The 55,969-nt window shown below is 46.0% G+C and carries 62 protein-coding genes, 2 pseudogenes and 2 riboswitches (1 of these 66 cut by a window edge); of the genes and pseudogenes, 24 read left to right on the top strand and 40 right to left on the bottom strand.

What is annotated here, in order from left to right; genetic code table 11:
* The 9 genes from MKR94_RS14825 to MKR94_RS14785 form a co-directional block, all read left to right on the top strand.
* Positions 1-81, top strand: partial view of a hypothetical protein gene (locus MKR94_RS14825; RefSeq protein WP_241647645.1) — the end only. It extends 183 nt beyond the left edge of the window; 81 of the gene's 264 nt are visible here — the last part of the coding sequence; its start codon lies beyond the left edge, outside the window; its stop codon occupies positions 79-81.
* Positions 78-464 carry a hypothetical protein gene (locus MKR94_RS14820; RefSeq protein WP_241647644.1) on the top strand — a complete coding sequence of 129 codons (387 nt, stop codon included), beginning with the start codon at positions 78-80 and terminating at the stop codon, positions 462-464. The genes MKR94_RS14825 and MKR94_RS14820 overlap by 4 nt, the downstream gene beginning before the upstream one ends.
* Positions 461-712: a transcriptional regulator gene (locus tag MKR94_RS14815; protein ID WP_241647643.1), complete on the top strand. Its 252-nt coding sequence runs from the start codon at positions 461-463 to the stop codon at positions 710-712. The genes MKR94_RS14820 and MKR94_RS14815 overlap by 4 nt, the downstream gene beginning before the upstream one ends.
* Before the next feature lie 4 nt (positions 713-716).
* Entirely contained in the window at positions 717-1,190 is a 474-nt protein-coding gene (locus tag MKR94_RS14810; RefSeq protein WP_241647642.1) for a hypothetical protein, read from the top strand.
* Between the two features lie 20 nt (positions 1,191-1,210).
* Entirely contained in the window at positions 1,211-1,930 is a 720-nt protein-coding gene (locus MKR94_RS14805; RefSeq protein WP_241647641.1) for a tyrosine-type recombinase/integrase, read from the top strand.
* A 319-nt stretch (positions 1,931-2,249) separates the two neighbouring features.
* Positions 2,250-3,227, top strand: a complete 978-nt coding sequence (parM, locus tag MKR94_RS14800) for a plasmid segregation protein ParM domain-containing protein (RefSeq protein ID WP_241647646.1) — start codon at positions 2,250-2,252, stop codon at positions 3,225-3,227.
* Positions 3,220-3,642: a plasmid partitioning/stability family protein gene (locus tag MKR94_RS14795; protein ID WP_241647640.1), complete on the top strand. Its 423-nt coding sequence runs from the start codon at positions 3,220-3,222 to the stop codon at positions 3,640-3,642. Before parM ends, MKR94_RS14795 begins: the two co-directional genes overlap by 8 nt.
* Before the next feature lie 60 nt (positions 3,643-3,702).
* A complete protein-coding gene (locus tag MKR94_RS14790) occupies positions 3,703-3,951 on the top strand; it encodes a sugar ABC transporter substrate-binding protein (protein WP_241647639.1) in 249 nt (82 codons plus the stop codon).
* Between the two features lies 1 nt (position 3,952).
* A complete protein-coding gene (locus tag MKR94_RS14785; RefSeq protein WP_241647638.1) occupies positions 3,953-4,438 on the top strand; it encodes a hypothetical protein in 486 nt (161 codons plus the stop codon).
* 84 nt (positions 4,439-4,522) lie between these two features.
* Here MKR94_RS14785 and MKR94_RS14780 read toward each other — a convergent pair whose 3' ends face one another.
* Complete coding sequence (locus MKR94_RS14780) at positions 4,523-4,831, bottom strand: HigA family addiction module antitoxin (RefSeq protein ID WP_241647637.1); 309 nt, start codon at positions 4,829-4,831, stop codon at positions 4,523-4,525.
* Entirely contained in the window at positions 4,831-5,109 is a 279-nt protein-coding gene (locus MKR94_RS14775; RefSeq protein WP_241647636.1) for a type II toxin-antitoxin system RelE/ParE family toxin, read from the bottom strand. The genes MKR94_RS14780 and MKR94_RS14775 overlap by 1 nt, the downstream gene beginning before the upstream one ends.
* 221 nt (positions 5,110-5,330) lie before the next feature.
* Here MKR94_RS14775 and MKR94_RS14770 point away from each other — a divergent pair, with 221 nt between their 5' ends.
* The 5 genes from MKR94_RS14770 (at position 5,331) to MKR94_RS14750 (ending at position 7,918) form a co-directional block, all read left to right on the top strand.
* The gene (locus MKR94_RS14770) at positions 5,331-5,684 is read left to right on the top strand and encodes a hypothetical protein (protein ID WP_241647635.1); all 354 of its coding nucleotides are present in this window, start codon (positions 5,331-5,333) and stop codon (positions 5,682-5,684) included.
* Positions 5,685-5,689: 5 nt separating this feature from the next.
* Positions 5,690-5,968, top strand: coding sequence for an Hha/YmoA family nucleoid-associated regulatory protein (locus tag MKR94_RS14765; protein ID WP_422047396.1), 279 nt, complete (start codon positions 5,690-5,692; stop codon positions 5,966-5,968).
* 144 nt (positions 5,969-6,112) lie between these two features.
* On the top strand, positions 6,113-6,301 hold the full coding sequence (locus MKR94_RS14760; RefSeq protein WP_241647633.1) for a cobalamin biosynthesis protein CbiX: 189 nt from the start codon (positions 6,113-6,115) through the stop codon (positions 6,299-6,301).
* A 65-nt stretch (positions 6,302-6,366) separates the two neighbouring features.
* Positions 6,367-6,510, top strand: a complete 144-nt coding sequence (locus MKR94_RS14755; protein ID WP_241647632.1) for a hypothetical protein — start codon at positions 6,367-6,369, stop codon at positions 6,508-6,510.
* A 586-nt stretch (positions 6,511-7,096) separates the two neighbouring features.
* Positions 7,097-7,918 carry a DUF932 domain-containing protein gene (locus tag MKR94_RS14750; protein WP_241647631.1) on the top strand — a complete coding sequence of 274 codons (822 nt, stop codon included), beginning with the start codon at positions 7,097-7,099 and terminating at the stop codon, positions 7,916-7,918.
* Positions 7,919-7,954: 36 nt separating this feature from the next.
* Here the strand turns inward: MKR94_RS14750 and MKR94_RS14745 are convergent, their stop codons facing one another.
* Positions 7,955-8,254: a RuvA C-terminal domain-containing protein gene (locus MKR94_RS14745; protein WP_241647630.1), complete on the bottom strand. Its 300-nt coding sequence runs from the start codon at positions 8,252-8,254 to the stop codon at positions 7,955-7,957.
* A 269-nt stretch (positions 8,255-8,523) separates the two neighbouring features.
* Here MKR94_RS14745 and mobA point away from each other — a divergent pair, with 269 nt between their 5' ends.
* Positions 8,524-8,835 carry a plasmid mobilization protein MobA gene (mobA, locus tag MKR94_RS14740; RefSeq protein ID WP_241647629.1) on the top strand — a complete coding sequence of 104 codons (312 nt, stop codon included), beginning with the start codon at positions 8,524-8,526 and terminating at the stop codon, positions 8,833-8,835.
* Positions 8,835-10,781: a TraI/MobA(P) family conjugative relaxase gene (traI, locus tag MKR94_RS14735; protein ID WP_241647628.1), complete on the top strand. Its 1,947-nt coding sequence runs from the start codon at positions 8,835-8,837 to the stop codon at positions 10,779-10,781. Before mobA ends, traI begins: the two co-directional genes overlap by 1 nt.
* A 497-nt stretch (positions 10,782-11,278) precedes the next feature.
* On the opposite strand, the pseudogene umuC reads toward traI, so the two are convergent.
* A pseudogene (gene umuC, locus MKR94_RS14730) lies at positions 11,279-12,277 on the bottom strand (translesion error-prone DNA polymerase V subunit UmuC); the annotation flags it as partial.
* A gap of 229 nt (positions 12,278-12,506) precedes the next feature.
* Here umuC and MKR94_RS14725 point away from each other — a divergent pair.
* The 3 genes from MKR94_RS14725 to MKR94_RS14715 all read left to right on the top strand — a co-directional run bounded on the left by MKR94_RS14725 (position 12,507) and on the right by MKR94_RS14715 (position 15,417).
* Positions 12,507-13,505, top strand: coding sequence for a YncE family protein (locus tag MKR94_RS14725; protein ID WP_338328029.1), 999 nt, complete (start codon positions 12,507-12,509; stop codon positions 13,503-13,505).
* A gap of 155 nt (positions 13,506-13,660) precedes the next feature.
* A complete protein-coding gene (locus MKR94_RS14720; protein ID WP_241647626.1) occupies positions 13,661-14,821 on the top strand; it encodes a TDT family transporter in 1,161 nt (386 codons plus the stop codon).
* Positions 14,818-15,417, top strand: a complete 600-nt coding sequence (locus MKR94_RS14715; RefSeq protein ID WP_241647625.1) for a uracil-DNA glycosylase family protein — start codon at positions 14,818-14,820, stop codon at positions 15,415-15,417. Before MKR94_RS14720 ends, MKR94_RS14715 begins: the two co-directional genes overlap by 4 nt.
* Before the next feature lie 49 nt (positions 15,418-15,466).
* A riboswitch (Fluoride riboswitch) is annotated at positions 15,467-15,536 on the top strand.
* Positions 15,537-15,661: 125 nt separating this feature from the next.
* Here MKR94_RS14715 and crcB read toward each other — a convergent pair.
* The 6 genes from crcB to MKR94_RS14685 form a co-directional block, all read right to left on the bottom strand.
* The gene (gene crcB, locus MKR94_RS14710) at positions 15,662-16,042 is read right to left on the bottom strand and encodes a fluoride efflux transporter CrcB (RefSeq protein WP_241647624.1); all 381 of its coding nucleotides are present in this window, start codon (positions 16,040-16,042) and stop codon (positions 15,662-15,664) included.
* Between the two features lie 108 nt (positions 16,043-16,150).
* Positions 16,151-16,330, bottom strand: a complete 180-nt coding sequence (locus MKR94_RS14705) for a hypothetical protein (RefSeq protein ID WP_241647623.1) — start codon at positions 16,328-16,330, stop codon at positions 16,151-16,153.
* Between the two features lie 53 nt (positions 16,331-16,383).
* Positions 16,384-17,664 carry a phosphopyruvate hydratase gene (gene eno / locus MKR94_RS14700; protein ID WP_241647622.1) on the bottom strand — a complete coding sequence of 427 codons (1,281 nt, stop codon included), beginning with the start codon at positions 17,662-17,664 and terminating at the stop codon, positions 16,384-16,386.
* A 14-nt stretch (positions 17,665-17,678) separates the two neighbouring features.
* Complete coding sequence (locus tag MKR94_RS14695) at positions 17,679-18,107, bottom strand: universal stress protein (protein ID WP_241647621.1); 429 nt, start codon at positions 18,105-18,107, stop codon at positions 17,679-17,681.
* 3 nt (positions 18,108-18,110) lie between these two features.
* Positions 18,111-19,013, bottom strand: a complete 903-nt coding sequence (locus MKR94_RS14690; RefSeq protein ID WP_241647620.1) for a manganese-dependent inorganic pyrophosphatase — start codon at positions 19,011-19,013, stop codon at positions 18,111-18,113.
* Between the two features lie 105 nt (positions 19,014-19,118).
* Positions 19,119-19,193: riboswitch (Fluoride riboswitch) on the bottom strand.
* 92 nt (positions 19,194-19,285) lie between these two features.
* Positions 19,286-19,849 (bottom strand): recombinase family protein, encoded by a 564-nt coding sequence (locus MKR94_RS14685; protein WP_241647619.1) that lies wholly within the window; start codon positions 19,847-19,849, stop codon positions 19,286-19,288.
* 159 nt (positions 19,850-20,008) lie between these two features.
* Between MKR94_RS14685 and MKR94_RS14680 the strand changes: the two are divergent.
* Together MKR94_RS14680 and MKR94_RS14675 are read left to right on the top strand one after the other, a co-directional pair.
* Positions 20,009-23,023, top strand: a pseudogene (locus tag MKR94_RS14680) (Tn3 family transposase).
* Between the two features lie 804 nt (positions 23,024-23,827).
* Entirely contained in the window at positions 23,828-24,097 is a 270-nt protein-coding gene (locus MKR94_RS14675) for a hypothetical protein (RefSeq protein WP_241647618.1), read from the top strand.
* 389 nt (positions 24,098-24,486) lie between these two features.
* Here the strand turns inward: MKR94_RS14675 and MKR94_RS14670 are convergent, their stop codons facing one another.
* The 12 genes from MKR94_RS14670 to MKR94_RS14615 form a co-directional block, all read right to left on the bottom strand.
* The gene (locus tag MKR94_RS14670) at positions 24,487-24,819 is read right to left on the bottom strand and encodes a hypothetical protein (RefSeq protein ID WP_241647617.1); all 333 of its coding nucleotides are present in this window, start codon (positions 24,817-24,819) and stop codon (positions 24,487-24,489) included.
* Positions 24,820-24,838: 19 nt separating this feature from the next.
* Entirely contained in the window at positions 24,839-25,093 is a 255-nt protein-coding gene (locus MKR94_RS14665) for a hypothetical protein (protein ID WP_241647616.1), read from the bottom strand.
* A gap of 8 nt (positions 25,094-25,101) precedes the next feature.
* On the bottom strand, positions 25,102-25,632 hold the full coding sequence (locus MKR94_RS14660; protein WP_241647615.1) for a phospholipase D family nuclease: 531 nt from the start codon (positions 25,630-25,632) through the stop codon (positions 25,102-25,104).
* A gap of 51 nt (positions 25,633-25,683) precedes the next feature.
* A complete protein-coding gene (gene trbC / locus MKR94_RS14655; RefSeq protein ID WP_241647614.1) occupies positions 25,684-27,846 on the bottom strand; it encodes an F-type conjugative transfer protein TrbC in 2,163 nt (720 codons plus the stop codon).
* Positions 27,833-28,894, bottom strand: coding sequence for a DsbC family protein (locus tag MKR94_RS14650; RefSeq protein WP_241647613.1), 1,062 nt, complete (start codon positions 28,892-28,894; stop codon positions 27,833-27,835). Before MKR94_RS14650 ends, trbC begins: the two co-directional genes overlap by 14 nt.
* Before the next feature lie 8 nt (positions 28,895-28,902).
* Positions 28,903-30,411, bottom strand: a complete 1,509-nt coding sequence (locus MKR94_RS14645; RefSeq protein ID WP_241647612.1) for a secretion/conjugation apparatus DotM-related subunit — start codon at positions 30,409-30,411, stop codon at positions 28,903-28,905.
* 80 nt (positions 30,412-30,491) lie between these two features.
* On the bottom strand, positions 30,492-31,139 hold the full coding sequence (gene excA / locus MKR94_RS14640; protein WP_241647611.1) for a plasmid IncI1-type surface exclusion protein ExcA: 648 nt from the start codon (positions 31,137-31,139) through the stop codon (positions 30,492-30,494).
* 59 nt (positions 31,140-31,198) lie between these two features.
* Positions 31,199-33,337, bottom strand: a complete 2,139-nt coding sequence (locus MKR94_RS14635) for a DotA/TraY family protein (RefSeq protein WP_241647610.1) — start codon at positions 33,335-33,337, stop codon at positions 31,199-31,201.
* Positions 33,338-33,359: 22 nt separating this feature from the next.
* Positions 33,360-33,917, bottom strand: coding sequence for a conjugal transfer protein TraX (gene traX / locus MKR94_RS14630; RefSeq protein WP_241647609.1), 558 nt, complete (start codon positions 33,915-33,917; stop codon positions 33,360-33,362).
* Positions 33,914-35,104 (bottom strand): conjugal transfer protein TraW, encoded by a 1,191-nt coding sequence (gene traW / locus MKR94_RS14625; RefSeq protein ID WP_241647608.1) that lies wholly within the window; start codon positions 35,102-35,104, stop codon positions 33,914-33,916. The genes traX and traW overlap by 4 nt, the downstream gene beginning before the upstream one ends.
* A 9-nt stretch (positions 35,105-35,113) precedes the next feature.
* A complete protein-coding gene (locus MKR94_RS14620; protein ID WP_241647607.1) occupies positions 35,114-38,167 on the bottom strand; it encodes an ATP-binding protein in 3,054 nt (1,017 codons plus the stop codon).
* An 8-nt stretch (positions 38,168-38,175) separates the two neighbouring features.
* Positions 38,176-38,616, bottom strand: a complete 441-nt coding sequence (locus MKR94_RS14615) for a hypothetical protein (protein WP_241647606.1) — start codon at positions 38,614-38,616, stop codon at positions 38,176-38,178.
* On the opposite strand from MKR94_RS14615, the gene MKR94_RS14610 reads away from it, so the two are divergent.
* Positions 38,615-38,767, top strand: a complete 153-nt coding sequence (locus tag MKR94_RS14610) for a hypothetical protein (RefSeq protein ID WP_241647605.1) — start codon at positions 38,615-38,617, stop codon at positions 38,765-38,767. The genes MKR94_RS14615 and MKR94_RS14610 overlap by 2 nt on opposite strands.
* Positions 38,768-38,875: 108 nt before the next feature.
* Here MKR94_RS14610 and MKR94_RS14605 read toward each other — a convergent pair whose 3' ends face one another.
* The 16 genes from MKR94_RS14605 to MKR94_RS14530 all read right to left on the bottom strand — a co-directional run bounded on the left by MKR94_RS14605 (position 38,876) and on the right by MKR94_RS14530 (position 51,977).
* A complete protein-coding gene (locus MKR94_RS14605; protein ID WP_241647604.1) occupies positions 38,876-39,274 on the bottom strand; it encodes a DUF6750 family protein in 399 nt (132 codons plus the stop codon).
* Positions 39,275-39,349: 75 nt separating this feature from the next.
* Positions 39,350-39,886 (bottom strand): conjugal transfer protein TraQ, encoded by a 537-nt coding sequence (gene traQ / locus MKR94_RS14600; protein WP_241647603.1) that lies wholly within the window; start codon positions 39,884-39,886, stop codon positions 39,350-39,352.
* A 9-nt stretch (positions 39,887-39,895) separates the two neighbouring features.
* Complete coding sequence (gene traP / locus MKR94_RS14595; protein ID WP_241647602.1) at positions 39,896-40,600, bottom strand: conjugal transfer protein TraP; 705 nt, start codon at positions 40,598-40,600, stop codon at positions 39,896-39,898.
* A gap of 6 nt (positions 40,601-40,606) precedes the next feature.
* A complete protein-coding gene (gene traO, locus MKR94_RS14590; RefSeq protein WP_241647601.1) occupies positions 40,607-41,935 on the bottom strand; it encodes a conjugal transfer protein TraO in 1,329 nt (442 codons plus the stop codon).
* A gap of 3 nt (positions 41,936-41,938) precedes the next feature.
* The gene (locus MKR94_RS14585) at positions 41,939-43,021 is read right to left on the bottom strand and encodes a DotH/IcmK family type IV secretion protein (RefSeq protein ID WP_241647600.1); all 1,083 of its coding nucleotides are present in this window, start codon (positions 43,019-43,021) and stop codon (positions 41,939-41,941) included.
* 8 nt (positions 43,022-43,029) lie between these two features.
* On the bottom strand, positions 43,030-43,731 hold the full coding sequence (locus tag MKR94_RS14580; RefSeq protein ID WP_241647599.1) for a DotI/IcmL/TraM family protein: 702 nt from the start codon (positions 43,729-43,731) through the stop codon (positions 43,030-43,032).
* Positions 43,732-43,773: 42 nt separating this feature from the next.
* Positions 43,774-44,121 (bottom strand): conjugal transfer protein, encoded by a 348-nt coding sequence (locus MKR94_RS14575; protein ID WP_241647598.1) that lies wholly within the window; start codon positions 44,119-44,121, stop codon positions 43,774-43,776.
* Positions 44,122-44,150: 29 nt separating this feature from the next.
* Positions 44,151-47,240, bottom strand: a complete 3,090-nt coding sequence (locus MKR94_RS14570) for an LPD7 domain-containing protein (RefSeq protein ID WP_241647597.1) — start codon at positions 47,238-47,240, stop codon at positions 44,151-44,153.
* 14 nt (positions 47,241-47,254) lie between these two features.
* Positions 47,255-47,521, bottom strand: a complete 267-nt coding sequence (icmT, locus tag MKR94_RS14565) for an IcmT/TraK family protein (protein ID WP_241647596.1) — start codon at positions 47,519-47,521, stop codon at positions 47,255-47,257.
* Positions 47,518-48,690: a plasmid transfer ATPase TraJ gene (gene traJ / locus MKR94_RS14560; protein WP_241647595.1), complete on the bottom strand. Its 1,173-nt coding sequence runs from the start codon at positions 48,688-48,690 to the stop codon at positions 47,518-47,520. The genes icmT and traJ overlap by 4 nt, the downstream gene beginning before the upstream one ends.
* Entirely contained in the window at positions 48,668-49,489 is an 822-nt protein-coding gene (locus MKR94_RS14555; protein WP_241647594.1) for a type IV secretory system conjugative DNA transfer family protein, read from the bottom strand. The genes traJ and MKR94_RS14555 overlap by 23 nt, the downstream gene beginning before the upstream one ends.
* Entirely contained in the window at positions 49,486-49,974 is a 489-nt protein-coding gene (locus MKR94_RS14550) for a DotD/TraH family lipoprotein (RefSeq protein WP_241647593.1), read from the bottom strand. Before MKR94_RS14550 ends, MKR94_RS14555 begins: the two co-directional genes overlap by 4 nt.
* 11 nt (positions 49,975-49,985) lie before the next feature.
* Positions 49,986-50,471: a lytic transglycosylase domain-containing protein gene (locus tag MKR94_RS14545; protein ID WP_241647592.1), complete on the bottom strand. Its 486-nt coding sequence runs from the start codon at positions 50,469-50,471 to the stop codon at positions 49,986-49,988.
* Positions 50,472-50,482: 11 nt separating this feature from the next.
* Positions 50,483-51,037, bottom strand: coding sequence for a hypothetical protein (locus MKR94_RS14540; RefSeq protein WP_241647591.1), 555 nt, complete (start codon positions 51,035-51,037; stop codon positions 50,483-50,485).
* A 160-nt stretch (positions 51,038-51,197) separates the two neighbouring features.
* A complete protein-coding gene (locus MKR94_RS14535; protein ID WP_241647590.1) occupies positions 51,198-51,452 on the bottom strand; it encodes a hypothetical protein in 255 nt (84 codons plus the stop codon).
* Positions 51,453-51,509: 57 nt separating this feature from the next.
* The gene (locus MKR94_RS14530; protein WP_241647589.1) at positions 51,510-51,977 is read right to left on the bottom strand and encodes a transcription termination/antitermination NusG family protein; all 468 of its coding nucleotides are present in this window, start codon (positions 51,975-51,977) and stop codon (positions 51,510-51,512) included.
* 698 nt (positions 51,978-52,675) lie between these two features.
* On the opposite strand from MKR94_RS14530, the gene MKR94_RS14525 reads away from it, so the two are divergent.
* Positions 52,676-53,374, top strand: a complete 699-nt coding sequence (locus tag MKR94_RS14525; protein WP_241647588.1) for a helix-turn-helix domain-containing protein — start codon at positions 52,676-52,678, stop codon at positions 53,372-53,374.
* A 70-nt stretch (positions 53,375-53,444) separates the two neighbouring features.
* Positions 53,445-54,014 carry an STY4526/YPO1902 family pathogenicity island replication protein gene (locus MKR94_RS14520; RefSeq protein WP_241647587.1) on the top strand — a complete coding sequence of 190 codons (570 nt, stop codon included), beginning with the start codon at positions 53,445-53,447 and terminating at the stop codon, positions 54,012-54,014.
* A gap of 28 nt (positions 54,015-54,042) precedes the next feature.
* Here the strand turns inward: MKR94_RS14520 and MKR94_RS14515 are convergent, their stop codons facing one another.
* Both MKR94_RS14515 and MKR94_RS14510 read right to left on the bottom strand, forming a co-directional pair.
* A complete protein-coding gene (locus MKR94_RS14515; RefSeq protein WP_241647586.1) occupies positions 54,043-54,603 on the bottom strand; it encodes a hypothetical protein in 561 nt (186 codons plus the stop codon).
* A gap of 8 nt (positions 54,604-54,611) precedes the next feature.
* Positions 54,612-55,589 carry a replication initiator protein A gene (locus tag MKR94_RS14510; protein WP_241647585.1) on the bottom strand — a complete coding sequence of 326 codons (978 nt, stop codon included), beginning with the start codon at positions 55,587-55,589 and terminating at the stop codon, positions 54,612-54,614.
* Between the last annotated feature and the right edge of the window lie 380 nt (positions 55,590-55,969).

Here is a 55,969-nt window from a genome sequence, read left to right as displayed (position 1 = left end):
GATAAGCACAAGGCGTTTGAGGCGGCTTATACGCATTTTGAAAACAATCCCTTTTCTGCATTGATAGGAGGAAAAAAGTGAAATCAACGATCCTAAACAAAATACATGATGCAATCGATGCTGATGACAGATTGCGTGCTGAAGCCGCAGAGAGGATTACTGTAAAAATCGGTACAGATAAAGTCTACGAACGCTCTGTCGATGAGAGCATAGCCCAGACAAAAAAAATAATTTCAAGTATACGTGTCGCTGCTAATACTGGAAAAACCTTCGTAGAAGAAGAGTTTACACACGTACACTCTGTCGTACTTGATAACGTGAGTCGCTACCTAAAAACTGAAGGTTATACAGCCACCGTATCTGTCGGAGAAAGAGAAGCCATAGCTTGTCGTTTTGTAGAACAATATATTTATCAATCAGCAAAACTAACAATACACTGGACACATGGGCCATGTAGCGTATGACTGGGTTTGAATTGCGCCTATGGCGTAGGGGCTGTAATTGGACGCAAGATCGTGCTGCGTTATATTTCGGGATCTCACTGAGGACCTACCAAGTCTATGAGAAAATGCCAGGGGATATTCCTCAACTTGCCGAACGGGCTACGCGTGAGCTTCAGTTACGTCAAATGCTCCCAGAGCTTAAGAAACTCTCAAAAGAGCATGTTATCGCACGCTTAGAAGCCTTACTTAATATTTCTTCACAGGATTAACGATATGAAAATAGTACTCGGAGCTGTAGCACTATCAGCGTTATTACTTTCGGGATGTGCGATGTTACCGGGGCAAGGTGATTACGCTAAGCTCTGTTCAGGCCAAGGAGCTGCCGAACGCGGCGAACTTTATAAAGTTACCGCCGTTAAGGATTTCTGGCTAACTTCAGCAGGTAATTATTTATCCGATACTGAATACGCGCAAACTAGCAACCGTGTGATTGATAGTGTTTCTGGAATAGTTAGCCAAAAATCTAGCTCACCAGATGTCAGAGTCAGGGTTTTCGCCGTACACAGTCTTTCTTCTCAAGGAGCTGCATGTCTGCCTACGCTCACAACTGATAAAAATTATTCAAGTATGACTCGACAGCTCACGGTCGGAAGGAAATTAAAAGTGTATGGCGAAAGTTCTGGGCTTTCTGGTACGCAAATCTATAACCATGTTAGCCAGGAAGGGTTCCGTTATCGTGTACTGTAATCTTGCCCAGGAGATCATCAATGAATCTTCCTACTTTTAATCTACCCTCACAATCAAAAGCCGGTAATGACCAGCTCCCGGTCTATTTCGATTATCAGCGAGCGGTAACGCTTAGAGCTGCGGCACTCGCGTCGGGCCTCGATGTCCCTGCTTATCTTTTAATGCCTGAAGTGTCGCAATTATTGCGTTACTTACCAGATCTTAATCAGCAGATGTTTTTTGCGGTGTTATGGGTGACCGGCGCTAGACTTAATGAGGCGCTGGCGCTCACACCGGCATCACTGAATTTAGAAGGTGATATGGCATTTGCTGTTTTAAGAACACTGAAACAGCGTAGTCGAGGAAAAGGCCGCCCCCGTAAGGATGAGGAATTACGTCGAGCAGTTCCGCTGACCGATCCTCCATTCATTAGGAAGATGCGAGAGTTTTTGGCTACGACTAAAAAGAGCAAACATGAGCTAATTTGGCCGGTACATGAAAACACTGTACGCAATTGGTTATCCGCGGCGCTTGAAAGGGCTAAGCGTGACGATGTCACTTTTTCAATTCCTGTTATAACACCTCATACTTTTAGACATTCGTACTGCATGAACCTGATACAACACGGAGTGCCTTTGAAAATTGTTCAGGCCTATGCCGGTCATGCAAGATTAGAATCGACGGAAGTTTATACGAAGGTATTTGCCCTGGATATTGGGCGCCAATTTGATGTGAGATTCACACCAGATTATGAAGTGTGAAATAAAAAGCATGATCAGGCATCAAACATAAATATGTGATATGTATGTGTATACAATGTGAAGTGTAATAATTATTTATTCTTTACCCTATTAAAATTAAATTTGTATCCGTAAGCATTGTTAAGTGTATTTATCAGTGCTTTTTTTATGTCTTTTGTTTGCGGTTATAGTGCGAAATGTCTGTAGTGATAATGCGAAATGTATTTTACATGGGGTTGCGAAGTGTATATAATACATTTCATACTGTTTACGCATACATTTTGTGTAGATGAATCACTAATACGATCAATGTAGATTACTGGGAGTTTTTATGAGTCTTATGCGCGTTTGTATCGACGATGGTTCTACTAACATTAAGCTTGCATGGCTGGATGAGGGGGAAGTTCGTACATTTATCAGCCCTAACTCATTCAAGCCAGAATGGTCGTTCAATTTCGCAGGTCAAGATAAACAGTCGAATTATCAAATTGAAGGTGAACACTACTCGTTTGATCCCAACAGCGCAGACGCAGTGAACACAACAGATATTCGCTACCAATATAGCCCGGTAAACGTAGTTGCTATACATCACGCCTTACATCATTCAGGTTTAAAGCCTTGTGCGGTAGACGTTGCAGTGACGCTGCCGTTATCTGAATATTTGACGAGTACAAACCAGCCTAATCTTACAAATATCGAGAAGAAGAAACAGAGTGTCATGCGCTCTGTTACGGTTGAAGGTAGTCAGGAGCAGTTCGTTATAAAGCAAGTTACTGTGCTCCCTGAAAGTATCCCTGCTGGCTTCAAAATCCTGTCAGCACTTCCTGAATATGACTCGTTACTGATCGTAGATTTAGGCGGTACAACCCTCGATATCTCACACGTTCGTAGCAAAATGGCCGGTATCACTCGCACTGGGTTTGATCCAAAGATCGGCGTATCAATCGTAACCGATGGTATCCGAGATTCGATGAAAGCGACGACACGTGTTGGACCTCTACAAGCTGAAGCTATTTATCTACGCCATAAAGATACCGAGTTTTTGACCCACCGGTTATATAACGAAACTTTACGTAAGCAAGTTCTCCAGGCTATCAGCGACCGCGAGAAAAGCCTTATCCGTAAGGTAGTGGATGCTATCCAACCGTTTAGCGGTTACACACACGTTATGTGTGTCGGCGGCGGAGCACCAATTATCGCTCAAGCTGTTAAAGCGGCAACTGATATGCCAGATGATCGTTTCTTTATCGGTACTGACCCCCAGATCGGGTTAGTTACCGGTATGCTACAAATGCGTGAAGGCCTGACTTATGAATGATTTCAAGAAGATTCAATTTAATCTCTATCCCGATGAAAACATCGGTGATGAGGAAGCAATTGAAGCTATCCAAGCTATTCGACAAAAAGAGCGTGGCAGGGCCTACCGTGCGTTTTTATTAAGTGGTGTTGCACTGTTTAAGCTTGATAAGCGATTGCCTTATCTACTTGCGGAATTACTCACGCCTGAGATCACACTCGAAGAGGTAAAAAGTATTTTTAACAGTGTATTACCAGGTGCTTTAAATGAGTCAGACGATAAGCTTGATGAAATTATTGCACTCCTGAAAAGTAGCGGTATCGATGCTCAGGACTTAGGCGCGATAAAGAACTCTGAAGCTAAATCCGCAAAAGCAGAAGTGACACCTGAAGATGAAACTCTTGCCAATTCTAAAGGAATGTTTCCAGGATTATAGAATGGAGCGGTAGGGGGCAAACGCCCCCTAACTGTGTAGATAATCACAAAGGGGGTTTACGTGAGTTCAGCAGCGAAACAAATCTACTTTTCTGAAGGGTTTAGCGGGAATAATAAGTTTACGTTTGAAGTCCTACAGGAAAATGACGGAACCTATCGCGCTATCTGTGCTCGATGGAATAAGCGATTAAACCAGATGCGCGAGCAGACGCATTATACGTCGCAAACAAAAGAGGGCCTTAAAGCACAAAATTATCCGGCCTTAAGGGAAGTGAAAATTTTTCTACAATCAGACTTCTGGGATAGTTGATATGTACAAGGTTGTAGGCGACGTTCTTTCTTCTGAAAAGATACAGCAGCTCCGACAAATAATGGGGCTAACTCAAACTGAATTAGGCCGTGTGATGGGTTACGACCTACGCAACTGGCAGCGAAAAGAAACGTCCGCAGGTGATGTCAGTCAGTATAACGCGAGTAGTTTAACGATAGGCGAAAGCAACTTTTTACTATTGCTTGCCGATGCTCATCCAGATTACAAGCTCAAAAACTTTAGTGTGAAAGATAATCTCACTAATGTTTGGGCAGCAGTACCTGAGAGCGGTCAAGTTGTTGCACAGTTAAGAAAGGATTTAGGACTTAAACAGCAAGAGATCGCTGAGTTATTTGGATACTCGCTAAACGGATGGAAATCTAAACAGAAGCCCTCTAACAGCGCTTCACTCAAAGTTGGTGAGTATAACTTTATGATGTTGCTTGCCGGGACTCACCCCGCAATGCGTATCGAAAGTAAAGAGTAGTACCAAAAAGAAAAAGCGGCGTCAGAAAAGGTCAATTTAAAACCATTTTCAACCGCAAGGAATTGCCCGCCTATGCGGGCTTTTTTATGCGATATGCGAAGCCGTTTCAGGCTTTGATAAGTGGATCAGTTCGCTTATATCAACCTCTTGTCTTGCTTGCGCTAGGCTGTGCGAGGCTTGGAGTTTGAGCCACATTTCTGGCGTGCTTCCAATTACTGCGGCAAGTCTTACCGCCATGTTAGGAGTTAAGCTTGCCGTTCCCTCAATAATTCGCCCAATCGTCGAAGGCGACACAGCCAGCGCGCGAGCTAACGCGCGGAGGCTAATATCAAGATAAGCCATCTCCTCGGCAATAAAGCGCCCAGGATGCGGCGGAATACGTTTAGTCGTCATTAGTGATAATCCTCATAGTTTAAGATATACACATCACCGTTATCGAATTCGAAGGTTAAACGCCAGTTTCCTGAGACAGTTACCGACCATATGCCTTTCCTATTCCCAGTAAGAGGATGGAGCCTAAAGCTGGGCATTCCAAGATCGTTGATTGTATCTGCATCGTTTAAAGCGCTAAGTAGTAACTCAAGCCGGTTGGCATGGTTTGAGATAATTCCCGCCGTACTACCCTGCTCAAAGAACCTTTTTAATCCCTTATGCTTCCAACTTTTAATCATAGCATCTTACCTGTTGCGTGATAGTAGACATTATAGCAATATGTCGATTATCACGCAACACTATTCCAGTGCTCTATAAATTAAAAATATTTATATATAACAGTTAATTAAATTGGTTTACCTCTTGAAGTGGTGTCCCATTAGACGTATAATGTTTTTTATCGAAAGGGCAATGGTGCTTGAGTAGCGTTAACGTCACGATAGGCGATGAGTAAGAAACTATGACCATTTTAACCGAGACACAATCACTTCATTTTCCATGCGGTAGCGTTCGTGTAGGCGATGTTTTCGCAAGTTGCTGGGGCTATGAGCAAACAAATGTTAATTTTTATCAAGTCGTTGCGGTACGAGGTAAGAAAACGGCTGTGCTTCGCGAGATAAGAGGGAACACCATAGCAAGCGAAGACAGAATGATCGGCGAGAAAAGCCCATTACTAGATCACTTCATTGATGAGCCTATCGTAAAACGCATTTTAACGACCTGTAGCCGCCCTTTTATTAAGATTAGTGATGGTGAGGGTTATGCCTATAAAACGTCTCCTGACGCCTCTCACAGCGTCACAAGCTACGCTTAACCACTATGCGCCCAATGGGCGCATATTCTGAATTTCTACGCGGAAAAAGAACAATGACCGTTAACAACTACAGCGAATTACGAAACGCTTACATCAGAAGGTTTAGGCGCTGTAAAAGCCTGGACACGTTAGAAAAAGTCTATGAATCGATGAGAGATCGTAATCATATCGCACCAGAAAACCTCCTAGCTTTTGAATCAGCCGCCGACCATCGCCGCGCAGAGCTGGCGACGGGGAAATTATGGGATAAGGTTCCCCCTCATGTATGGCAGTATGTTAGATAATTAACTGATATTTAGGTAAAAAATAATAATTAAAAACGGGATTTACCTTGCAAAAGGTGTCCCGTTTGTCGTATAATAATCACATCGAAAGGGCAATGGTGCCTGAGTAGCGTTAACGTCACGATAGGCGATGGATATAAAATCATGTCACAGAAAAAAGCGATCACCCCCGGACAACTTAAGGCTCTTGTAGAGAGTGATAAAGACATGCTGTTAGCAGCTTGTCTAAGTGCCTTTAATGAGATCCCTAACAAGCGTTTAAATAGGGGCGCTTTTCCTTCAACGTATGCACTCGCTGCTGCACTCGATAAATACGTTTCCGAGAAACGATAAGCCGAAAGGGGGACTTGTCCCCCTTACCTATCCAAGCAAGTGATAGTTATTTCTTCGAGGTACGTATGAGTGACGATAATTTGAAGTTTTTTAGTAAGTATGTTGTTCGTCGTTGTAAGAAACGTAAATCGGTAAAGATCCCGCCGATGAATGGCGTACAGCTTGATAAGTTTTTACGAGCGCTTGAACGGGCGCATGGCTACTCATAAGAACCAAGATAATAGACCGCTTTCAGCGGTCTATTATCGTTTTCGATATATAAACCGATCTTCTAATTCATCCCCTATTTTTACCAGTAACGTCACAATTTTAAAAAATAAAAGGCTTTGGGTGAGTCCCCTTCGGGGTCGCTACATTGTGCTTCGCATCGAGCCGCAAAGCGTCTCGACCCTTCGGGCTGCTATCGCTCTCACCTCCGCCGTTACCCGGCTTCGCGCTTCGCTTGACCTCCGCCCTTACGGGCTGCGCACTACGTTTGCCCTTTTCTGACGCCGCCCTTTTTTTTACTCAAACATTATCAGAATTATTGCACCGGGCCTTACACGAATACCTCACCTATGCTCCCAGAAAAGGACCACTACGTTAAAATATTTCACCCGTTCTTTCAGTCATTCTTCCTTCAAGCTGCGGCTTCATATTTTTCCTTGTCAGGGCGCATAGGTGAGGTTTTCTAGGCCATCGGTGCAGTAATTCCGATAAAAAAGTAAGAAAAAAAAGGACGGCGTCAGAAGAAGTTTTCTAAAGACACCGTTAAAACTTAAACGCTGTACTGTCAGCTAAACAGAGGTATTAATCATGGCTAGCCTTTCTTCTAAATTCCGTAATGTAAATATGATCCGTCGCGACCGTGCGTTAACTAATGACGAAATTTTTCGTCACGTACCTAGCATTTTTTCAGACGACAAACATCAATCACGTAGTGAACGTTATACATATATCCCTACCATTGAAATTTTAGAGAAGTTACGTAAAGAAGGATTTGAGCCGTTTTTCGCTTGTCAGGCAAGAGTAAGAAAAGAGGATAAAGTCGGTCACGCAAAGCACATGTTGCGGTTAAGAAAAAGCTCTCAAATAGTTGGTGCAGAGGTTCCAGAAATAATTCTTTTAAATAGTCATGATGGTTCAAGCAGCTATCAAATGATTGCGGGAATGTTTCGTTTTGTTTGTCAAAATGGAATGGTATGTGGTGATACTTTTGGCGAAATTAGAGTCCCGCATAAAGGTGATGTAGTTGGTCACGTAATCGAGGGCGCTTATGAGGTTTTAGATCGTTTCGATAGCGTTACAGAATCATGCCAAGAAATGAAGTCTATACAGTTAAGCAATGATGAGCAACGCATCTTTGCAGAAGCAGCTTTAGAGTACCGATACGAAGATAAACACAATCCTTTGACGCCAGAAACTATTTTACGTCCACGTCGTCGAGAAGATCAGAACAACGACATCTGGACTGTTTACCAACGTACACAAGAAAACATCATAAAGGGTGGAGTATTAGGAAGAAATCAAAAAGGTAGGTTAGTTAGAACACGTCCGATCAATGGTATTGATGGCGATATAAAAACAAACCGTGCTTTGTGGTCATTAGCGGAAAAAATGAAAGAGCTAAAATCATAAGTTAAAAAAAAGGTGATCTGATGATCACCTTTTTTATTAACTATTTTCTTGCTCGACTGGTTTCAGTTTACGCCTAGATTTACCCGATTTAGTTCCATTTTTTCGGATAATTTCTGAAATAGATTTTTCGCTAACCTGTATATCTATCTTCTCTAGTGCTTCCTTGATATCCGAAGCTGTATATCCTTTCTTTGAAGATAATTCGATTATATCCCCACTAATTGACGATAACATTTCATCACGAGAAATTCTGTCAGGTGTCAGATCAGGTAACTCAGATAGTGATAATTTTGCGTTATCAATTTGCTCTTGAGTGAAAAATTTACGAGGGGGCATATCTTCATTCTCCGTTTTTAATCTATGCACGTAATGTAAACGATAAAATACCTATGGTGCAATCTATCGATTTTTTGCCCTTCAACCTACCTTTAACCATGACACCCAAAAGCAGATCCGCTATAATCAATCTCACAGTAGTAAACTACGGGACAGGATATGTTTTGTAATACCGCCATCACGATGGCAGCATTCCAAAACGACCTGGTCAGGGCAAGCCCCGACACCCCGGAATTGTAATTTTAATTGGAAAAATGGCGTCATAAACGATGAGCAAAAGCGAAAAACGTAACTTAACCGCTACTCTTCCCCCTGTAAGGTGCCTACCGGAAGAGCGAGAGGAAGTCCGCCAGAAAGCTGCCGATGCTGGGTTAAGTGTTGGTACGTTTATGCTTCGCTGTGCGCTGTCTAGAAAGATTAAGCCCCGTAATGACCATAAGCTCATTGCGGAGCTTTCAAAGCTCGGCGGGTTACAAAAGTACCTCTTCACACAAGGTAACGGCATAGGAAGTAAAGAATATGCCGAAGTATTACAAGAGCTGAAGAAGGCCATTTTACGTGTAGGACAACAAGGCGATTAATGAACGTTATCATCCCACCAAAAAGACGTGATGGACGCTCTAGCTTCATACAGCTAGTGAGTTACATGTCTGTGCGTGATGATATTTCGCTTAAGGATGAAATCAAGGAAGACCAACGATTTGCTCGTCCAGCTCGTAGCCGTTCTAAGGTTTTCGAGCGCCTAGTTGATTATGTTAGCCGTAACGAAAATCTTGTTGAATCTCAGTTAATGTCTATCGACAAACGAGGGAATTCACGCGTATCTGTAGATGGGGTTGTTAGCCAGCATAACCTCCTTTCTTTTGAAAGTGCGGCCTTAGAAATGCAAAGTGTATCCGATCAAAATATTCACTGTAAGGACCCTGTTTATCACTTTATTTTAAGTTGGCAGGAAGATGAAAATCCTAGTGAAGACCAGATTTTCGACAGTGTTCATCAGGCTCTAAAGCGTATGGATATGGGGCAACATCAATACGTTTCGTCAATCCATAGAGACACTGATAACGTACACGTCCATGTCGCGGCTAATCGTGTACACCCTATAAGTTTTAAGGCTGTAACTCTCTACAACGATGTCGATAAATTACATAAATTATGTCGCGAATTAGAACTTAAACATGGGTTTAAGATTGATAACGGAAGTTGGATTCGTGATGCGAATAACAATATTGTGCGTGCTCCTCGCCGTCATAAAAGCGCACCACGTGGTGCGGCAACACTGGAGCACTTTGCAGATAAAGAGAGTCTTTATACCTATGCTGTGACGCACTGTCGCCGTGAGATTAACGCGATGTTTCGTGATAAAACTGCGAGCTGGGAAGGTATTCATAATGTCTTCTCTGGCGCAGGACTTAAGCTCGAAGCTCGGGGCGAGGGAATGATTGTCCGTGATGCATTTAATCCAGAACAAACCCCGATAAAAGCGTCACGAATTCACGTTGGCATGACACGTCAACGTATTGAATCGAAGTTAGGTCCCTTTACACCTTCACTGACGCCACCTTTAGATTTACGAAATAAACACGTTCATAAAGCGTATAACGAAAGCTTACACAAACGGGATATTGGGGCACGTCAGGAGAGACGTGTTGCACGTGCCGAAGCTCGCGAAAACCTGAAAAATGATTATCAACTTTATCGCAAATCATGGGTAAAACCGGACTTACAGGCGAGCGCTAGATTCCGTGAGCTAGCAACTGATTTTAAAGGTCAGAAACAACGTATCCGTACTAGTGTTAATGATCCGCATATGCGAAAGCTAATGTATCATGTTGTCGAATTTGAACGTGAAAAGGCAATGGGTGCATTACGTCTACAGCTTAAATCCGAACGTGAAAAATTACGTGATGAAGGTAAGTATCGTCCGATGTCTTATCGCGCATGGACGGAGCAGGAAGCTCTTAAAGGACGGGAAGCTGCTGTAAGTCAGTTGCGTGGTTGGGCATATAGGGAAGGGCGTAAAAACCGTGTTCCGGTTGAGTCTGATATGATCCTACACTGTGCGCCTGGTGATGATACAAAACTACTCAAGGCAGAAGGCTTTAATGTCCGTTTACATCGCGATGGTTCTGCTGTTTATTCTTCCGCAGGTCGCGACGAGGTCATTGATCGCGGTGATAGTATAGAGGTTAGATTTCCGTTGGAAAACTCGCTATCAACTATCGATATGGGGATAGATTTAGCTTCGTGGAAGTCTGGGGAACGGTTCGAGATTACTGGCGAAAGTTATACTAAATTATTAGCGTTCCAACGTTTAGCCGCATATAACCGTGAATTCCCTGAACATACTGTACAACCAACACAACCTGAGCAATCGGCAGAACTTGATGAGGCCCATCGCATTATAGACAAGCGTTTAATACGGGAAGCTGAATCAGAGCAATCTCGGCTTAATAGGGTTTATCGTTCTCGTAATCGAAAGGAAGACGACGACGATTTAAGGCATATTGAACAATTCAAACCGTAAAGCTTCAGCGCTATGGAGCTTTATAGCATCAACATAGTGGCGTGTAGGTCTTATGGCGAAAGAAGTGTGGCAGAAATGATCGGAATTACGGAAGGCGAATTTATGTGTGCTTTTCGTAATAATCTAGTAATCGAGGGAGTCAGCTTACCTCATTGGGGTTTGAGGTCCAATGGGGTGAAAACCTACGCTAAGCGTCTAGATATTCACTAATCTTTTGATTTAATGGCCTTATTTCACCTTTCACCACATTTTCAGACAAGGTGCATGAGTAGAGGCCGAAGTCATGCAGGATTCGGATGTCATGTTAAAATCTTGTTGTGCAACGGGCTTGATTATCTCCGGCGCACTATACAAAGAATGACATTTAATACAGATCAATCCCAAATGTGCTTGCCTTATTGGACCTAAAATTCCTCATAGCAGTAAGGTGAGTGGAGGAACGCAGGTTAATCAAGCTTTACGCGCATCAGTTCGCTAAACCTTGTTGTATAAGCTGACTACAACATATTGCGCTTCATTTCCCACTCTTTCTGGATTCCTTGACCGGCAAACCAGACCTTACCCTTTGCTGTATGATTGATGCCATCTAGCTCGGCCATCAGTTTTTCACTGTTTGCTCGGGGTTTTATTTCATCGAAGAGACCGAACTGGGCGACGCCCTGACTGTAGAAATCTCCCAGCATGACACCGCATTTCTGAAAGCGCAGATTATCCTTCCAGATCGAGTCCAGGCATTGTGTCGTTGCAGTAATAATATCGCGGCTGTCCTGGGTCGCGGTCGGAAGAATGATGTTCGCCGAGCGGCCATAATAGGGCTCGTTGGGGGTAAAGGGGCTTGTCTTGATGAATGCGGAAACGTGGCGACAGTATTGCCCTTCACCGCGTAATTTCTCGGCCGCCCGTACCGCGTGGCTGCATATCGCTTCGCGCATCAGGTCATATCGCGTAACCCGTTCGCCAAACGAGCGTGAGCAGACGATTTGCTGTTTGGTGGGGGGCATTTCTTCCAGCTCAAGGCAAGGCTCGCCACGCAGCTCCCGTACCGTGCGCTCAAGCACTACGGAGAAGTGTTTTCGCATCAAGGTAGGCGACGCGTCGGCCAGCTGCAGAGCAGTTTTAATGCCCATGCCGTGCAATCGCTGGCCAATTTTCCGTCCCACGCCCCATACCTCACCCACTTCGACCAGCTCCATCAGTTTTCGCTGCCTTACTGGCTGTGAAAGATCAACGACACCGGCTGTTTTTGTATACTTTTTGGCAGCGTAATTTGCTAATTTTGCTAGAGTTTTTCTCGGACCTACCCCAACGCCCACCGTCAGTCCGGTCCATTTGAGCACGCGTGCCCTTACCTCCCTACCAAATTGTTCATAGTTGATAATTTTTTCCATATTTTTTAAGCACATAAATGCTTCGTCGATAGAGTATATTTCGACGACGGGGGCCATATCCTCTAAAATCTGCATTATTCTTGCACTGAGATCTGCATTTATGTGGAATGGAATTTAAACAAAAAATGAGCAACTACACCTCCTGGGTTGAAATCCAGTCCGTACTTATTCAGCCTTAAATTGCTGCAGTTTACCTACGATCAAAGCATAAAAAAGGCGACTGGTAAGGCATAGCAGGAAAATCGATTTCCCTGACAGGGGTTTATCTGCCACGCTTCTTCTGAAGCCCTGAAGCGGGCAATGAGTCTTATCCCTTACCCCCTATGCAGGAAAAATGATGATAAAAAAATACGGAATTCCGGGACTGACCGCGGTGGCGTTTCTTCTCATCAGCACCCTCGCCGGTGCCGCAGAGGAACGCTGGACGTTTGACGGCGATATCCACAACAATTCCCTTGCTGTCAGTCCCGATGAAAAAATGGCGGTGGCGTCCTACAGTGATCGCTCTGACGTGGTGGTCTACGACCTGGCTGCCGGGAAGGTCAGAAAGGTGATGAAGGGCTACGTCACCCCCCGTAATGCACTTTTCTCTCCGGACGGCAAGGCCATATTTCTTTCTGACAGCAGTCTCGGCGTGGTCAGAAAAATCAGCACCGGGACGCTTGACGTGGCGACAACGCTGCCGCTGGGGCCCGGGGCCTTCGGCACGGCCATCAGCTGTGACGGGCAGCGTCTGTATGTGAATAACGAGGCTGCCAGCACGCTCTCGGTGTATGACCTGACACACAACCGGCCCGTTGCGGTCGTGGCGGGTTTTGCCCAGCCCCGTCAGGGCATCAAAATCAGCCCGGACGGTAAAACCGTCTACGTCACCAACTTTAAGGGCGATAAAATTACCCTGGTTGACGCCGTGACGGGCGACATTCGCGGCGAGATAACCGGCTTCAGCAAGCTGCGCGCCATATCTGTCAGTGCCGACGGCCGCACACTGTACGCGGCTAACAGCGGCAGCAACACCATCGCCGTGGTCGACACGCAGAAGCGCGTCATTGCGGCAACCATCCCCGTGGGGCAGGACCCTTACGGTGCCGCGCTGACGCCGGATAACCGCTATGTTTACAGCGGCAACCTGGGCGACAACAGCCTCTCCGTCATTGATACCGCCGCCGGTAAGGTGGTCGCCACCGTTACCGGACTGGATGCGCCCCGCCAGGCCATCGTTTTCAGTAAAGACGGTGCCCGCGCGTGGGTGCTCAATAAAGACCTCAGCATCGCGGTGGTTGACCTGAAACAGAATCGCGTCACGGCAACGATTAAAAGCCCGCCGCAGGCCTGACAGGGCTCCCCCACTCAGGTGCAACGCAGTGACGGTACGGCGTGGAGTAGGGGCTATGATAACCACTTTTACAGGTTATTTATAAAAGTATAACTTGTTTTAAAGATTATTTGCGATATGCCTATACTGTTCCTGTCTACTCAGGAGATTCAGGCATGAACGATAAAATATTCACCCTGCATAACGGTGCGCGCCCGCTGAGCGCGCTGAGCAGCCCGAAAGAGGCCATACGTCAGTTCACGCCTAACTGGTTCGCCGCAACAATGGGGACCGGCATCCTGTCGCTGTCTCTGGCGCAGTTCCCCTGGCAGGTTCCGGGATTGCGCCTCGTTGCGGAAGGGCTCTGGATGTTCAACATCCTGCTGTTCAGCGTCTTTGCCGTGATGTATCTGGCCCGCTGGGTCATGTACTTTGGCGAGGCAACGCGCATCTTCGGCCATTCAACGGTGTCCATGTTCTTCGGCACCATCCCGATGGGCATGGCGACCATCATTAACGGGCTGCTGGCGTTCGGTCTTCCTCGGTGGGGCGCAGACGTCATTCCGGTGGCACACGCCCTGTGGTGGCTGGACGTGGCGATGTCGCTGCTGTGCGGCGTGTGTATTCCCTACATGATGTTTACCCGGCAGCAGCACAGCATTGACCAGATGACCGCCGTCTGGTTACTGCCGGTCGTGGCCGCCGAGGTCGCGGCGGTAAGCGGCGGCCTGCTGGCGCCGCACATTGCCGACACCCACGCGCAGCTCGGTATCATTATTACCAGCTACGTGCTGTGGGCGTACTCCGTGCCGGTGGCTCTGAGCATCCTCGCCATTCTGCTGTTGCGTATGGCGCTGCACAAGCTACCGCACGAAAGTATGGCAGCCTCAAGCTGGCTGGCTCTGGGGCCGATTGGCACCGGGTCGCTGGGTATGCTGGTCATCGGCGGAGATGCGCCAGGAGTATTTGCTGCGGCGGGCATGCCGGAAATGGGTCATATCGCCCAGGGCGTGGGGTTTGTGGCCGGCATTCTGTTCTGGGGTTGCGGCCTGTGGTGGATGCTGCTGGCCACGCTGATAACCGTACGATACTTCCGTGAAGGCATCCCGTTCAATCTGGGATGGTGGGGCTTTACCTTCCCGCTGGGTGTGTACACCGTGGCCACGCTGAAGCTGTCCACCCTGATTGACCTGGCGTTCTTTAAAGGCTTCGGTGCGCTTCTTGTCGTCATGCTGGCCGCCATGTGGCTGCTGGTCGCGGTGAAGACGGTGCGCGGGGCATGGAGCGGGAAACTCTTTGTTTCCCCTTGCCTGGCAGGCCTGGACCGGAAGCCGTGAGTGAAACCTGCACGTCGCTGCTGGACCCGTTTTTACGCGAGGAACGCCTCGCGGCGGTCACCGAGCCGCACGTGGCCGCGCTGAATAGCTGGGTCAGCGGGCGGCGTCAGGCCGGCGTGGAGCTGCCGTGGTTTGATCCGGCCGACGGCGGGAGCGGGGCCGGATTGCTCGTCCTGCTGCAGTCGCCGGCGCGCAGCAGCCCGTCACCCCGGTTCGTCTCGCGAGATAACCCGGGGCCGGCCCAGCAGAATCTGGGGCGGTTTCTGACGGAAGCCGGTATTGCGCGCCGGGACAGCGTGCTGTGGAATACGGTGCCCTGGGTCAGTGACGGGCCGCAGAAGCGGCCCTCAGCGGCGGATATCCGTACCGGCTGCGCCTGGCTTGAGGACGTACTGGCGCATCTGCCCGCGCTGCGCGTGGTGGTGCTGGCCGGTGCCGTAGCGGCGCAGGCCCGCGGGACGGCCAGTCACCTGCGCCCCGGCGTCACGGTGCTGACGATGCCGCACCCCAGCCCTCTATCGCTCTGCACGAGCCCGGCGGTGCCGGAAAACATCCGCCGGGTGCTCCGCGAGGCACGGGCTGCTCTGGCAGGCTGAGATCGCCAGCAGAATAATACTGACAGGTTTTCCGTCCGGTTCTATACTCAGACAACAGGGTGATGGCGTTCCACCTTTCCCAACCGCTCCGTTCCGGAGCTGATGACGCCTGATGTGACTCTTGATTTTCAGGAGGTGCGTAAGGCCGTCCCTGATTTTTCCCCGGCGGGGGGTGAGGTCCAATGGGGCGAAAACCTACGCTAAGCATCACATTAGTTGATGAACTCACTACGTGGGTAAACAATCAGGCTAATAATGAGGTTATGATAAAAAATCCTAAAGCCGTCATGATGAGTGACCCAATGACGTGAACAAGTACGGACGTCAAAGCCCACAGATAGTTTCCCGCCTGGAATAATGCGAATACTTCAACAGAAAATGTTGAGAAAGTGCTCAACCCTCCACAAAGGCCCGTTGTTATCAATAATTTCCAAAAAGGATCAAGGTGTGGTTGTTTTAAAAAGTACGCCAGTGCAGCACCAATAATTAATCCTGCCAGAAGGTTCACCATCAATGTACCAGGCGGGAGGTTTGGAAAAAGACTGTTCAAGCGTGTGGACAGTAACCAGCGCAGAGTGCATCCAACAGAACCGCCGATAATGACGGCAAAAAGCGATTTAATCATATACCCCTCATAAAATAATTTTTTTTCGTAACAATATCAGGACATTTCCTCATTTGGCTGACATTGTTAATGTATATCCTTTGACTGCATGCAAGATAAGGGGAGGTCCTATTTATTTGACATTAATACCCTCGACAGTTGCTGAGCAGAAGCCCCCACGACAAGTGACAGAATGACAACACCTACAGTGGGGAGCGTTTTACCGATGAACAAGCAACCAAGGAGTAACACGGCGTAGGTGACGACAATCCCAGTAAGCATAGAAATAACAAAAACGTGAGCTTTCATCATACCCCCAGAATAACCCCGACGTGTAAGCCGGGGTTATTGGCACAATAAGGTCATTTAAAGGCAGACTTTCCTGCAAATTGCGCCGATGAACCCAGCTCATCCTCAATTCTCATGAGCTGGTTGTATTTTTCGATACGCTCACCCCGACACGGCGCCCCTGTTTTAAGATGGCCGGCACGCATGGCTACTGTCATATCAGCAATAAAGCTGTCCACCGTTTCACCGCTGCGGTGTGAGATAAAGGTGCCCCAATTGCTGTCATGGCAAAGTTGCACCGCATCAAAGGTTTCACTCAGGGAACCAATCTGGTTGAGTTTAATCAATGCTGCATTGGCAAGGTTTTCGTCAATGCCGCGCTGAATATACTTTACGTTGGTCACAAACAGATCGTCGCCTACCAATTCTATCTGGCCTCCCAATGCACCGTGCAGGATTTTCCATCCAGCCCAGTCATCTTCAGCGAGGCCATCTTCAATCAAGGCAATCGGGAAATTTTTAACTAGCGTCTGGTAGTAATTCGTCATTTCCTGCGAGGTCAGCTCGGCATTCTCTGTGCGCAGATGATATTTCCCATCACGATAAAACTCGCTGGATGCCGGGTCCATACAAATGACAATGTCTTCACCAGGGCGGTACCCTGCTTTCTCAATCGCCAAAACGATCAGTTCCAGCGGCTCACGATTAGAAGAAACGACAGGTGCAAAACCACCTTCATCTCCAACCCCCGTCGACAGCCCCTTTTCCAGAAGAACCTGGCGGAGCGAGTGATATACTTCGCTACCCCAGCGCACGGCTTCCCTGAATGTCGGTGCTCCGCAAGGGGCAATCATGTATTCCTGAAAGTCAGCTCCCTGCCCACGGGCATGAACTCCGCCATTGATAATGTTCATGCAGGGTACTGGCAGAAGGTTAGCCCCAATGCCGCCAAGATATCGGTACAAAGGCGTATGAGATAACTGCGCCGCGAGACGCGCTGTGGCTAATGACACGCCCAAAATAGCATTTGCTCCCAGGCGTGCTTTGTTGTCTGTTCCGTCCAGGGCAATCATAATGTCATCAATGCCACGTTGATCGCGCACATCATGTCCTTTAAGGCTGTCATTAATCTCTGTGTTAACACTCTCGATTGCCTTGAGTACCCCCTTTCCTCCAAAGCGAGTTTTATCATCGTCGCGGCGTTCGATGGCCTCACGCGAACCGGTACTGGCTCCTGAAGGTACGGAAGCTCTGGCAAAAGTGCCACACTGGGTGATGACATCGACTTCAATAGTCGGGTTCCCCCGGGAATCCAAAATCTCTCGGGCAACGATTTTCTCAAGAATAAAGCTCATATAAACCTCAGGCATTAGTGAGTCGTAATATGTTTAATCAACACATCAACGGTCAGGTGGTTAATGAATTCAATGGAATGTGAAGAGATCATCCCAAACAGTCTGTTTTTATGTCCCATAATGACCAGATCAACACCCGCTTCGGTGACGCAGACTTCAACGTCACGAAATCGATGAATTGTGACAATTTCTTTTACATCAACAGGGACGCTGGCTGACTGCACTAACCGACTTAACATGGCTTTTGCAGCAATAACGTCGGCAGACTGACGGTCTTTTGTTAAAGAATCGGAGGCAATATCGAGTTCACGGTAATCCGACGTGAGATGTCCAAGGGTGATCGCCGTTCCTTGCTCATGAAAACTTTGCGCAACACTTTGGAGCAGAAACTGACCGTCAGACTCATCACTGAGCAGTATGAGAGCGTGTTTATACATTGGCATCGATTACCTCCAGGAGGTTGATATAGCGCTCGTCAACCACGGCAGTATGTCTTTTTTCCTGCTGATAACCCCAGGCAGGGACAAACTCGCGAAGTTGAGCACATTATTTTCTGAGAAATATAACGTTGAGTTTTTTTGAAAAATATCTGTGATAGTCATCACTGCAATGTCAAAACCGCCACACTGACATTCTTTCATCAGTGCTGTATGAAGGTCGGGAAGAACCAAATCCACATCTGCCATGGCCGCGACTTCAATTTGTGACAGGAGCACCGAGGTACCGTTAATCTGGTAGCGTTTAGCGTCCTTCATAAGCAAAGTGTGGGGGCTTTGCCCCCGGATATCGGTTTTAGCGACAAGTAACCCCTTAACAAAGGGGTCATAGTTGAGTTTGCTGATTGCGATTAAACCCTTTACGGCAGCAATATCATGAACGGTCGTCGTCGGTGAGCTGAGGGCAACTGTATCGCTCAGAATAGCCCCTAACATCAGGGTAGCCTGAGCGCTGGAAATACTCAGTTGGTTTTCAAAGGTAAGGATTTGCCAGAGGATAGTGGCACAACATCCGACGGCGCGTATCCATACATCCGGAGGATTTTGTGTCATCACAGTACCCAATCGGTGATGGTCAATGATGCCAACAATATTGCTGAGAGCTAAAGAAGGAGGTCCTTGCTCCGCATCGGTAAAATCGACCAGCCAGACCGGCGTCCCACTCAGGTCTTCGCTAAGTAATCGAGGAGCGTCAACCCCGGCTTGCTGCAAAATGAAGGCGGTTTCTGGGGTAATTTCACCCAGCCGAAATGGGGTTGCAGACTTCCCAAGCATGTTTAACCAGTCTGCGGTGACAAGTGCACTGCAGATACTGTCGCTATCGGGATTTTGGTGGCCAAAAACATAAATCATAGCGACACCTTTAATAAATAAGGTGAGCAATGCATGGATGAGTGACTACAAAGAATTTTTTTCATAAGAGTACCTGACATACGTGCCTAAGGAGAAAAGCAAAAATGTATATCAGGCGTCATCATCCGAACTGAAGAGTCCGGCGGTTGGGAAAGGTGGAACACCATCACCTTGATAAAAATCATAGGTGAAAATCGCGATGTGCGCAACAAAAGTTCCTGCTTCCTCAACCAGATTTAAATTGTCAGGGCCTTCAGAAAATTTTTAAGGTCTCAATCTGTTGAATGGCGGGTGAGTTTTTTTATTCTGAAATACGTTGCACGAGAAATACCCGTTTTCTCTATGATGAGTTTAACGGTGGCACCCTGGCTGATAAGTTCCCGTACCATTGCTGATTTTTGATGAGGTTTACGGCCAAACTTAACACCAGCGGCCATAGCAACCAGCCGACCATCGTTGGTGCGTTCGAGGATGCGCTCACGTTCAGCTTCAGCGACAGCCGCGAGTATCTGAATCACCATTTTCCCCATAGTACCTTCAGTACTCAGTCCATTCTCCAGAAAACGAATGGCGATCCCCTTTTTGTAACAGGCGTCCACAATGTGGATCATATCCGCTGTATTGCGGCCAAGCCTGTCCATTTTTGTACAAATGATGATGTCGTCTTTTTCGGCACGGGCAAGCAGCCGTTGTAACCCTTCGCGTTCATCCGTGGCTCCCGACATCGTGTCAGTAAAAATTCTGTCATCTCTGATACCGACAGATTTCAGCTCTGTGAGCTGCTGCGTCAGTTTTTGATGACTGGTTGATACTCTTGCATACCCCAGTAATGCCATATTGGTCTCAAAAATCGATATTGATACTACGTAGTATCATAAGGTATAAATCACGATTTTTGATACTTATGTTTGATGCCATTTTTAGCGGTCTCAAAATTTATAACATTTGAGATAGTTAAAAATAGACCTAAGTCATAGTTGCGCAAGGAGTGCTTAATGCCTATTGATTTTTTGACCGAAGAGCAGAAGCAAAATTATGGACGTTATGCAGCGGAACCGAATGAGGTGCAACTGTCCCGCTATTTTATTCTGGATGAAAATGACCTGGCATTCATAGCACAACGACGAGGAGATCAGAACCGTCTTGGTATAGCCCTTCAACTGACATCAGTCCGATTTTTAGGCGCGTTCCTGGCTGATTTGACTCTGGTTCCGCACAACGTACAAGCCTTTGTTGCCAGGCAGCTTTCAATCAGCCGGACTGAGATTCTGGCAGAATACGCAAAACGAGAACCAACCCGTTGGGAGCATTACGCCCAAATTAAAAAGTATTATCACTATCATGAATTCGGGGAGTTTCCGTGGACATTTAGGCTGAACCGGTTGTTGTATACCCGCGCATGGATTAGCAATGAACGCCCCAGCCTGATGTTCGATTTCGCCACTGCATGGCTGGTACAGCATAAAATTTTATTACCAGGAGCCACAACACTCACACGAGTGATCACCGAAATCCGCGAACGAGCAGCTAACCGACTTTGGCAGCGATTACTGGCATTGCCCAATGATGAACAGAAACAACAACTGGATGAATTACTGATCTTTAGTGAAGGCCAGAGAGTATCCATGTTCGAGCAACTGAAAAAAGGTCCAGTGACAATCAGTAGTCCTGCGTTTAATGATGCACTGGATCGTTATAATAAATTGCACCAACTGGGTTTTCAGCAACTTGATTTTACAGGCCTTCCACCTGCTCAGCTAAAAAGTCTTGCGCGCTATGCCAATGTTACCTCGGTAAAAAAGATAGCTCGTATGCCCACAAATAAACGTACAGCGATACTTATTGCCTTTGTTAAATCATTGGAGGTCACTGCGCTGGATGAAGCCATCGATGTTTTGGATATGCTGATCACTAATATTGCGGGAGAGGCTAAAAAAGTGGGGCAAAAGAAACGGCTGAGAACGCTGAAGGATCTGGACCGCTCTTCGTTAATGCTGGCAAAAGCCTGTGCGCTCCTGCTGGATGAGGTAATCGATGATGCGCACCTCCGAAAATCGATTTTTTCCTGCATTCCCAAAGAAAGACTGGCTGAGTCTGTCAAAATGGTCAACGAGTTGGCTCGGCCGGCAGACAATAACTTCCACGATGAAATGATTGAACAATATGGACGCGTTCGCCGTTTTCTGCCCAGAGTGCTCCGAGAGTTAACTTTTCGGGCAGCCCCAGCGGGAGAACAGACCCTGGCAGCCTTTAACTATTTATCGTCACTAGGCACTTCAAGAAAGCACATACTTGACGATGCACCGAAAAACATTATCACCGGTGCCTGGAAACGACTGGTCTTTGACGAAGAAGGCCGAGTGAGACGACCTGGCTATTCACTATGTCTACTGGAACGGTTTCAGGATGCATTAAGGCGGCGAGATATTTACCTTGAAAATAGCGATCGTTGGGGTGATCCACGGTCAAAACTGTTACAAGGGACAGAATGGCAAGCCCAACGGGTTCCTGTCTGTCGAGCATTAGGTCACCCTGTAAATGCTCGGCAGGCAACAGAAAAGCTGGCTCAGCAGTTAGATTATGCCTGGAAAACGGTAGCTGATGGTTTTAATGATAATGCGTCAGTTCATATCGACCACGCAGGGAAACATCCTACGCTGATTATCAGCAGCCTTGAGAAACTGGATGAACCACCCAGCCTGATAGCTCTAAACAGGCAAGTCAGACGTCTTTTACCCTTGGTGGATCTGACGGAGCTATTGCTGGAAATCAATGCCCACACAGGATTTGCCGAAGAATTTACTCATGTCAGCGAATCCAATGCGCGAGCAAAAGATCTGCATGTCAGCATTTGTGCCGTATTGCTGTCAGAAGCCTGCAATATTGGCTTTGAACCATTGATTAAGCACAATATTCCATCATTAACCTGACATCGCCTGAGCTGGGTTAAACAAAATTATTTTCGGGCCGAAACGCTTATCAAAGCTAATGCCCGCTTGGTTGATTATCAGGCAACCTTAGGTCTAGCACAGCTATGGGGTGGTGGAGAGGTTGCTTCTGCTGACGGTATGCGTTTTGTGACGCCAGTAAAAACAATTAACGCTGGACCTAATCGAAAATACTTTGGCTCCAATCGGGGAATTACCTGGTACAACTTTATTTCCGATCAGTTTTCTGGTTTTCACGGCATTATTGTACCGGGCACCTTGAGGGACTCAATCTTTGTTCTGGAAGGTTTACTTGAACAGCAAACGGGGTTGAATCCACAGGAAATTATGACTGATACAGCAGGTGCCAGCGATTTGATATTCGGTCTGTTCTGGCTGTTGGGATACCAGTTTTCTCCCCGTCTGGCGGACTCCGGAGATGCCGTTTTCTGGCGAGTGGATAAAAATGCAAATTATGGTCCTCTCGATGAACTGGCCCGTGGTTGCATTAATCTGGCACTGGTTGAGGCTAACTGGGACGATATGATGCGGATTGCAGGCTCTCTTAAGCTGGGTACTGTACAAGCATCAGAGTTAATCCGTAGTTTATTGAAGAGCACGCGTCCGTCCAGTCTGGCACAGGCCATCATTGAAGCGGGGCGAATAAATAAAACGCTGTATCTGTTGAATTATATTGATGATGAAGATTACCGCCGCCGAATACTAACGCAACTAAACCGGGGTGAAGGAAGACATAGTTTGGCTCGCGCCATTTGTCATGGCCAACGTGGCGAAATCAGAAAGCGCTATCGCGAAGGGCAAGAGGATCAACTGGGATCGTTGGGACTGGTAACAAATGCTACTGTTTTATGGAATACGCTGTATATGCAGGAAGCCCTTGGACATATTAATACTGATAGCCAGCCTACTGAAATTAATGAAGAAGACATGTCAAGATTATCACCATTGATGCATGGCCATATCAATATGTTAGGTCATTACTCATTCACCTTGTCTGAAAATGTGATGAAAGGTGAGCTAAGACCGTTAAATCAACAGGTTAACGAATATATAGACGCTTAGCGTAGGTTTTCGCCCCATTGGCCCTCAAACCCCTCATTCTGTAAAGACCCTATCGAGAGGTAAAGAGCATTATCGTTTTCCCTACTCAGACGTTATAACTTTCGTAAACAAGATTAAAGAGGCGAGGAAGCCTTAACAAAATAACCTTGTTATCCTCAGCTCTCCTTCACATAGGTCGATTCGAATAATGAAAATCAAAGGAATACCCTACACGAAAGTGAAATTTAAGGCTTTGCAAGATCCTCAGGTCTTAAAGGCCTATCTCCAAGAAAAGAAAGAGTTTGCTCCAATTAAAAGCAGAGCTATGACCATATTAAAGATGAACGTCGTCATGGACCCTTGGCCTAGAACTCCTTACTCATTAATTAAGGATAAGAATCTGATTACTAATCTTTATCCTTGGTTTTCGTTCGCTAAATATATAGAAAAGTCCCCTGATTTCTTTATACCTAGAGACGATGTTTTCTGATCCTGGCAGACAAAGGTACCTAATAGACGGAAAAATCATTGTTCTATACGTCAAATATTAATTAACTAATGAACGTCGTCATGGACCCTTGGCCTAGCGCTCCTTACTCATTAATTGAGGATAAGAATTTAATTACTAAGCTTTATCCTTGGTTTTCGTTCCCTAAACATGTAGAAAAGTCCCCTGATTTCTTTATGCCTAGAGATGATGCTTTCTGATCTTGGCAGACAAAGGTACCTAATAGACGGAAAAATCATAGTTCTATACGTCAAATATTAATCAACGACTGTGAAAACAAACAACCCACTTGATATGACATCAAATGAGAGATCATCATGATTGAAGAAAAACGCAGATTTAAAGCTATGTTAGAAGGTTTTCCCGATATCGCGGCGTATTGGGACCTGGACGCTATGAAGACAACGCTGAAATCATCTGAAGGCTTACCTTTAAGCAGTGGTGAGCTCATCTTAGTGGATTTTTTTCTGTCTATTTGGTTCGGCCGCACTGTGAATTTTGATTTTATCCGGGCCGCAGAAAGACTCAGTAACGATAACAAAATCCTCATTATGGATTGGTTTATGCACCCGTATTACCCTCGATAAGCCCCTAGAGGCGCCGTAAGGGTTAAGCCTCGATATATTCGGACAAAAAAAAAACCGCCTATTAGGCGGTTTTCTGTAGCAACGCTATTTGTTTTGCTTTTTTTCTCGGGTAAATCTCACGTCGTTCTTGAATACCTTAGCCAGTAGTAAGACTGTCGCTACAAACCCGCCAATGGCTACAACGGTAGAAATATTGCTGGACCACGCAAAGTGGGAATTTAAATAAAAGCCTATCCCAACCCAGGCACCGGCGCTTACAAGTAGTAACTCACCAGGTGTGCCGTAACTGATTTCAGCATGGCATCCTCTACATACTTTCGCGCCTACTGGGATGTCAGTCCTACACTCAGAGCACGTCATATTTTGTCCTGTCATTCTTATGCCCCCGATTAATAGACTATAGCGTTATTGACCCATTGAGGGTGACCGTTTTTCATGTCACACCGCATGACAGTGTTATCCGACATCGTAATAACAAAGCCTTGGGAGTAAGTTTTTTCACCGGCGAAGCAATTGGTTTTGTCGTCACCCTGCACGCTGTTGGCCTGGCCTTGTTTAAGCGTCATAAGAATTTGCGTGAGCAGTGTGTTTGTCGTGTTTTGAGACTCCAAAACACGGTTTAGCTGAGATTGTTCAGGCTGGGCGACGCTTGCGCTGGCTGAGTTTACGCCGCCTACTGAACATGCGAAGACGAACGCTGAAATGATGCGTTTACGATTCATACTTATCCTTTGACGTTGATTATTGAGGTTTATTGAATGTTGAAAAAAACAGTTCGGCAAAATCGATACACTCGTTCCAAGCTAACGAGCGCGTACGGCGGCTATTTTTGAAGACAGATTCGGGTAGTTTTAACCCTTGATAATTGCCTGACGTTGCATAGGCTTGACCTAGTTCCAGCTCGGGGACCCCCAAAACAATAGCGAATTCTTTTGTAGTCATTCTTGCTTTGCCGGTCGGATCTTTTTTTGGAAGTGTTCTGATTGGTCTAGACATAACAGCCCTTAGTACGTTGATTGCCAGTTTGTACCCGTATCCCATCGAGATCGCCAATGGCTTAAATAGACTTTTGCCACGTCAGGTAAATCTTGCATGACGACAACATTTTCTGAGTTCGTATACTCGGCGGCTTTGGTAAAATTAAAAGACCCTGTCTCGACCGTCTTGTCGTCCACTATGATCACTTTGTCATGGTGAATTTTATAATTATCCGTCGTTCGTACACTTCCCCCGGCATTGACTACTAGGTTCATTGCAGCTTGTGAGTAGCGGTTTCGATTACTTTTCTCATCTAAAATAAGCTTAACTTCAACACCTCTTTTCGCGGCGCGACTTAACGCTGATGCGATGTCCGCCGCACTAAAGTTATAACCAGAGAGATTTATACTTTTTTGTGCGTGGTTAATGGTGCTGAGTACGAGTGCTTGCGCAGAGCCTTCAGGACTGAATCCTACTTGAATATTAGGGCTAGCTTGGCTGCTAAAACTGCACAGTACTGTTAGCCCGAGGAGGGCTAGGACCTTAGGTCGGATCATATGAATACCTTGTTTAAGGGTAGGGGGAAAGCGGGGGGTCCCGCCTTGGAGTTATGCTGCGCGACGTTCGTAGTTTTTCAGCTCGTCTGCTTTAACTGTCAGCCGCTTAGGCTGAGGGTAGTGCGTTTGGTAGCGACCGCCGGTTTCCTTAAGCATGATCGCTGTTAACGAGAATAACCGGGCACTACGCTCTAGAGGCGTCGTATCTTCGCCTTCTATAAGGTCCATAACTGTTAATTCGTGGGCAATCGTATAAAGAATGCTATCAATAATTTTCGCGTGCTGAGGGTGACGTTGTTGTGACTTGTCGTTATCCCCCAAACCAATAGAAAGAATACGCGTTACTTCTTCGTTTCTTGCCAGTGTCCATCGCTCCCTGACTGTCATAAAGCTTCTTAAAACGTCTAGATTAGGTGTGGCGACCTCGATAAATCGATTAATACGAATATCCCTACTAGAAATTTTATCGTCGTCTTCAATGTAGAGTGAAGAGCCTCGAACGACATCACCTTGAAACAGTGTTATTTGCTCGCCTTTATTGAGTTGTTGTACTTCCTCGACGGTAATACGTTGCTCTTCTTTCAGTGATATTTGATCAGTATCTCTAAACGTACTCTCACCAAACATGCCGTTTTGTCGTTGCATCGATGTTTGAACGCCGGTGTATTCAGTCCCGCCAGATTTTTGGAACATCTCAAGTGTTTCTTTTGGGTCATTAAGCGTTCCAGCTACACGGGTAAACATGTTACCAATGAGTGTCCAAATCTTGTCCCCAGCCGCAGATTTTAAACGCTGAAGATCTTGCCCCGCTAACACCAGGGAATAACCAAGAGAACGTACTTGTGTAGCGAGGTGACCGAAGGTTTCCGTGTAATAGGCACCCACTTCATCGGCTATCCAGAGAAAAGGGAATCGGTCCTTAAATTTCTTAACGATAAGAATATCTTTTGCCTTTCCTTCTAATTTTTCCCCTAAGTCCTGGCTGAGGATCATCGCTGCCTGAGAGACCGTTAGACGCCCAAGCGTTGCGGCTTCACTGGAAGAAAGCTCTAGTGCGGGAATAAGGATCACGAGGATGCGGTCGTTATGAACGACGTCTCGTAAATCTATATCACCGGCACCGCTTGCGAAAACGTGACCGTAAGTATCGCTAAATAGCGACAACATCCGAGTGAATTGTTGTATCAAATAGCCATGTTGGTTTAGTACTTCGGCCGACCACTCAGAAGGTGAGTTGATAAGGGCCATATCAAAGCCCGCAAGCGTAGAGAGGTAGTTTTTAAGCGGTAACTTTGCCTCATCGTGCCAGTTTTCCGCAACTGCTTGTTGGTAAAGTTTAGCGATCTCCCTTAAAGGTAAATACTCTTGGATAGTACGCTGTGACATGACTTTATTTTCTTTACGGCATTTATAAACGAGTCCCATCACCAAAGCCTGGATCATCGCTTTTGCTTTTTCTTGCCAGCCTCCATCGTTACCGGCAGGCGGCAACATGGAGTCCATTAGCTGAATAATGTAGGTTTCTTGGGCCAGGGCAAACGGGTTGACCGAGTTTGATTGCGGACGTGATTTATCGTTATCGAGAAGCCGTTGGGATCGAGACTGACCGCCGGTAATAAAGTTAATTACACGTACATCGTCTTCTCGCCCAAACCGACGGGCAAGTGAAGCTATAGCAAAGTACACATCGTTTTGCGCTTTACCATCAGAGAAAATCATTCCTTTTCCCCAGCTTAAAGCATTCAAAACGTACCCTAAGAGCATTTCAGTTTTACCGGCACCGGTTGTGGCCATCAAAATTAAATGGCGAGTTAAGTCGTCCATGCTAAGCCATAACTCGCGACCGGCATCAAATGTTCGCTCATAGCCGGTGTATAAAATACCGGCGGCACGACTCATTTTTCGTTGCATACGTGTGACCGGTAAAAACCCCCACATTTTGACCGGTACGCGCATTTCGGTGGACGGGTCACCACGCTGCATATCTGTGGGCATACGTAAAGGCATGCGAAATTCGTTAAAAAGATAAACGGGTATCCAAAAGATCATTACTGGAAACGTTATCCATAACGAGCTGGGCCAAATAATCCCAGCAATAAGCCCAAGGAGCAGAGCTGCGAGGAGGTAAGACGTGTTGAGCGCTATCTCCTCAAGAGGCGAGTGATAGACTTTACGCCCGAGCTTTGTCTTGTCTACAGGTTTATTTCTCTTCATCTTGGCTGTTCTCCGAATTCTGGCTCATGAACTTCACCATCTCTTCAGGGCTTTTCATCACTGATTGTGGGACGTGGCGACCATCATCAGAGATAACCCAAGGCGTTCCAGGGATGTGATAGCTTTTAAAGGCAACATCGTTGACTGAAAGCGCTTTTGCGGCTAAATCGCACTCTTTACCTGCTAGCGCCGGTGCTTGCGTTTTATCTGACTTAGGGTCGTTGATATGCAACATATTATCCCCTTCAGAGAAGAGCTTAAGCCATGCTGCTTTGCGCTTTTCTGGCGGGAGGCAAAGAACAGGTTTTATCTGTGACGCGGACTCTTCGCCACCTATAGCGGTCGTTGGGAAAACTTGAACGTTATAACGAGTACTTAACGCTTCAAACAGTGGCTCGAAGTTACGGCAATTAGGACAATTTGGATCAGCGAAAATGTATAGAGTACGTTCGTGACCATTGGATAATGGGACAGTAAATAGATTACGACTCGCTGCTTTTTGAAGATTCTGCGCAAGACGTGTTTCACCGGCTTTAATCTGCGCCGGTGAGGGTTGATTAGGGTTCTCTTGATTTAGCTGTCCTGTGCTTGCTTGCGGCGTTCTAATTACCTGTTGTGGCGGCGATACGCGCTGAATTGGGGTAGAATGAGCGATCGCACGAGGTCCCTCAATCGAGGCAGTATTTTGGGCCATCGCGGGTAATGCTGGTCTATAGGTCGATTTGTCTTTGGTGTGCAATACATTGACCAATGCTGTCGTAGCAATAATTCCGCCCAACATAACGCAGGCAAGGATTTTATGACGATTATTCTTTTTGATAGCTGTTACGATAACATCTAAGAGCTGCTCTGCGGCATCGGTTGAAAAAGCATCATACAGGGCTATTTCTTCGCCATACTGCATACGTGCGACTAACGTTGTGCCTACGATGTAGAAGGACGGGCGGTTGAGCAGATTAACGCTAAAAATTGCTTTGCGGCCCTTTCGTGTTGAGAAGGCGATAAGTTGATTTTTTTTGATCTCGGCATTAAATAAAGTAGTAGTCATGGTAGCTCCTAAAGGTCGCTTACATCGTCAAACGGCGTCTCGCGGCTTACGTCTAACTTCTTAGATGGCGTTCGGGTAAACGTATTTACCGGCTTTTCTTGTTGATAAGACGAGGCGTATTGTTCAAGGTAGGAATCGTCATCATCCTGTTCTATCAGAATTGCATTTTGCGTTGTTACTGGGCTTTGAGTATCTGTACTTTGACTCAGTGGGCTATTACGAGCAGGCACATAATCATCGGTTTTCTTATGCGAGCTTTCTAACTGCGGGCTATGGCTTTCTTGGTCATAAGTATCGCTTTCAAGTAAAGGCGAGTACAAAGCAGCCTGATCATCGTCAATAAATGGACCCGTCGATAACTCGGGGGCTTGCCAATCAATATCTTTCGACTTTGATTTCTTCTCCGGGGTACGCTTTTCGTGAACTAAACCGATGGTCTCAAGATCTTGTTGGAGGCCGTCGATGGCAGTCTCTACATAGTCCACTTTGAGGTTTAGGTTATGTTCGCTCACCTTCTTTTCAAAACGAGCCTGGGCAAGAACGCCTGCGCCTTCGACAAAGACGCTTTGTGTATCGGTAGAGTGCAGCGCATACCACAAAGTGCGATCAATACCTTTTAGCCAACGATATTGAGAACCGGGTAAATGAATATCATTGGCGAGTAAACTTGAGAGTGCCGTTCTTACATAGGCATGAGTCGTGAATAGCTCTTTTACCTGAGGGACTTGCCATACGTTTTGAAATTCCTTATCGGTGATAGAAAAATCAGGGCGAAGCAAAGTGTTTTTATTGCTGCCCTTATGGCTTAAGCATGATCGATTAAGGCTATCTAATAGCTGTTTAGCTTTACGCCGGTCGTTAAAAAAAACCTGTAAACCAAAAACCGTAAACAGTGCTTTTTCATAATCCTTGAGGGATTTTCCGTCTGTAAACCGTTCGCCAAGTTGTGTGAGAAAAGCCTCTTTCGCTTTCTCTCGATCAAGCTGTTTTGCGTTAATAAGGTCGTATTTTTCTGCAAACTCTTCAGGGTGCATTGCCCAGCGATGTTCTTCTCGCTCGTCGTTCATCAGTAAATCTTGCGTTTTACTGTCAGCAAGCACTGGGACAATTGCCGGTGCAAAGCGAGACATCACACGGGGGAGAGAATAGATATTGATCATACGTTTACTACGAAGACCCAACGAAGGGTGACCTACAAGGCCGATAACACAGGCAATGCACATGGGAATAAGGAAAATAAATAAAATTCCCGAGGTGTGATTGAGTACATCGAGGAACTGTTTCGCCGTAACGCTATCTGCATTATTGGCGGTGTCTGCTAAAAGGTTAATCCGCTCTGCCGCATAGGCGTGTATTGTTGAGAAATCTGCAAGCCGCCACAACCAGTAAAGGGCGGTACAAGCAATGAGAACGAACTTACTAAACCATAGCCAGATAAAGAATACGGCAGCACCAAGCGATAAAAGCAATATCGCCTGATCGTTTTCAAACGAGTCAGTAGGCTTGACCTGAGACATAGAGGCTCCAGGGAAACAAAAAGAGATTTAGCGTCAGAGAAACGTAGAAAAGCCCCCAATGTTGGGGGCCTGAATTGCTATCAGATGAAGGCGTTTAGATGGACATCCAAGTGCTGCGAGTCAGCAGTTTTTTTAACGAATTGAGGGAACGGAGTTTTATACTCATACTCACGGTGTTGCATGGCACAAATAATGTCGTAAATTTTGAGTGCTTGGGTTTCACCGCGTAGCGCAGTAATCTCAAGAGAGGGACATTCCGGGATTTTAGTATACAACTTCACTTTATTACCCACACGTTCAACCCGAGTCCAAGAGCCTGCGTTCATATCAAGTCCAACAACGTCATATACGCCGTCTCGGGTCATGCGAATGTATAATATGGTCCCTCTTATAGCATCAACTCCCAAATAGTATTCTAAATTTTGAGTGACTGAGTTACCTTCTTGAGGGCGAAATTCCGGCCCTTCGAAGAGAGATATTATATTGTTTATTCTTTGTTTATAACGTCTGTTAGTACGCCAACTAATTACTATAGGAATGATAAATAATAACCAAAAAAATAGAGCGATTTTCCAATCGCCAGCATGTCCATTTGAAGAAGAACTACCGTTGTAGGTAAAGGTGTAAACGCATGCCAAGATAAAAAATATTGGCATGATGAAGATAGCGAAGAGTCCTTTTAAAACTCTAGATCTTGTTTCCGAACTTTTGGGTTCTCGCTTAATCATTGTTTGCCTCGGATGTAGTATTTATATACTAATTATATCATAAATCATTGATTTAATAACTATTTAATACCATCTTTACTAGATGTAGTATCCCGTTCTTGAGTATCCATACCAGGTGTTTTTGTTGCTCCTCTACCGAATCCAGCGACAATATTTGAAGCTGAATCAACCATGCCGCCCATGAGGTTTGCGCCATCACGACCACCCAAGAAATTAATTACGTAGTCAGGTAGCGTTACGACGAGAGCGAATACTTTAGTCACAAACGTTGTGCATATTCTGGCGTAAATCAATAACCAACCAACGGAGATGAATAGTCCAGTAAACGAGTCAATTTGCATGTTTGCTAATGCTGAAGCTGACAGCTTATTAAGGACTGTTCCGCCTGCGATAATTGTTACCGAGGAGAAGAAAAATCCAAGAACCATTAGCGAGGGTCGCAGCATCATATCGATGAGGAATACATAACCATACGATGCACGGCTTCCTTTATCTTCTTCCGCTCCTAAGTGCGTCGCTGCCCACATTGGCCCGGCAGCACAGCCTACTAACACACTGACAATCCAGTTTACAAAGCCAGTCATCCAGTAGATGAAGGGAATTGCCGGAAGAAATACAGCCAGGCTAAATCCTGCGGAAAATAGTATGAAAAGAAGAAAATAAAAGGGAGGGGAGACTGCCTGTAGAACGGCAACAACCGTTGACTGCCAACCGGTTAAGCCTTCTGTTATACGCCCTATTATATTATTTCCTGAGAAGGCTACGCCCGCTTGTACACCAACATAAGCCGTTAGTGCAGTACCTACTCCGTCTAATGTGTAGTCCCCAATAGTCTTCATCTTCAGTAACGGATTAACTTGGTCACTATCACTTGTAGAATTACCTATTTTGGTAGTAGCTATTGAGTTAGTGATTTTCTGCATTGGGCTATTAAACAAGCCCACAAAGACTGATTTCGGATCGGTACTGGACCCATTCACAAACTGATCGTTTTCAGTTTGCGTACCAACTGCCGGTGTATACGTCGTATTTTGTAGCTGCGTGCGGTAAGCCGAGAAGACTTCTTGATAAAGCTCACTACTTCCCAACTCCCCGATACCAGTAGGGCCACTAGTTTTAGGTGCAGACGCGGCGACGTCGTTCGTTTTACCGTTAGCGGTTGCAAAAGTCTGGTACCAAGCACCCAAAGCGGCCCAGCCGTAAGTTTTAATATTACTGCTTAAGGTACTTTGTAGACTGTCTTCGTAATCAATGTTATTGACTGCGCTGTTGACTGTTGTCTCGTAAGTACTCGCGGCGTTCTGGATGATTGTTTCAATGTCACTTAACGATCCTGAATCATTATCCCGTTTGCTAATAAAGCTTGCTACAAAGCTCGATGCGGCGCTATCTAGCGTACTCTGCATTTGCGACAGCGCTTCTTTTTGCGCATCGACGATAGCTGACGTATCTACATCCGAATCGAATATGATGCTCCAACTGCTGCTACGGGTCGTCGTCGGGATTGATGCGCTGCCGCAACTTGCTGATCCGTTGCTAGTGACATAACTTCCATCACTTGACGTTGTTTTCATCGTCTCTGTCGATGCGCTACCCGAGTCGTTATAGAAGCTTTCGAGCTGTGAATTGACTGCATACTTACAAAGGTCCATCTCAAAGATTTGTCGTGCTGAGGCACGCGTATCAGTAGATGTGGGCTGGGTGACTAACGAGTAGCCCGAGTCCATCATATCGACGGCTTTATCGGTAAGAAGGTTCGCGCTACCGACCCCCATTACTGAGGCTGCCCATAACATTATTAGCTGTGCGATAGACCATCCTGAGGAAGTCGGAACGAGTGAAATAAACCCCGCAAATGACATCACCGGCGCGAGCATACTTCGAGCTTGCCCGAAAACCTTTCCCTCTGATCCCGATTTGACGACACCTTTAAGCGTGACGGTCAAAAACCAGAACAGCGCTATCGCACACAAAACACCATTAAGTATGCCGAACAATGAGCCGATTACTGTCGTATCGGTTGTACTAAAAGGCGATGTCACAACATCGCCGAAGATAGCGACAAGGGCTTGTCTTGATAAATCGCTACTATTCTGGGCGGCACTGCTAATACTGCTGTACGTCACATCGTCTGCCAAAGCGGGTAGCGACAGGCACAACAAAATCAGCGCTGAGAAGAGCTGTTTAAATTTATTCATAGGTAACCTAGGAGTTTTGGCGTCAGAAAGGAGTGATACAGCGTTTTATCCAATCGTCGGACTGGCGAAAATCATTAAATGTACCTTTATCCTCAGGCGTGAGCCGCTCGTTTGATAGTTGCCATAAGCGCAGCTCACTCACGATAACTTTGCTTATCGCGACTGCACTAAAGAGGGTGAAAATTATAAAATACGTTAACGCTCGTATGATGATAATTCCTGGCAACGACTTGAACGCGAGCAAGATCATGATAAGGAGTAAAGGCATCATGATCACACCTGTGAGGGAAATCACCCACCAAAAACGCTTGAGTAACGTGAACTTGCGAATAAGTTGTGGTTTCGACATCCCACTTTCGCCTACTGCCTGAGAAAAGGTGAGCTGAGTTGAATTCGCCTTCTTAATACTCTTTCGTAGCTCGTTGGCTCGTTTCACTGTTTGTGTTAGAGAACGAGTTGTCGTTTTACCGAGCGAAGTCATTTCACCTAGTGGAAAGAGAATATTTGCTACGCGATAGCTCGTCCGGGCTATCTTTCTTGCAATGCCTGGACTGTCTTCGGTCTGCTTTACATCATTCATTTCGCAACACCTCCGCTAATTTGCGACATCAAGCTTTCCATCTTAGGCCCGTAGGTTTTGTCTGCCGTGAGGGCGAGCGCCTGGCCTGCAATAATGTTGGATTCTCTTATTTCATTTTTGACGCCAAGCTGTATCCAATTTGAGAGACTTTGGACCCGGATAAGCTCACGCATCAAGTTATCGCCGTCCATTTGCTGAAGGTCTGTCTCATATTCGGTATTAGCGTACCGCCGCCCGACTTCGAATGACTCAAATTCACGGTTGCTCATCTCGCCACTGCTCTGCGCCTCTGCTGAGGCCGTATCGTTGTAATAAGACTTCGCTGACGCGTTTTCTAGGGACTCTGCTAGCGCCTCTTTGGTATCAGAGTTAGGTTTACTGTCAGCAATCATTTCAAGCTGAGGCTGCATGGCTGCGTTTTGAATGGATTTATATTGCGTCATCAAACCTTGATAACGCCAACCTGAGGCGGTTTTGATCTCACCCTTTCCTAATGTGCGACCGACAGAATGCTTTGATGAATTACGTAGATAAGCCATTGCAGCATCTACTTGATCGTCTGTGAAGGTCAGATCGGGAGTTTTACCAACACTTCCCGCACCCTGTAGTACGGACCTCACTTCCGTATCGCCTCCGGGCAAACTTGACGTCGCCTGGCATAACTCAGTACCGCCGTACTGAGCATATTCTTCAGATGTGCAATACTTCGCGTGTATCGCAGCACTGCGATAGTCTTCTTGCGCGGGTAGTACCGGAACGGAAGAAACTGCCGTTTTTATTGCACTATTAGAAATCCCCGAGCCACTGGATAAAGAAGACTGCATCGCCGCCGAGCTACTCCCTACCTGTGAAGCGACACCGGAGGCTGATTCGCTACAGATGCTATCCGGGACAGAAAAGCTTGCTCGCGCTTTCTCAAGCCGGTCTGTTTCTCTCCCGAATGCGTCTGTTTGACGTTGTGCTTGGAAGCCTTCACTCAGTACGGCTGTATTTTTATCGCTGGCCTGTGTGATGGCGCTGCCGATTTCGGTATCGGTTGTGAGAATTTCACCAAGCGTCGCCTCAATCGAGGTTAACGCAGGGACCACTTGACCGGTTATCGGCGCACTTGCAACGACCGTCACTGGATAAGCAAAGGCGTGAGTACTCACGCCCAGCAGGCTTACCGTTAATAGTTTTAATTTCATAGAAAATCCTTAAATCCGGTATCCGCGCTTGTCGATAAGCTCGTCAGCAAGTTGGGCAATTATTCTCGTGCCGTCTCGCTCGCCAGCTCGCTTACGGCGAGTTTCGATAAGCCTATTTGCTGAGCCGCTTGGGAAACTTTCTGCGAGAATATCGCGGGCAGTACGACCGTCTAACTCGCTGTAGAGTTGTTTGCGCAAGGCTGTATCAGAAGGCGTTGAGTTCAATGCCCAAATTTCCTTTGCGCCCATTGTGTTTTTTAGGATCCGAGCAATACGACCTGATTTAGTTCGAAATACTCCGAGGAAGCTTGGGCCGCTTCCATCAGGGGCCGGTCCTCTTGGGATCTGTAAGAACCGGTTTACCGTCACTTCGGGTACGTCGAAATGCTTAGTTAGAATCTGCGCATCTTCGTTACGACAATCCATCAGGTAGAGTGAGTTGGCTGATTTTAAAATGACATCAGGGAAATCGCCCAGGTACTGCGAGCTTAGAACGGTTCGAATACCGAACTTACGCTGCTCACGGTCTTGGGTCTCAAGGGCTTGGAAGATAAAAGGGACGTCTTTTGCATTATGCAGCTCGTCATAAAGCTTGGTTTTAACCTCTTGATCAAGCTGCTCAAGTCTATCTAAGTGCATCGTGTGATACATTTTAGGCACGCTTTTAAGTAGCTCGTCTTGATATTGCGGCAAAATGAAATGTCCGCCGCTGATTTGACCGGCAAAGAGATACATAATCCCCGTTTTTAGCTGACCGGCTTTAGTGGTATCACCCGTAACATTGTTTAAATCGACAGCTATGATGCGGGTCTGCGGGCTGATAACAAACTGCGTGCGTCCAGCAAGCATTTTAAACTCTGATGTGGCAGCACCTAGCCGACGACTTACATACTCGACCAATAAGTCAGAGTTTGACCCATCCCGTGTGACCTTTCCGAACGAGCTGGTAATCTCCTCATCACTTAACGAGTTTTGCATATCGGTGAGTTCTGGCACCGCCATGAACTGCGCAGATTGTGCCGCACTCTCAAAACCGGCGTCAAAGAGCATATCGCGCACGTCGTAGTAAGGGCAGACTTCCCACCAATGCTCGTCGTACTTCTCGAAAAGTCCTGACTGACGTAATGCTTCATCGACTTCAGGCGCTTCACCCGGCGCATAGCAACGCGGCTCTATTTCGGCGTTTCGCTTAAACGCAATCATGACGATTCTTTCAAGTAAAGTGCGAATGTCCCCAGCATTCGGCGGGTTACCGGTCGTCGGGTCGATACACATTGCATACAGCACGCTAACCATCCAAGAACGCTCAGGCTCTAGCGGGTATTTTGCACCGAGCTGAAGATCAAACATGTTCTTACAGTGCGAAGGGTCATTTCGTAAAACGATCCCAATCACCTCATCTTTACGATGCTCTGGTAAGTTGTCACGGATAAGCTGAATCTGCCCCTGTGCGCTATAGCCCTTATCAACTTTTGCAATAAACGGGATATGCGTTTGCGCCGTCGTCACAAGTGAGTTATCTAGCATGTTAAGCATCAACGATTTACCCGATCCCGGCACACCGGCAATGATTTCGGTATGCTTGGTTTGTTGCGATGAGGCTAAAACGACCGGGACCATTTTTCCATCAGGGGTCGGGAATACGACGCTTGCATTATCCGTCCAGGCTGATGCTGGACGCCCTAGCGGCAGCATACTTAGCGCCTCACCCAGCGGCGGATATAAAGCATGTGGGCCGCCGCCAGTTCTGGCGGACACAAGTGTTGATGCCCATGCCTTGAACGGATCGCCGAATACTGTAGTGACTTCACATACGCCCCAACCTTGAAACGCTTTTTGTAAGAGCGTTAGGTTCTGTAGAGCTTCTTCTTTGCTATTACCCCATGTCGATGCACAAATAGTCATGACACAGACTGGCTCAAATGCATCGCGTTTTTGTAGCGCATCAACGGATTCCCAAATAGGGCGCAGGCTTGGAATGAAGGCCGAGAAATCTAAGATGAATTTTTTCCATCCAAGGGCTGCCATACCGCCAGGCATGATGTCAAAACGAATACGATAGGGGACCTCACGAGGAATAAGCGCTTTTAGTCTAGAAAAGTGCATTATCTGCTGCGGTCCTAGTGATACTGATAACGTCGCGTGCCAAACGCCATTGATACAGATGAAATTATCGTCCGTTTTGGCATCACAATTCATTATCTGAAAATTCAACCACGGGGCCATAAATGGCGAAATATCGTTACCTTTTCGTCGTCCACTCGGACGAAGTTTTTCGCCTGGGATAGCCGGGCACCAATTATCAGAAGTGCCGTTGCGGTCAACCTGCTGACGAATATGATTGCCCAGTGAAGGTACATCAATTACGTCCATGAGTAGACCATCACCTGAATCATTAAAAGCATGTTCCACGACGCTTAAGAAGGCGTCATGACGGATTTTCAAGCCTGTTAACTCAGAATATGCGGGGTTTTGTCCGAAGCGGTGCGGCGGGGCTTTTGCAGCAATTTGTGCAATACGCTTATTTTCACTCTTAAGTTCGTGCGCCGACATGCCTACACGTGAAGACCAGCATGTTACGAATGCCCGCTCCCGGCTCACCCACGGCGCTATTTTCTCTATCTTTTCATCGAGCAAATCTTTCATCGCCAGATTAGTGCGATCAATCGAGCTGTAATGATGAGCGAATAGGCGTTCTAATTCTTCTTTGGCCCTATGTGGGTCACTTTCAAACACCATGCTAATTTTATGGCCGGGTGATTTAAAATCTGTCGTTAAAGCCGTCGTAACGCGTTCAATAAATCCATCAAAAGAGAATTTCTTATCTCTATCTGCTGACTCATCCATCTCGCAAAAACTACCCTGCGCTTCGAACGTCGTACAATAATCGCCTTTTTCTGTCACGGCGATGTAAGGTTTTGATAGGTTAGGGCGAAAGCTTTTATCTGTTGGGGTAAGTCTAACAATCGTGCGCAAATCGCAGTAATCCGGTAAATCACTGGATACAACAAAACGGCTAATTGACGAAAGAATATCTTCCGCCTTATCAATAAGCTTGGACATGTTTACTCCTACAAGGCGGGTAAAGTAAGGGTTGCTAGTAACTGTTCTGCCGTAATCCCGGCGGGTAGTAGTAGCGATGAGTCGCTAAAAGCGTCAAGGGACATAACGAGGTGCGTTCCCGCTAACTGTTTGCGTAAAATTAAGCGTTCATCTGGATGCTGGCGCGAAAGCGCTTGGGCGAACTCGACCGGTCTTACACTCTTCCAGTAGTAATCAGTTTCTTTCTTATGACGAAAAAGCCATTTTAAAACCTTACGTCCGGTTTTTTTCTGCCCCCTATTCCCATCTAAACTTGCAATAAGCGCCATTCGTTGAAGGTTAATAACGTCTACAGGGCTTATCCCTGGTAACCAACACAGCACGCCGTAAGCCGCTGAGGGACTGTCCAGATGCAGGCTTAACCAACACAGCGAACACAACGCGTGGGTCGCCGGTCCGGGAACTTGCATGTCTTCTGTTGATAATTTCGGTAATGGTGAGTCGAATTTAAATAACCTTTCTGCGGGCCATTTACACAGGGCGCAGCATGTAGCGTTTGCCGCTATAGGCGTCGGGGGGATGTCTTCACCGCTGACATCAAGCCACGGTAAGGAAAAATGAGACTGTGTCAAAACGTCACTCCAAGGATTAAGGGCTAGGCTTGCACTACTCACTACTGGTTAATGAGCACTGAAAGCCTGAGGACAGCTTGCGCTGCCCTCGGGTTTATTAGCTACCTGAACCAACGGTGACGTTGGTTAAGCCCGCCTGACTTTGTGAGCGACGGATGATTTCAGAAAGGCTTACCAAACAAACTCCAGCGATAAGCGATGCTGCAATTTTTGCCGTACTAATTTGCGGATTATCCTTTTTGTTTTTCATCGCAATCACCGCACCAATGACGAAAATAACTCCAATGAACTCGGCTGCAATGAGCAGATCTTTTTCACCGTCTGACATACCGGTTGCGACTGTATCGAACATTCCAGCAATATCGCTATCTGCATGGGCTAACATAGGGCTAGCTGCTGCGAATGTGACAAGCGCGCCGACGGCTTTCTTTTTAAGGCTCACACGAGTTTCATGAGCTTGTACGCAGGTTTTTAGAAATAGGTTTGAAATAGACATGATTTATCCTTGCTATATTGAATTGAAATACCGCTATGCGGTGAGTATGAAAAGTAAGTTACCGATTAACGGCTTTTAGAACGCCAAACCCAGAGAGTTTTGTAAGGCGTCAAGGAGATAGGGGTTACAAAAAGCGAGAACCCCAAGAATGAAGCGCACGATCCCCGATGAAACATCCTCACTTGCTGATAGCCCAGTGTGTCCATCTTTCATCGAGCGCTTAATACGCATAAGCCCCATTAGAGCGAAGACCATCCCAAGTAAGCGAATGAGCGTTAACATCGCATTAGCAGCTTGTGCACCAACGCCGAATGTCGATTCGGATACGTAGGACACCTCATCGAAACTTGCCCCGGACCAACCAAATTGGCTCGATCCTCGCGAGATAATTTGTTCAATCGCAACAAGCATCCCGCAGATGAGGAGCACACCAATGACTTTTCCGCCGCCACTATGACCTGGTACCTTTTTAGCGAGTGCTGATTCTCTAGATAGGACGCTAATCGCCCCGACTACGCCAAAAAAACTCGCCGCCACAACAACGAAACTGACACCGCTTGAGAAAATCCCACTCGCAAAGGTGACCAGAGCGCTGACTGCATCACCACTCATTTAGCCCCCTTAACGGATAACACCGGCAGTTGTGAAGACTTGACGATTAGGCGCATCGATCTGCGTCACCGTTAAACGTCCAAGAGAATCACCTTCTTTCACTGCCCACGTTTTACCGCTCCAAAGTATCCAAGCCATACCGTTATCTATCGCGCTGACATGCATCGAGGCGGTCGGAGAATGGCGGGCTACCTGACGTGGTGCATAACCATTGACGCGATTAGTCTCAAGCTCTGCGATACGGGAATTTAGTGAGTTAATTTGCTCTTGATACTGTTGTGTCATTTGCTGAGCGCTTACGACTTGCGATGAGAGCGTTTGTACCGTCTGGGATAGTCGCTCAATGGCCTGGCGGTTAGTCTGAGAATACTCTTTGACGCCATTAACCATTTGAGCGACTTCGTTTCGAACCTGGCTATCGTCTACAGTCGGCTGAGACTGAGGTAAGTTTTGATTCGCCTGTGCCGGTGTATCGACTTGGGTATCTTGTAGACCTGCAAGGTCATTAACGTCTGGTGAAGAAGGCTGATTACTTGAAAGTAAGTAGAACGCAAAGATACATAGCACTACCGCTATCCCTGCTAGCCAAACTCCAGTAAGTCCCATGAAGTACTGTTTTTCCGTCATCAGATACTTAATATCTTTTTTAGGCTTATGCTGAGGACTAGGCAGCGTTGGGCCGTCGCTACTTGGCGACTGTTCAAACTCATTCATTTTTGTTTACTCCGAGGGCGTAGTTTGCGAGCTAGGTAACTGACTTTGGATTTGCGCTCGGGTTTGCTCCCGAAGCTGTGCAAGAGTTGGCCTTGGTAGTTGCGATTGGGTCGAACTTGAGGTCGTCGTTGTAGTGCCTGACGAACCGTGTGCCTTAACTTCGTCAGCCGTCGTTACCGAGGACATGAACTGGATATATACCGGCTGTCCTGCATCGATAGTCGCCTGCGTTACGGGAAGTTTAGCCGCATCTTGCTTAAGTACGTCTGCGGCTTGCGCAGCAGTTCCGCCTGCTATGACGCCTGTTACCGCCGTGCTATTAGGCATAGAGGCGTGACTTGTTACTGTTGAATAACCATTCGTCAAAATATCCGTATTCGCATCCTGGTAAAGTTGTCCGGCTTTACCAATACCGCTGGCAATAGCAGGCAGTAAGATCCGCGACCAGTAACGGTGATTGACGTTCGTTGCAACGTTCGCCATAAGTGTTGAATCTTTCAGAGCGTAGGCGTCAACGGTATAGCTTTTGTGATTCCAATACATAGAGGTGAAGTGGATCACGACACCATCACCGGCAAGCTGAGAGCGGTCGGCTTTAAAGCTCGCCCCACGATACGGCCCCGACCAGATAGTCCCTATCACCGGCGTAGAGGAGTTATCCGAATCAACGCCAATCGTTATCGAACCTGGCGCACGCGTGAAAGCCGGTATCAGCTCAATCGCTGGCTGATCTTTACTACTCGTCACGTTATAAGCCGTATTTTGTACGGTAATCGAATCCGCCCAGCCTGAAAAGGCGCTGGTTTTATTTCCGTTAGACCCTTTGCCGTCTTCAGCACCCGGTTCAGTACTGACACCGATAGCCGCAACCTCCTGAAGTTGGCCCGTATCACCGGTTATTTGTCCCATCATTTTTTTAAGTGCTGCTCGCTGCATATCCGTCAATCCATCCCCCTTTTGCTGAGTATTGGTCTGCTGAGTATGCGTTTGCGGTTTGTGTTGAGTAGGTCTTCGGCGATCCGGTGGCGGCGGTGTATTTACGGTTGTTCCTTGTCCGACCGGGATACTTGCAATAAAGCTTTGATTATCTTTTTGCGCTTGTTCAGCTCCTTCATTATTGTATTCAGAGAGCAGATTTCGATAAGCCGGTGTTTCTTGCGCATGGCGATTTGTCGAGTTAGCAACATTACTCACATCGATGCGTGACGGCGTATCTTTTGGGGAATGCAGGTAAGACCATGCGACGTAGGTTCCGCCGCACGCCACGACAACTGCGGCGGCAATAAGCGACATGACAATGCGTTTATCGCGACCGGCGTCTTTTTCTGTAGCCATGTTTTACTCCAGCGTAATGTTTAAGGGGACGGCATGGCCCATCACGGAAAAGGTCGCATAAGGCGTCACCGGCATTTTCCATAAGTGCATCCCATCAGCAGAAGATAGGGTTTGATCGAATTCTTCCATTAAGTCAGCGCGGGAGCGGATATAAAGATCATCGCCCATCTGCCAAACTGTCGTTTCTGGGACACCACCTGAGACTTTAAGACGCTGTGCGCCTTGCGGCGGCGTACCATCTAAAAAGGCTTGTAGCACGTCATCGTAAAGGCCGATTTTCGACTCAGGCTCTGCCATCGGTGCGGCTTGAGGTCCGCGTCTTGGTATACGTAAATCTAAGCGGCTATCTACGGTCCATACGTTCTTACGACTATCTGTATCCCCACTTGAAACGGTCAAAACAATTGGAACTGAAAGTCCCTTGAGATAAACCGTGACGCTACCGGTCGCATAAGCTCGATTAGCCTTAAGCGTAATGATGGGACCGTTAGGAATGCTATAGACCGCAAAATCGTTAGCATTAGCACTCAAAGCCGGTGCAGCTAAGGGCCACGGAGCGCCAGTTGCGTCAGTAAAACTAACGTTAGACGTGTAATTTACTGCGGCACGAACAAGCGGCAGGCTAGAACCTGGTGAAAGGTCTACAGTTTGCGCACTAATACGCGGCACGATTGTTTGAGTCGGTGAACTCATTGCCCGTTTATTTTGCTCGCTTTGGCCTCGAAGCGTTCTAATTTCATCCGGCGATAAGGGCGAGACTTGCTGCTGTGCTGCCTGATAAATCGGTGAGGGCGGCGGCAGAGAGTCACTTGAGCTTGTCGTCGTATCCGGCGGATTAGTGTTCCCCGACTGTGTATTTTGGTTAGCTGCCTGGGCGTTTTGATTAGTAGTACTCGCGTTACTCGCTGAGGTCGGTGCTGAAGGCGGAGTACTTGTTGCCGGAGCTTGGGGAGAAATTCCCCCCATATTCACTGCCGGTTGCCAATTACCTTGAGTCTGCTCGTTATTTGCTGGCGTCGTCGTGTCTGCCGCAAAACTTTGACTACACGCAAGGGCTAGCAGGGATAAGACAAAATATTTTTTCATCGTATTTATCAATTCCCATTCATCATGATCGTTTGACGCGTCTCAAGTCCCAGAGGCTTTTCTCTTGGGTCAGCTTGCTGAATGAGTAGCTCAACAATATATCGCTGTGGCGGCATACTCGTTTGCTGCCCATCAAGTTGCATGGTAACCGGGTATTGGATTTTCCAGAGGTAAACACCGTTTAGTTCGCCCTTACTGTGAACCACGCCTGGTGAGACGGTGACAGATAAGTTCATTCGTTTATCACGCACCATTGCCAGTACGTTTGAACTCGTCAGTGCTTTGTAATACCCGGCATACCCTTCATCGGAGTAACGCGGCATGACACTTGTCATCTGGTTTCTAAAGTGGACGAAGTCCATAGTGAAAGATTGCTGGATAGTGTCAGCGCCAAACTTACTCACATCTTCAACTGACCAAGCGGGACGATTCAACGGGTAGATACGTGTTATACGACCGTCTTGAGTCGAGTAATACTTATTATCTAAATGAAGGCTGTGCCAAAACTGAAAACCGTTTAATACAACAGAGACGGTTAAGCCAGCCCCGAGAATTAAACAAATTGATAGACATTTGCGGGCGAAGTGCGTGCCGAGTGTTTTTTCTTCTTGCAGTCGATGGGCTTCATTAAAAGCCTCGATCTGTTCATCGTCAAAACCCGGCTCTTCAGGGGCAGCCGAAGGCCCGCCCTGTGATAAAGGAGCGTTCATAGGTATGTTCCGTTTAAAGTTGCTGTGTGGCGTGCTAGACAGTTAGTTGGTCAAACTGTCCCAAGGATCGATTGATGAGGGGATATAGCTGTTTACTTCGCTGACGGCTGATGAGCAGATTTCATCGGCATAGCCGTTCAAGATACTCGAAAGACTGGCAAAGCTAGGCATTGTTAGGGATAAAGTACGTATTTTATCCAGACACTGCTGAAGCTTAGACGATGCGCTACTCTCTCTTGTATACCAAGCCTGGGCGGCTTTTTGTGCCGTTGCATAACCCGCTTCGCTACCGGTCTCTGCGGCAGTGCTCGCTCGACAAGCACCAAAGGACGCTACAGGAAAAGAGAAGGCCGCGCATAGAGCGCCTACCATTACTATTTTTTTAAACATGACAATACCTCATGGACGAGTGTTGCTATTTACCCCGGACGTTGGCCTGCCGGTTGAGCTTTGTTTTGAACCTCCGCCCGGGGACCTGCCTTTGGGTCCTCTGTATCCGCTGAATAGCGTTTATCAAAGCCCAGTGACGCATGAACGTTTGTGGGAATATCTTCAGGCTTTACAAGTTTCGCGATCTGCGTATTTTCATCACCTGCAATTTTGAAAAGTAAGGTATCGCGAGGGATACTTTTTCCCTCAACTTGATTGAGTGCTTGAGCATGTCCGACGTAACGTAATCCCTCAGAAGTGAGTGCGTTGATAATTAAGTCAGGGCCAGCTTTATTGTCGGGAAGTGAGGCCAGTACGTTGTAGTACTTCTCTTTAATCATCGCGATGCCTTGTAAAAAAGGACCATCACCTTTAGCTAAATGGAGTTTAAGTCGTCCGTCTTCAGCATAGGAAGTTAAAATGGCTTTCCCCGCATTATCATCATGTTGAGGCCTATTAGCTGTTAGCGCATCGCCTCTATCTATTGTTCCTCTGCCGTCAGGTCGTAACCATAAAAGCTTATCTTCCATACTTGGAATAGGCTGAACAGACTTAACTTTTGCGATTAATTCCGGCGTTAGGATTGCTCTTTGAATCGAGGAAAACTTATTTAAATCGTAGGCCGATAGCTTTTCACCCTCTGCTGGCGCGATCTCCGCTCGAAGATTCGGATGAACCATTGACTTGATTTCCCAGTGGTTGCGGTGCGTATGGCGCTCTTTATATCCCGTAATATGACCCTCATCATTTTTTTGAGGTACTTGAACCGTGACCATTTTCTTGCCTTTATGCTGTAAAGACAGGACTTGTCCTTCACTGACGCCACTTTCTTTTAACGCTGAAGCAAGTTCAGCGCCCCAAACGGTTCTCTCACCTTCTCGCGTTTTAAGCTTAATAAAGTAACTGTTCGAATTATCATTATTAAACTGATAGGGCGCAGGACCGTGCTCTAGAAGCTGGCCGACAAGCGGCTTTTGTGACAACGTTTTATTGTCTTGATCTGCCTTATCCTCATTTGTACGAGCACTGTTTTCTTCAACCGGGATCGTACTATCGCTTTTGAGTGTTTCTGGCTCCCACTGAGAAATAGGTTTCTTACTTTCTGGTGCTTCACCGGCTGTTTGAGTTAAATCAGGCGTCAATGGTGAGGCGTGAACACTGTCTTTTTCGACTTGTTCAGAAAGTCTTAACCTAGCCTCGTCGAGTAAAGCCTGCTGCATAGGATTTTTCATACTCACATTGAGGTTATGTGCTGCGATAAGCTCAATTGCCGTATGTTTAAACTCGTCGCTACCGGTGAGTTCTATTTTTCCGCCGTAGTGACGTGAAGCGGTTAGCAACGCGGCTAAGACATGGTCATGATTTTGACTCGACTCAGGCGACTCCATCGTCATTTTATTGCCATGATCTCGAAAGGCTGGGACATCATCCACTTTGTAGAGCACAGTTTTATTTTGCTCTTCCCAACTTATTCGCTGGAGCAAAGCGTCAGTATCAACGTTGCTTGGTTTATCTTCAGGAGAAAAATTCCCAGCCCCAGGCACATGAGGTCCAAACGCTATCCCATCTTCTAAGGTCTCAGTAGCGTTATCAGCTTGCTTCGGTTCGTTTTGATGCCGTGAGACGAGGTCTGTTTCGCTGAGGGCTTCTAGGTTTTCTACTTGCTCCGTAGCCGGTCGCGGCGATGGCTCAGGCTGAATTGTAGGCTCGCTTTCTTCTGGCTGCTCAGGCGTTAGCGTTTTGGGTGTCTGTGCGTACTCTTGAACTGTCATGACATCCAGTTCAGGTTCTGAGTGTTGTTCAGACTCAGAAAAGTACTGCTCATAACTTGCCGCCTCATTATTCGATAAAGTTTCAGGCGTAGATATTGGCGGTGTTTGCATAGCGTCGTTTTCAGATTTCATCGTCACCTCTTTGGATAAAATTTGATGCTCTGTGAACTGTTCAGCAAGAAGTTTACTTAAGGCTTCGCTGCCTCGGGAAAGGTGTAAATCATTAAAATCAGTGAGACCTTCTTTAATTTCTTCTTGTGTAAAGGGCGGGGTAACGACAACTCCATTGGGCACCAAGGCAGCGGCTGCTTGGGCCATGAGAAGACCTTTATTTACCTCCTTTGCATGATCAACATCCGCCATAAAGACATGAGTCGCCGTTGGGAAGCGCTCACCCAGTATTCCTGCCACGGTGCGCATATTCCCCGCATCGACAGTCATAACAACCGGCAAGCCCGTTGTCTCATGAATGCTTTGAGCAGTTGAATATCCTTCAGCGTATAAGATAGGGACATCTGCGCGAAGCTCTCCGCCGGTTACGAAGAAATTTCCGCTTTTAGGGGCTTCTTTGAAAAGCGCCTTATCACCATCGGGGGTAATGTATTCCAAACTTTTAAAATGACCGTCTGCGTCATGAATAGGGATCACGAGGGAGTTATTATTCGTTAAACGCAGCGCTGGATCGGCACTAATCCCTTTTCGGACTAAGTAGGGATGTTCATTACTTGCCGCTGGCAAGCGATCATAGAGGCCTTGGGCTTTTTTTGTATTCTCGTCGTACATCTTTTCGCGAGCGCGAGCGCTGTCGTCCTGAACTTGTTTGGCGGCAGCTTTTAAATGTAGGCTTGTGAGCGCATCCGTTTTCCCGCCGGTCGCTTTCCAATTTGTCACGCTCTCGGCTTCTGCTCGATGATAATTAATAAACCATCCCGCAGGCCGCCGGTCGTTAAATCCCCGGTATGCGCCGCCTGTTTTGCGCCCTTTTTTATCTTCGACCGTTGCCACGCGATGCACTTTCCCATCCATGATGGGAAGTCCCTCAATGACCAATCCCGCCGCTTGCAGAGCTTGAGAAAATTCTTCGTGAGGATCTTCTGAACCCGTTGCTCGAAGCGATGTATCAGGTAAATAAGGCGCTATTTTTTCAATAGGTGTGTTTGGCTCGGCATACCAAAGTTTTTCTACTTTATCCCAGAGAATCGCTTTACTGCCGTCTTCTTTTAATCCTGCAAAGGAAAGTGCTTCATCTTTATTTTCAGCGGGAATAGCTAACCATACACGCCGGTCGGTAAGCGTATCGTTTTGCATAGAACCTCCTATGATTAGTCATAAAACCGACGAAACCACCAAGGCCGACCTGAGACCTTCTTACCGCGGATATAGTGGAGCAGTCGTTGCATTAATACTGCTAGCGTCCAGCCATAGCGTGAGATAACGGCAAAAAATAAGACCACGCCGGTACAGACGTAAATTGTCATCATTGAGGGCCAGCGACACCAGGACAGATAGATGAGAAAAAGAGGAGCCGGTATACCGTAGACCGAAAGGCGTAAACCTGCGTTACGCCAAGTAGATGTTTTCTGCTTCACGATAAGCCCTCAATGGTACGCAGCTCGCGTAGGGATATAACTGTCAGTAATTCATCTTTATCGATAACACCATCGCGATACAGCGATAGGGCTTTATCTGACATGCGCGATTTGGACTTTTTAATGATCCCATCAATATGATGGCCCCAGTTTGTGTACGGCATTGATGAAAGCTCTTCTCTGACGCACTCATCAATAACGATATATTCACGCACTGACTGACGCTTACCGTCTACCGTTTTTAATAGGCGTTGAACCACAATATAATTGAGTACACCCAGTAGGTCTCTTGCCATTGCCTCACGTATTTCATAAGGAAATTCGGCAAGCATTCGGCTAATACCTTCACCGGGTGAATGGATATGAAGCGTACTCATGCACAAGTGACCTAGCTGGCCTGCTAGGACCGCAGAGCGCATCGTTTCTAAATCTCGCATCTCACCAATACCGATAATCGAGGGCGCTCGTCTTACTGCCGCGCGGATACCGTCGGCATAGTTTTTGACGTTTTTTCCAATCTGTAATTGTGTCGGAGGGAGAATATCGTCTGACTTTGCAAGGATGTACTCAATCGGGTCCTCAATCGTTGTGATCTTCCTGTCCGGGAAATTATCCGCGCAGTATCGGTAAATTGCGGCGAGTAACGTACTCTTACCTGACCCTGTTTCCCCGCCGATGAGGCCTAGTCCTTTATGAGGTAATAAAGCCTCAAAAAGGTCCTGTTCAATCCCCATCGTGGTGAGGTCCGGTATTTGCGTTGGGATCACACGCATGGTGAGCGCTATCGTGCTATCTATCTTACCGGCGGTACACTGCACAAAATTACAGCGAAAGCGTAATCGTTCGCCGCGAGTCAGCCCATAACGATTATTCATGTCGCCATCTATTTGATAAGGCCGGTCCTGAGGCTGACCACTACGCGTTAACGCTCTGACTTCTGGGCTAAAGACAGCGTCAATAAGCCGAGATAACTGATCATCTGCTAATTTTATATTAGAAGCCTTGAGTAACCGCCCGTGGCGACTGACGATAATATAATTCCCGCCCTGTATATGAACGTCACTCACATGCTGCGTAGCGCACCAAGCGAGGAACTCTTTAAAGTCCTCCGCACCTATCTGACCATTGAACGTATACGGCGTAAAATCAGAAATCTTGGTTTGGCTCATGATGCGACTCCGTATTAACGACAGGTTTCCAAGCGCGTTTATTCGGTGTGAAACCCGCGTGCTCACGGATACGACGGACACGATCACCGGTTACCATTTTTTGTCTATCGCCGCTCACTGTTTGCGCCTCATCAGAGATACTAGGGCGAGAGATATAGCCTTGGCGCAGTAGGGTTGAGTAGAGAACCATTCCGCGATAATCACGTGTCAGCCGATTAAAGTTAGCTTCTAACGTATGATCTGCACCGTCGCGCCCTTCCTGCCAGCCTTTCTCTAACGCTTCTTGCCAGATATGCCGCTCATCGCTCGTTTTTGGAAAAATACCTTGCGCTGCATTATCACCATTCGATGCGCCGAGTCCTGCGAGTAACCACGTTCTCCAAGATGGCGGGTTACTGACAAAACGTTCGGGGCTTAGGATTCTATAAACGTGACTTGCCGTGCGTATCTGATCCGAGGTGATATGTGCAACATCCTGAGCTTCATCAATCACCGGCGGGAGCCAGCCGTCGTTACTAATCAACGTTCGAAAATCATAAAGTGCGTTAAGTTGGTTATTACGCGCAATAAGCGAGCGACCTAACTCCCAGGCACGTTGTGCTTTGCCCCCTTGGTAGCCTACCATACGCCCAGCTTGACGCATCATGTCAGCTCTAGCATCGGTAATATCACTTTTTTCGCCGCTACTTGCGTCCATGTAGTGCTGAATATCTGGCGGAGCACTCTGAGCAACCTCAGCGCTCGCTATTGCATGACTCGCATACAAACAGACGAGTAAAGCAAGTGTGCTTTTTTTCATGGTCTCGCTCTCCGATGAGTATCGGGTTTAGGAATAGGCATGAAGTTAAGTTGAAGCTGCCCCGGATTTTGCTCAAGCGTTGCTCGCCATTGTGTCTGTGAAACGACTATGCGTAACAGGTTTTGAAAGGTCATATCCCTGACATGAATATTGAGCGGTAACGGCAAACGCACGCCGGAGTAATTGAAGCTTAAGCCACGTTGCCGAGCGAGTTGCGCCAGTAGCTCGACCGCGTCACCGTCCCAATCTAGCGAGACGCGTGAGGAATTAGCGTAAATCGTATCAGCAGGTAATGGCGAGCGAGTATTAACGACACCCTCATCCCATAAGCTATATTGCTGAGCGCGAACCAGTGCAATACGGTTAGCATTTGCGGTATCAGCCGCGGGATCTACAGGGGCTTGGCTAACATGTGTTTTAACATGTTGCTGACATCCAGACAGGAGTAAGGTAGCCACGACTGTGACTAGGAACGTTTTTTTCATGAAATTTCCTTTTACCGGTCGGCCAGTGTGGTGTTTCTGGCGACTAAGCGGTTATATATGGCATGGATTTGATCCGCGTAAGCTAAACGCCTTTTTTCTTGTAGCGGAGTTTGACTGAAGCCTGCGTTGTACGAGCCAAGGCACGACCACGTATTACCACAATGTCGAAGATGTTTTGCGAGTACCCAAGCGCCTGCTTGTACGCACAGACAAGGGTCATTGAGAAGGTCTTGAGCCGAATTAATTACACCCATTTTTTTCAACGCTTGGACATTGACGCTGTTAATTTGCATCAAGCAATAATCTCTACTCAAGATATTGCCGGTACCGTCCCTGTTCTTCCCTATAGCCTGAGCATTAAGGCTACTTTCCCAGAGCGCGATTGCTTCAACGACGAGCGGGTTTTGATGGTATCGAGCGGCGGCATAATTAAAGCAATAAGCATGAGCTTGGGTAATGCTTAATAGCGTCACAAGAAGCACGATGAAAGGTCTCATATTCCCCTCGATCACAGGTGAGCATAATGGGGACGGTAGGCTGTGATGATGATACTGGATGCCGACCAATCGATCGTTGCATAGAGCGACTTACGAGCCATTAGGCTATCGAGAATACGAGGCCACTGATCATTAAGTGATACCGTGACACGCTGTAATCGCTTGCGTTGTGTTCCACTCGACCAACTGATTTTCCAGCCTGGAGGCGCGATGCGCTGAACAGCTCGATTGACTGTGACACTCCGCAAAGTTGCAGATGTAGTGGGAAAGTTGATAGGACCTGAACGACCGTTAAAGAGTACGTGACCTAATACAGGGGTATCCGCTTTCTCGATTCGGGTAGGTGTTGTAACAGCACTTTCGTGATGCTTTAGAGAGGGTGATTGTGGTCGATTAGGCCACGGCCCCGTTTGGTTAAGATCAGATTGAGTATGGCTTATGGTCTCGGCACTTTTAGCTATTAACCCATCGACATACACTCCCGCCGGTTGGTCTGTAGTATTTAAATGTGAGACGCATCCGCTCAACGTTGTTAATGATAACAACGTAAGAATACGTAATTTCATGTGAACTCCAAATTGAATACCGAATTAGTACTTTGAATTTTCTTTAAGAGGAACGTATGCCGAAACTTCTTACTTAAGTAATTTAAAATTTTATTGCGGGAGGGTAATAACAGGAATAAATACAGGTGGTTAATTATTAAATATATATTTACTTAGCAGGCTATCTTTTATTCTTAGATTTTAAATCTGGTCTCGCATCAACATATTCGTTATCTGCGACCTCTAACGCCTTTTCTGTTAATAAGTCTTTAGGAATAGTCCCATCTTCATACAAATCTATTAATGCGTGGATAAAATGTCTTCTTTTCAGTGGAACATCAGGACGGTTCTCTAATCCTGCCGAATAAACTAAAACATCTATGGTTTGTATTCTTTCAGATCGTACAGTGATCGTCTGTGATTTTTTTTTAGTCATAAATACACGCTTGTAATAGCCCCTTATGGGGCATAATGAGATAAAGATTAATTAGTATTACAGAAATAAAGCCCCGGTGAAGGCAAGAAACATTGCTGTTCGTTCGTGAGGGTCTTCGCTACCCATGATATTTTTGATACGGATTTTTTGGCGTCGAGTAAGTCGCACCTTAGTGCTCAAGTCCCGCTCCCAGTGGGTTTCACGGTGGCCTATCGGATAGCTCATCAGCTCATCAAGTACAGAGAAAGGTACCGGACTAAACTCTCCACATGAGCGAACGAATTCCCCCATTCCAGGAAGCTCGATTAGTTTAGAAGGGTGGTGTTTATTAATATCGAATTCGATAAATATATAACCTGGAAAAAGAGGCTCTAATACCTTTTTTTCTGTGTTATCGGTTCCAGAGATTTTTGTAGTAAATACCTGTGGCGTCCAAGACAGTATATTCCTATTTTTAAGCATATATTGAAGCTTTTCTAGATTCGCCTTCCCGGGCTTATATTGGGCTAGATACCATTGCTCCATGATATAGAGTCCTCATGTACGTGGGATAATATTATTGGAAAGTGATGGGTACGCTCCGCCAACGTAAAATCTGCTGATTCTACCAATTCGCTCCGGCGCGAACTTATAACTCTCTCCCTATTATATGAGAGCGAATCAGATCATATAATTTGACAGTTTGAGAAATCATAAGCCTATTTTGAATGTTGGAAATACCCCGTATCTATTAGGAATATTCCTAGGTATATCTTGCTACTTTGTGCTGCGGAAAGGAATATATAACGTTGGATATATCAAGTAAACCCCAGATATGCAGCGTCTTAGATGGGTTTTGGCTTCTCAGCTAGCACATATAACTAAAAATAGACATTGATATCTATTCAATATTCTTTTTTTAAATCTGTCCGCAGCCCGAACAATTACTGAGGGCCTTTTTTACAGTTCATTGTTCTAATTTACAAAAATATATATTAGCTTTTAACAGAATTTTTATAACTTACTGATATAGGGTCAAAACAGCTTAAATATCCTTCACACATGCCTTCACACACCTTGAACAACCTTGTTTACTGATATGTCACGATTGTTGAGGCAAGCACAGCCGTAATTCTCTTCGGTGTATGATGTAACTATCTTCATAACATAAAAAAATTGCTTATAGGACATATACGTCCTATAATGCCATATAGGACATATAGGTCCTGTATTGGTGACTAATCATGAAAATAGACGTCAAATTAGTAGAAGGTTTTGATAAGACATATCTGCCACTTACTTTCAGGGCTTTCTGGAATGAGGACGGTCAGTGCTATTTACGTACACGAGTTTATGAAGGAAAAATCATATTCTTCTGTGCTCAGCTAATGAACTATTACAGTACTTCGATAACGAACGGACTTGAGAGCGTTAGGCACAGTGCATTTAGTTACTTAGTCAAGGATCGTGGAGCGATATTCACTCGACAAAAAGGTTTCTTTGATAAGTTCAGGTCAGCAAACCGCATCGATAAAGCTTTTGAAAACGAGGTAATTAGCTATATCGAGCAAAACTCCGTTTGGATTGAGTATTACCCTCCTGAATTTGCCTCATGGCTACCATGTAATTACTCGTTAGTTTCCTTTGATACTGACGGCACGCCTCATTGGCAACATCGACCGTTAGCGTTACTGCAACAAGACTACCCAGGATTAGATTTCACTATAGACATCGAAAAACTAACCTCCTGGGATAGGCCGCTTTCCATAAGTGAAATTAAGGAGTTAATAAAGGCAAAGAATTGGACGATGGGAAATATAGCTAAACGTTGGGGGATAACGCCGCGTCATATAAGCAGGGTTTTCAATGATATATCTCGCGAGAAACACTGGGATGATGCTGTTAGAGGGCTTCCAGCTTACAACGGTGATGAAGACAAATAGTAACTAACGCGAACGTTAAGAGTTCCAGCTCATAACGCCCGCTAACCACAATCAAAGTAGGAGTTTGATCATGGCTATGCAAGATAGTAGCAAAGAATATGGGGATCTGTTTAGAGGTCTAGCGCTTAATATCTCATTTAACCTTATGCAGAAGGCGTTATGTGATTTCACCCAAGCAGAGGTCTTAGGCTTGAAACCTGAAAATTTAGAGGCTATATCCAAGCTTAGCCCCTTGGAAGTATCGCAGATTGTACGTGAGATAAGCCTTGATCTTGTTGACTTAACAGTTAATACCCAAAGTGTTCAGTCTGTACTAGAGTCATTTTTCAAAAACAAGCGCCAACAAGAATTAATTAGTGACCTACTTAAGAACGGCGCATCAAATAATCAAATTAAGCAATGGTTTAGTCTGTCATATCGCCAGCTTAGGGAGCTACGCAAGGATTTAGGATACTCACTAGAAGCGGGTAAGAATAAAAACTTATCTGAGGAAGAGATAAACCAATTCTCAGCAGAGTGGCTGTCACAATTCACATTGAATAGTGGTATAGATAATAAAGATGCTCTTTCATGCCTCGTTGTATCTAAAAATAATGGCATACCTATTTCATACTTAGACCAACTCCCTATCAGAAAGTAATAAAAAAGCCGGTTAACACCGGCTTTTTTTAATAAGAAAACTTTATCTCTTCGTTGTCGAAAAAATCATATTCAGTATCCAGAGCTTCATTTATATATTGATCGATGTTTTTGAAAGAATCAAAATCATCCATATATCCACGATTCTTTAGATATTCAATATATTTCTCTACTTTTATTTTATTATCTATTCTTTTAGGCCAATGACTTGGCAAATGCGCCGGTGTTTTTGATTCGTCTTCTAGATATAAAACAATATCATCTATATTTAGGCCGTTAAATTTATTCTTTTCCCCAATATCTAGTACAGCCTCAAAAAAATAATATGGGTCGGCATCATATGTTAACTCTTTAATTTCAGATTCATCATAATACATTTCCCAACTATTAAAAAATTCATCCGTAAGTTTTTCAGCCTTCATTTCTATGGCTTCGTTTCTTAGCTCACTCATGTCTTTACGATCATCAAATTTAATAAATTCCTTTAGACGTAAAGTCTTTTTGATGACTGGCTGGATAACGACTGAAGTCTTCTTTACGCCTAAATTTTTACGTGGATCACCTGACTTTTTCTTACTTTTCGTAGACATATATCCTCTCAACTACCTCTAAACCCTGCTGGAACGTCCTGATCAGGTGTCGATACTCTGGTAGGATCTAATTTATTGTTAGGAGCAATCCTTTCTGCTCTTTTTTTAGCTTCTAATAAAATATTAGGCCTAGGCTTAAATGTTACATTTTCTCTAACCGGATCATATTCAATAAAGTAGTCTGGTAAATCATTATCCTTCGCCAGTTTTATTACGTTATTTCTTAATACTTTGAGAGCAGAAGACGCACCAGTCTTAATGTATAACTTGTCTAGAGTTATTATAAATGACTTCTGACTCCCACAGTGTTTTCTCGCTATTTCATAGATACGTCTATCAATAGCTTTTCTTATTCTAAAATAATCATTACTAATTTTTAAAACCTTTTGGGTTTTAATCGCCTCCAGAATCCAAGAAGGTAGTATTATTTCTATGTAGGTAACATCCATACTATTACCTTTAATACCTTCTTTTATTTTATAACTTTCTATCAAACCAAAATTATGTGATTCAATACTATCATCGTGGCTTATATTCGTCGTTATCCTTGTTGACGCAAGCCTTTCTAAACATTTCTCTAGATCTGTGTAACTCTTACCGCCCTTAGATTTATTAGTACAGGTAAAATAATCGTAAGCGGTAAAGCTTACTTTATTCGGCAAGACAAACTTATTGACGTCGTCTGAGTGTTCATCTAAGGCTCGTTGCAACTTTGAAACGGCATAAATCCAAATATCTTTATCGAAAACCGTTGCTATCCCTACTGAGGCAATAGATTTAATTTTAATGGTTTTATTACCATTTTCGTAATGACGCTCTTTAGCATCGCCGGACTTAAGCACAAAAAATGGATGTTCCATTGAGCGAATATCGTCTTTGAAGGAAACGATTTCATACTCATCTGCAATGAAGAACTGTTCATTATCAGGCTCTTTTGGTCTTAAGGTTTTTAATTTAGCTCTTCTCGTTTTTGTAGTATCGTTCACAACAGCCTACTCCTGCTCGTTCAGGTTTCAGGTCAGCCCCTATTTTGTACAGCCATACATTATAGGGGCGCTAATTGTTTCTCATGAGGCAGATTAAAATATCGTACTTCATGTCCTATTTAGGGCCATTATGTACCACACAGATTTCGAAAACAACAAAAAATATCGTACTTCATGTCCCAAAAAGCTCATATACCGAGCAAATGTACAAAAAAACACCTCACTCGTACTTTATGTCCCGTCCCATGAGATAAACTACTTATCTAGTTGATTAATATGGATTATATTTACTTATCCACAGGGACTCGTACTTCATGTCCCATCACTCGTACTTCATGTCCCATCACTCGTACTTCATGTCCCATCACTCGTACTTCATG

Source organism: Rosenbergiella metrosideri, assembly GCF_022602565.1.
Taxonomy (GTDB): Bacteria; Pseudomonadota; Gammaproteobacteria; order Enterobacterales; family Enterobacteriaceae; genus Rosenbergiella; species Rosenbergiella metrosideri.
This window is presented reverse-complemented; position numbering and strand designations above follow the sequence as displayed.

Bases quoted from the DNA above. Each gene is read 5' to 3' on its own strand.
- MKR94_RS14685 (WP_241647619.1), bottom strand. From the start codon at position 19,849: ATGGCATTACTGGGGTATGCAAGAGTATCAACCAGTCATCAAAAACTG.
- MKR94_RS14750 (WP_241647631.1), top strand. From the start codon at position 7,097: ATGGCTAGCCTTTCTTCTAAATTCCGTAATGTAAATATGATCCGTCGC.
- MKR94_RS14535 (WP_241647590.1), bottom strand. From the start codon at position 51,452: ATGACTAAAAAAAAATCACAGACGATCACTGTACGATCTGAAAGAATA.
- MKR94_RS14675 (WP_241647618.1), top strand. From the start codon at position 23,828: ATGATTGAAGAAAAACGCAGATTTAAAGCTATGTTAGAAGGTTTTCCC.
- MKR94_RS14780 (WP_241647637.1), bottom strand. From the start codon at position 4,831: ATGACGACTAAACGTATTCCGCCGCATCCTGGGCGCTTTATTGCCGAG.
- MKR94_RS14755 (WP_241647632.1), top strand. From the start codon at position 6,367: ATGAGTGACGATAATTTGAAGTTTTTTAGTAAGTATGTTGTTCGTCGT.
- traP (WP_241647602.1), bottom strand. From the start codon at position 40,600: ATGAATGAGTTTGAACAGTCGCCAAGTAGCGACGGCCCAACGCTGCCT.
- MKR94_RS14550 (WP_241647593.1), bottom strand. From the start codon at position 49,974: ATGAAAAAAACGTTCCTAGTCACAGTCGTGGCTACCTTACTCCTGTCT.
- traQ (WP_241647603.1), bottom strand. From the start codon at position 39,886: ATGAGTGGTGATGCAGTCAGCGCTCTGGTCACCTTTGCGAGTGGGATT.
- MKR94_RS14615 (WP_241647606.1), bottom strand. From the start codon at position 38,616: ATGCAAGTTCCCGGACCGGCGACCCACGCGTTGTGTTCGCTGTGTTGG.
- traI (WP_241647628.1), top strand. From the start codon at position 8,835: ATGAACGTTATCATCCCACCAAAAAGACGTGATGGACGCTCTAGCTTC.
- MKR94_RS14575 (WP_241647598.1), bottom strand. From the start codon at position 44,121: ATGTTTAAAAAAATAGTAATGGTAGGCGCTCTATGCGCGGCCTTCTCT.
- traO (WP_241647601.1), bottom strand. From the start codon at position 41,935: ATGGCTACAGAAAAAGACGCCGGTCGCGATAAACGCATTGTCATGTCG.
- MKR94_RS14610 (WP_241647605.1), top strand. From the start codon at position 38,615: ATGTCTTCTGTTGATAATTTCGGTAATGGTGAGTCGAATTTAAATAAC.
- MKR94_RS14585 (WP_241647600.1), bottom strand. From the start codon at position 43,021: ATGAAAAAATATTTTGTCTTATCCCTGCTAGCCCTTGCGTGTAGTCAA.
- MKR94_RS14520 (WP_241647587.1), top strand. From the start codon at position 53,445: ATGGCTATGCAAGATAGTAGCAAAGAATATGGGGATCTGTTTAGAGGT.
- MKR94_RS14760 (WP_241647633.1), top strand. From the start codon at position 6,113: ATGTCACAGAAAAAAGCGATCACCCCCGGACAACTTAAGGCTCTTGTA.
- MKR94_RS14515 (WP_241647586.1), bottom strand. From the start codon at position 54,603: ATGTCTACGAAAAGTAAGAAAAAGTCAGGTGATCCACGTAAAAATTTA.
- MKR94_RS14705 (WP_241647623.1), bottom strand. From the start codon at position 16,330: ATGAAAGCTCACGTTTTTGTTATTTCTATGCTTACTGGGATTGTCGTC.
- MKR94_RS14810 (WP_241647642.1), top strand. From the start codon at position 717: ATGAAAATAGTACTCGGAGCTGTAGCACTATCAGCGTTATTACTTTCG.
- MKR94_RS14720 (WP_241647626.1), top strand. From the start codon at position 13,661: ATGAACGATAAAATATTCACCCTGCATAACGGTGCGCGCCCGCTGAGC.
- MKR94_RS14815 (WP_241647643.1), top strand. From the start codon at position 461: ATGACTGGGTTTGAATTGCGCCTATGGCGTAGGGGCTGTAATTGGACG.
- traJ (WP_241647595.1), bottom strand. From the start codon at position 48,690: ATGAGCCAAACCAAGATTTCTGATTTTACGCCGTATACGTTCAATGGT.
- traW (WP_241647608.1), bottom strand. From the start codon at position 35,104: ATGAAATTAAAACTATTAACGGTAAGCCTGCTGGGCGTGAGTACTCAC.
- MKR94_RS14570 (WP_241647597.1), bottom strand. From the start codon at position 47,240: ATGCAAAACGATACGCTTACCGACCGGCGTGTATGGTTAGCTATTCCC.
- MKR94_RS14805 (WP_241647641.1), top strand. From the start codon at position 1,211: ATGAATCTTCCTACTTTTAATCTACCCTCACAATCAAAAGCCGGTAAT.
- MKR94_RS14670 (WP_241647617.1), bottom strand. From the start codon at position 24,819: ATGAATCGTAAACGCATCATTTCAGCGTTCGTCTTCGCATGTTCAGTA.
- eno (WP_241647622.1), bottom strand. From the start codon at position 17,664: ATGAGCTTTATTCTTGAGAAAATCGTTGCCCGAGAGATTTTGGATTCC.
- MKR94_RS14555 (WP_241647594.1), bottom strand. From the start codon at position 49,489: ATGAAAAAAAGCACACTTGCTTTACTCGTCTGTTTGTATGCGAGTCAT.
- crcB (WP_241647624.1), bottom strand. From the start codon at position 16,042: ATGATTAAATCGCTTTTTGCCGTCATTATCGGCGGTTCTGTTGGATGC.
- MKR94_RS14605 (WP_241647604.1), bottom strand. From the start codon at position 39,274: ATGTCTATTTCAAACCTATTTCTAAAAACCTGCGTACAAGCTCATGAA.
- MKR94_RS14580 (WP_241647599.1), bottom strand. From the start codon at position 43,731: ATGAACGCTCCTTTATCACAGGGCGGGCCTTCGGCTGCCCCTGAAGAG.
- MKR94_RS14525 (WP_241647588.1), top strand. From the start codon at position 52,676: ATGAAAATAGACGTCAAATTAGTAGAAGGTTTTGATAAGACATATCTG.
- excA (WP_241647611.1), bottom strand. From the start codon at position 31,139: ATGATTAAGCGAGAACCCAAAAGTTCGGAAACAAGATCTAGAGTTTTA.
- mobA (WP_241647629.1), top strand. From the start codon at position 8,524: ATGAGCAAAAGCGAAAAACGTAACTTAACCGCTACTCTTCCCCCTGTA.
- parM (WP_241647646.1), top strand. From the start codon at position 2,250: ATGCGCGTTTGTATCGACGATGGTTCTACTAACATTAAGCTTGCATGG.
- MKR94_RS14650 (WP_241647613.1), bottom strand. From the start codon at position 28,894: ATGACTACTACTTTATTTAATGCCGAGATCAAAAAAAATCAACTTATC.
- MKR94_RS14745 (WP_241647630.1), bottom strand. From the start codon at position 8,254: ATGCCCCCTCGTAAATTTTTCACTCAAGAGCAAATTGATAACGCAAAA.
- MKR94_RS14545 (WP_241647592.1), bottom strand. From the start codon at position 50,471: ATGAGACCTTTCATCGTGCTTCTTGTGACGCTATTAAGCATTACCCAA.
- MKR94_RS14660 (WP_241647615.1), bottom strand. From the start codon at position 25,632: ATGATCCGACCTAAGGTCCTAGCCCTCCTCGGGCTAACAGTACTGTGC.
- MKR94_RS14665 (WP_241647616.1), bottom strand. From the start codon at position 25,093: ATGTCTAGACCAATCAGAACACTTCCAAAAAAAGATCCGACCGGCAAA.
- MKR94_RS14765 (WP_422047396.1), top strand. From the start codon at position 5,690: ATGCGCCCAATGGGCGCATATTCTGAATTTCTACGCGGAAAAAGAACA.
- MKR94_RS14775 (WP_241647636.1), bottom strand. From the start codon at position 5,109: ATGATTAAAAGTTGGAAGCATAAGGGATTAAAAAGGTTCTTTGAGCAG.
- MKR94_RS14540 (WP_241647591.1), bottom strand. From the start codon at position 51,037: ATGAAATTACGTATTCTTACGTTGTTATCATTAACAACGTTGAGCGGA.
- MKR94_RS14695 (WP_241647621.1), bottom strand. From the start codon at position 18,107: ATGCCAATGTATAAACACGCTCTCATACTGCTCAGTGATGAGTCTGAC.
- MKR94_RS14635 (WP_241647610.1), bottom strand. From the start codon at position 33,337: ATGAATAAATTTAAACAGCTCTTCTCAGCGCTGATTTTGTTGTGCCTG.
- traX (WP_241647609.1), bottom strand. From the start codon at position 33,917: ATGAATGATGTAAAGCAGACCGAAGACAGTCCAGGCATTGCAAGAAAG.
- MKR94_RS14770 (WP_241647635.1), top strand. From the start codon at position 5,331: ATGACCATTTTAACCGAGACACAATCACTTCATTTTCCATGCGGTAGC.
- MKR94_RS14795 (WP_241647640.1), top strand. From the start codon at position 3,220: ATGAATGATTTCAAGAAGATTCAATTTAATCTCTATCCCGATGAAAAC.
- MKR94_RS14785 (WP_241647638.1), top strand. From the start codon at position 3,953: ATGTACAAGGTTGTAGGCGACGTTCTTTCTTCTGAAAAGATACAGCAG.
- MKR94_RS14725 (WP_338328029.1), top strand. From the start codon at position 12,507: ATGATAAAAAAATACGGAATTCCGGGACTGACCGCGGTGGCGTTTCTT.
- trbC (WP_241647614.1), bottom strand. From the start codon at position 27,846: ATGAAGAGAAATAAACCTGTAGACAAGACAAAGCTCGGGCGTAAAGTC.
- MKR94_RS14620 (WP_241647607.1), bottom strand. From the start codon at position 38,167: ATGTCCAAGCTTATTGATAAGGCGGAAGATATTCTTTCGTCAATTAGC.
- MKR94_RS14690 (WP_241647620.1), bottom strand. From the start codon at position 19,013: ATGATTTATGTTTTTGGCCACCAAAATCCCGATAGCGACAGTATCTGC.
- MKR94_RS14645 (WP_241647612.1), bottom strand. From the start codon at position 30,411: ATGTCTCAGGTCAAGCCTACTGACTCGTTTGAAAACGATCAGGCGATA.
- MKR94_RS14530 (WP_241647589.1), bottom strand. From the start codon at position 51,977: ATGGAGCAATGGTATCTAGCCCAATATAAGCCCGGGAAGGCGAATCTA.